Source organism: Streptomyces sp. NPDC001781, from assembly GCF_053596035.1.
This window is the reverse complement of the sequence record NZ_JBSFFI010000034.1, coordinates 1-57671: the sequence shown is the minus strand read 5'-3', so window position 1 is coordinate 57671 and position 57671 is coordinate 1. Positions and strand designations below refer to the sequence as shown.

Annotated in this window: 41 protein-coding genes and 1 other RNA gene (1 of these 42 running past the window's edge); 23 read left to right on the top strand and 19 right to left on the bottom strand. The window is 72.9% G+C overall.

Annotated elements, in window-relative coordinates:
- From ACWCV3_RS25205 to ACWCV3_RS25190, 4 genes are all read left to right on the top strand, one after another.
- On the top strand, window positions 1–781 hold the 3' end of the coding sequence (locus ACWCV3_RS25205; protein WP_451228366.1) for an LpqB family beta-propeller domain-containing protein. It extends 1091 nt beyond the left edge of the window; the window shows 781 of its 1872 coding nt (coding positions 1092–1872); its start codon lies beyond the left edge, outside the window; its stop codon occupies window positions 779–781.
- A gap of 133 nt (window positions 782–914) precedes the next feature.
- Window positions 915–1766: a ComF family protein gene (locus ACWCV3_RS25200; protein ID WP_451228364.1), complete on the top strand. Its 852-nt coding sequence runs from the start codon at window positions 915–917 to the stop codon at window positions 1764–1766.
- Between the two features lie 325 nt (window positions 1767–2091).
- Window positions 2092–2784 (top strand): ribosome hibernation-promoting factor, HPF/YfiA family, encoded by a 693-nt coding sequence (gene hpf, locus ACWCV3_RS25195; protein ID WP_451228396.1) that lies wholly within the window; start codon window positions 2092–2094, stop codon window positions 2782–2784.
- A gap of 203 nt (window positions 2785–2987) precedes the next feature.
- Entirely contained in the window at window positions 2988–3734 is a 747-nt protein-coding gene (locus tag ACWCV3_RS25190; RefSeq protein WP_451228361.1) for a response regulator, read from the top strand.
- 27 nt (window positions 3735–3761) lie between these two features.
- On the opposite strand, the gene ACWCV3_RS25185 is transcribed toward ACWCV3_RS25190, so the two are convergent.
- Window positions 3762–4952, bottom strand: coding sequence for a winged helix-turn-helix domain-containing protein (locus ACWCV3_RS25185; protein ID WP_451228358.1), 1191 nt, complete (start codon window positions 4950–4952; stop codon window positions 3762–3764).
- The gene (locus ACWCV3_RS25180; RefSeq protein ID WP_451228355.1) at window positions 4949–5587 is read right to left on the bottom strand and encodes a GNAT family N-acetyltransferase; all 639 of its coding nucleotides are present in this window, start codon (window positions 5585–5587) and stop codon (window positions 4949–4951) included. Before ACWCV3_RS25180 ends, ACWCV3_RS25185 begins: the two co-directional genes overlap by 4 nt.
- 253 nt (window positions 5588–5840) lie before the next feature.
- Between ACWCV3_RS25180 and secA the strand changes: the two genes are divergently transcribed.
- Window positions 5841–8684 (top strand): preprotein translocase subunit SecA, encoded by a 2844-nt coding sequence (gene secA, locus ACWCV3_RS25175; protein WP_451228352.1) that lies wholly within the window; start codon window positions 5841–5843, stop codon window positions 8682–8684.
- A gap of 132 nt (window positions 8685–8816) precedes the next feature.
- Here secA and ACWCV3_RS25170 read toward each other — a convergent pair whose 3' ends face one another.
- Entirely contained in the window at window positions 8817–9254 is a 438-nt protein-coding gene (locus ACWCV3_RS25170) for an Rv3235 family protein (protein ID WP_451228350.1), read from the bottom strand.
- A 305-nt stretch (window positions 9255–9559) separates the two neighbouring features.
- Between ACWCV3_RS25170 and ACWCV3_RS25165 the strand changes: the two genes are divergently transcribed.
- The 4 genes from ACWCV3_RS25165 to ACWCV3_RS25150 all read left to right on the top strand — a co-directional run bounded on the left by ACWCV3_RS25165 (window position 9560) and on the right by ACWCV3_RS25150 (window position 17799).
- Complete coding sequence (locus ACWCV3_RS25165; protein WP_451228347.1) at window positions 9560–10054, top strand: DUF6912 family protein; 495 nt, start codon at window positions 9560–9562, stop codon at window positions 10052–10054.
- A 58-nt stretch (window positions 10055–10112) separates the two neighbouring features.
- Window positions 10113–10781, top strand: coding sequence for an HAD family hydrolase (locus ACWCV3_RS25160; protein WP_451228345.1), 669 nt, complete (start codon window positions 10113–10115; stop codon window positions 10779–10781).
- Between the two features lie 471 nt (window positions 10782–11252).
- Window positions 11253–16196, top strand: coding sequence for an NAD-glutamate dehydrogenase (locus ACWCV3_RS25155; RefSeq protein ID WP_451228343.1), 4944 nt, complete (start codon window positions 11253–11255; stop codon window positions 16194–16196).
- Between the two features lie 205 nt (window positions 16197–16401).
- Window positions 16402–17799 carry a hypothetical protein gene (locus tag ACWCV3_RS25150; protein ID WP_451228393.1) on the top strand — a complete coding sequence of 466 codons (1398 nt, stop codon included), beginning with the start codon at window positions 16402–16404 and terminating at the stop codon, window positions 17797–17799.
- Between the two features lie 7 nt (window positions 17800–17806).
- On the opposite strand, the gene ACWCV3_RS25145 is transcribed toward ACWCV3_RS25150, so the two are convergent.
- The 4 genes from ACWCV3_RS25145 to ACWCV3_RS25130 all read right to left on the bottom strand — a co-directional run bounded on the left by ACWCV3_RS25145 (window position 17807) and on the right by ACWCV3_RS25130 (window position 23496).
- A complete protein-coding gene (locus tag ACWCV3_RS25145; protein ID WP_451228341.1) occupies window positions 17807–19465 on the bottom strand; it encodes a glycosyltransferase family 2 protein in 1659 nt (552 codons plus the stop codon).
- Window positions 19462–21660 (bottom strand): CDP-glycerol glycerophosphotransferase family protein, encoded by a 2199-nt coding sequence (locus ACWCV3_RS25140; RefSeq protein WP_451228339.1) that lies wholly within the window; start codon window positions 21658–21660, stop codon window positions 19462–19464. Before ACWCV3_RS25140 ends, ACWCV3_RS25145 begins: the two co-directional genes overlap by 4 nt.
- Window positions 21661–21764: 104 nt before the next feature.
- Complete coding sequence (locus ACWCV3_RS25135; RefSeq protein WP_451228337.1) at window positions 21765–22595, bottom strand: ABC transporter ATP-binding protein; 831 nt, start codon at window positions 22593–22595, stop codon at window positions 21765–21767.
- Window positions 22588–23496: an ABC transporter permease gene (locus ACWCV3_RS25130; protein ID WP_451228335.1), complete on the bottom strand. Its 909-nt coding sequence runs from the start codon at window positions 23494–23496 to the stop codon at window positions 22588–22590. Before ACWCV3_RS25130 ends, ACWCV3_RS25135 begins: the two co-directional genes overlap by 8 nt.
- 177 nt (window positions 23497–23673) lie before the next feature.
- Here ACWCV3_RS25130 and ACWCV3_RS25125 point away from each other — a divergent pair, with 177 nt between their 5' ends.
- Complete coding sequence (locus ACWCV3_RS25125) at window positions 23674–24297, top strand: TetR/AcrR family transcriptional regulator (RefSeq protein WP_451228332.1); 624 nt, start codon at window positions 23674–23676, stop codon at window positions 24295–24297.
- Here ACWCV3_RS25125 and ACWCV3_RS25120 read toward each other — a convergent pair.
- Both ACWCV3_RS25120 and ACWCV3_RS25115 read right to left on the bottom strand, forming a co-directional pair.
- The gene (locus ACWCV3_RS25120) at window positions 24294–25958 is read right to left on the bottom strand and encodes a glycosyltransferase family 2 protein (RefSeq protein WP_451228329.1); all 1665 of its coding nucleotides are present in this window, start codon (window positions 25956–25958) and stop codon (window positions 24294–24296) included. The two genes, ACWCV3_RS25125 and ACWCV3_RS25120, sit on opposite strands and share 4 nt — an antisense overlap.
- A 16-nt stretch (window positions 25959–25974) precedes the next feature.
- Window positions 25975–27240, bottom strand: coding sequence for a glycosyltransferase 87 family protein (locus tag ACWCV3_RS25115; RefSeq protein WP_451228326.1), 1266 nt, complete (start codon window positions 27238–27240; stop codon window positions 25975–25977).
- Window positions 27241–27394: 154 nt separating this feature from the next.
- Between ACWCV3_RS25115 and ACWCV3_RS25110 the strand changes: the two genes are divergently transcribed.
- Complete coding sequence (locus tag ACWCV3_RS25110; RefSeq protein WP_451228323.1) at window positions 27395–28963, top strand: glycosyltransferase family 39 protein; 1569 nt, start codon at window positions 27395–27397, stop codon at window positions 28961–28963.
- Here the strand turns inward: ACWCV3_RS25110 and ACWCV3_RS25105 are convergent.
- Window positions 28905–29414 carry a MarR family winged helix-turn-helix transcriptional regulator gene (locus tag ACWCV3_RS25105; protein ID WP_451228320.1) on the bottom strand — a complete coding sequence of 170 codons (510 nt, stop codon included), beginning with the start codon at window positions 29412–29414 and terminating at the stop codon, window positions 28905–28907. The genes ACWCV3_RS25110 and ACWCV3_RS25105 overlap by 59 nt on opposite strands.
- 129 nt (window positions 29415–29543) lie before the next feature.
- On the opposite strand from ACWCV3_RS25105, the gene ACWCV3_RS25100 reads away from it, so the two are divergent.
- Complete coding sequence (locus ACWCV3_RS25100) at window positions 29544–29957, top strand: organic hydroperoxide resistance protein (protein ID WP_161146327.1); 414 nt, start codon at window positions 29544–29546, stop codon at window positions 29955–29957.
- Window positions 29958–29966: 9 nt separating this feature from the next.
- Here the strand turns inward: ACWCV3_RS25100 and ACWCV3_RS25095 are convergent, their stop codons facing one another.
- From ACWCV3_RS25095 to ACWCV3_RS25065, 7 genes are all read right to left on the bottom strand, one after another.
- A complete protein-coding gene (locus ACWCV3_RS25095) occupies window positions 29967–32183 on the bottom strand; it encodes a bifunctional glycosyltransferase/CDP-glycerol:glycerophosphate glycerophosphotransferase (RefSeq protein WP_451228317.1) in 2217 nt (738 codons plus the stop codon).
- Between the two features lie 6 nt (window positions 32184–32189).
- On the bottom strand, window positions 32190–34391 hold the full coding sequence (locus tag ACWCV3_RS25090) for a bifunctional glycosyltransferase/CDP-glycerol:glycerophosphate glycerophosphotransferase (RefSeq protein WP_451228315.1): 2202 nt from the start codon (window positions 34389–34391) through the stop codon (window positions 32190–32192).
- 125 nt (window positions 34392–34516) lie between these two features.
- Complete coding sequence (locus ACWCV3_RS25085; protein ID WP_451228312.1) at window positions 34517–36709, bottom strand: bifunctional glycosyltransferase/CDP-glycerol:glycerophosphate glycerophosphotransferase; 2193 nt, start codon at window positions 36707–36709, stop codon at window positions 34517–34519.
- 140 nt (window positions 36710–36849) lie between these two features.
- On the bottom strand, window positions 36850–37767 hold the full coding sequence (locus ACWCV3_RS25080; protein WP_451228310.1) for a carbohydrate ABC transporter permease: 918 nt from the start codon (window positions 37765–37767) through the stop codon (window positions 36850–36852).
- Window positions 37764–39107, bottom strand: a complete 1344-nt coding sequence (locus tag ACWCV3_RS25075) for a carbohydrate ABC transporter permease (RefSeq protein ID WP_451228307.1) — start codon at window positions 39105–39107, stop codon at window positions 37764–37766. Before ACWCV3_RS25075 ends, ACWCV3_RS25080 begins: the two co-directional genes overlap by 4 nt.
- 7 nt (window positions 39108–39114) lie before the next feature.
- Entirely contained in the window at window positions 39115–40494 is a 1380-nt protein-coding gene (locus ACWCV3_RS25070; protein ID WP_451228304.1) for an ABC transporter substrate-binding protein, read from the bottom strand.
- 174 nt (window positions 40495–40668) lie between these two features.
- Window positions 40669–43854, bottom strand: coding sequence for an FHA domain-containing protein (locus ACWCV3_RS25065; RefSeq protein ID WP_451228301.1), 3186 nt, complete (start codon window positions 43852–43854; stop codon window positions 40669–40671).
- 375 nt (window positions 43855–44229) lie between these two features.
- Here ACWCV3_RS25065 and ACWCV3_RS25060 point away from each other — a divergent pair, with 375 nt between their 5' ends.
- The 4 genes from ACWCV3_RS25060 to ACWCV3_RS25045 all read left to right on the top strand — a co-directional run bounded on the left by ACWCV3_RS25060 (window position 44230) and on the right by ACWCV3_RS25045 (window position 49825).
- Window positions 44230–45939, top strand: coding sequence for a serine/threonine-protein kinase (locus ACWCV3_RS25060; RefSeq protein ID WP_451228298.1), 1710 nt, complete (start codon window positions 44230–44232; stop codon window positions 45937–45939).
- Between the two features lie 130 nt (window positions 45940–46069).
- On the top strand, window positions 46070–47290 hold the full coding sequence (locus ACWCV3_RS25055; protein ID WP_451228295.1) for a serine/threonine-protein kinase: 1221 nt from the start codon (window positions 46070–46072) through the stop codon (window positions 47288–47290).
- Between the two features lie 189 nt (window positions 47291–47479).
- On the top strand, window positions 47480–48586 hold the full coding sequence (gene prfB / locus ACWCV3_RS25050) for a peptide chain release factor 2 (protein WP_451228293.1): 1107 nt from the start codon (window positions 47480–47482) through the stop codon (window positions 48584–48586).
- Between the two features lie 327 nt (window positions 48587–48913).
- On the top strand, window positions 48914–49825 hold the full coding sequence (locus ACWCV3_RS25045) for an LPXTG cell wall anchor domain-containing protein (protein WP_451228290.1): 912 nt from the start codon (window positions 48914–48916) through the stop codon (window positions 49823–49825).
- 108 nt (window positions 49826–49933) lie between these two features.
- On the opposite strand, the gene ACWCV3_RS25040 is transcribed toward ACWCV3_RS25045, so the two are convergent.
- Complete coding sequence (locus tag ACWCV3_RS25040; RefSeq protein ID WP_451228287.1) at window positions 49934–50128, bottom strand: hypothetical protein; 195 nt, start codon at window positions 50126–50128, stop codon at window positions 49934–49936.
- A 249-nt stretch (window positions 50129–50377) separates the two neighbouring features.
- Between ACWCV3_RS25040 and ftsE the strand changes: the two genes are divergently transcribed.
- From ftsE to ssrA, 5 genes are all read left to right on the top strand, one after another.
- Window positions 50378–51067 carry a cell division ATP-binding protein FtsE gene (gene ftsE, locus ACWCV3_RS25035; RefSeq protein WP_030810993.1) on the top strand — a complete coding sequence of 230 codons (690 nt, stop codon included), beginning with the start codon at window positions 50378–50380 and terminating at the stop codon, window positions 51065–51067.
- A gap of 23 nt (window positions 51068–51090) precedes the next feature.
- Complete coding sequence (gene ftsX / locus ACWCV3_RS25030; RefSeq protein WP_030810990.1) at window positions 51091–52011, top strand: permease-like cell division protein FtsX; 921 nt, start codon at window positions 51091–51093, stop codon at window positions 52009–52011.
- A 67-nt stretch (window positions 52012–52078) separates the two neighbouring features.
- The gene (locus ACWCV3_RS25025; RefSeq protein WP_451228282.1) at window positions 52079–53284 is read left to right on the top strand and encodes a S41 family peptidase; all 1206 of its coding nucleotides are present in this window, start codon (window positions 52079–52081) and stop codon (window positions 53282–53284) included.
- Window positions 53285–53342: 58 nt separating this feature from the next.
- Window positions 53343–53888, top strand: coding sequence for an SsrA-binding protein SmpB (gene smpB / locus ACWCV3_RS25020; protein ID WP_451228279.1), 546 nt, complete (start codon window positions 53343–53345; stop codon window positions 53886–53888).
- 109 nt (window positions 53889–53997) lie between these two features.
- Window positions 53998–54366, top strand: a transfer-messenger RNA (tmRNA) gene (ssrA, locus tag ACWCV3_RS25015).
- Between the two features lie 75 nt (window positions 54367–54441).
- Here the strand turns inward: ssrA and ACWCV3_RS25010 are convergent.
- Entirely contained in the window at window positions 54442–55626 is a 1185-nt protein-coding gene (locus ACWCV3_RS25010) for an MFS transporter (RefSeq protein ID WP_451228276.1), read from the bottom strand.
- An 85-nt stretch (window positions 55627–55711) separates the two neighbouring features.
- On the opposite strand from ACWCV3_RS25010, the gene ACWCV3_RS25005 reads away from it, so the two are divergent.
- Both ACWCV3_RS25005 and ACWCV3_RS25000 read left to right on the top strand, forming a co-directional pair.
- On the top strand, window positions 55712–56677 hold the full coding sequence (locus ACWCV3_RS25005) for a LysR family transcriptional regulator (protein WP_451228273.1): 966 nt from the start codon (window positions 55712–55714) through the stop codon (window positions 56675–56677).
- A gap of 272 nt (window positions 56678–56949) precedes the next feature.
- Window positions 56950–57671 (top strand): hypothetical protein (locus ACWCV3_RS25000; protein WP_451228270.1); only part of this gene is annotated, 722 nt, incomplete at its 3' end.

Here is a 57671-nt window from a genome sequence, read left to right as displayed (position 1 = left end):
GGGCGCCTTCGGCGAGGGCACCAAGCAGCTCGGGTCGGTCGCCGTATCGCGGGACGAGCGCACGGCGGCCGGGGTCAGCGCGGACGGCAGCTCCCTGTACGTGACCCCGGTGGCCGCCATCGCCCCGCTGGAGCCGCCCGTACTGACCAGCCAGGGGCCCGCCGAGGACATGCGGCTGAGCCGGCCCTGCTGGGACGCGCGAGGTGATCTGTGGGTGGCCGACCTGAACCCGGCCCGGCCCCGGCTCTACGTCGTCCCGCAGGGCACCGGCAAGCCGGTCGCGGTGACGCTGCCGGAGCTGCCCGGCCCGATCCGGGACGTGCGGGTCGCGGCGGACGGGACGCGGATCGCGCTGGTCGTGGCGGCCAAGGGTGACCAGCAGTCGCTGCTCATCGGCCGGATCGAGGGCGGCGACAGCCTGAGCTCCGGCGTGAAGGGCGAGGACGGCACCCCGGCCGAGCCTCCGGCCGTCGTCGACCCGCGTCCGGCGGCGCCCGGCATGGAGCAGGTCACCGCGATGTCCTGGGCCGGCGACAGCCGCCTCGTGGTGGTCGGCCGCGAGCAGGGCGGTGTGCACCAGATGCGCTACGTGCAGGTGGACGGCTCCGCGCTGGAGGGTCCGGCGCCGGCCGCGCTGTCCCGGGTGAGGGCGATCGCCGCCGCCGAGGACGACCGGATGCCGCTGGTGGCCTACTCGGAGGACGGGATCGTCCGGCTGCCGTCGGGGGCGCAGTGGCAGAAGCTGGACAAGGACGGGACGGCACCGGTCTATCCGGGCTAGGGGTCCGCTGACCTGCGGATACCGACTCCCTCACTCGTGCGGGTGAGAGATGTGGTGCCCCGGCCGGGGTCGTCCACAGGGGTGTTCTCCACAGGGGTGGCCGGGTCGTCCGGGCCTCGGCACAGTGGGGGCCATGCGGGGATGGATGCGGGACCTCAGCGACCTGGCGCTGCCGACGGAGTGCGGCGGCTGCGGGTCACCACCGGCTGTGCTGTGCGCACGGTGCCGTGCGCTGCTGGAGCGCGCGGAGCCGCGCCGGGTGCGGCCGGTGCCCGAACCGCCCGGCCTGCCGGTCGTGCACGCCGCGGCGCCGTACGCGCTGGAGGTACGGGCCCTCCTCCTCGCGCACAAGGAACGGGGCGCCCTCGCGCTCACCGGGGCGCTGGGCGGGGCGCTCGCGGGAGCCGTGCACGCCGGGCTGGGAACGGAACCGGGCCGGAGTACAGCGGAGTCGCGTGCGGGGCCTGTACTCCTCGTGCCCGTGCCGTCCGCGCGATGGGCGGTGCGGCGGCGGGGGCACGATCCGGTGCGGCGGATGGCGCTGGTGGCGGCCGGGCGACTGCGGCAGGCCGGCGTCCCCGCGCGGGTGGCCGCCGTGCTGCGGCAGCGGCGCCCGGTGGCCGACCAGGCGGGGCTGGACGCCCGGCGGCGCCGGGAGAACCTCGCGGGAGCGCTGGAACTGCGGGCGGGCGGGGCGCAGCTCCTCGCCGGCGGACGGGTCGTGCTCGTCGACGACCTCATCACCACCGGCGCGAGCCTGGCCGAGGCGGCCCGCGCCCTCCGCGCGGCGGCCGGAATCCGGTGGGAGCAGGACGCGCCTGTGTATCGCGGCGCAACTCGGGAAGGTAGGGAGGAACGACAGACCGGGGCCCGAGCGCGGAGAGGAAAGTCGATGCATAGGGCACCGGAAAAGAGGCCGATGGACATCATCGGAAGTGCCGTCCGAGCTGCGGTGATCGCCGCTCCCCGTGATTCCTTCGAATAGGCGGGGAACCGGCCGAGAACCCACGTCGTTGCAGGTAGTGAGGGGAGTAATTCACCTGATCGGAGGTACGCCTCAGTAGAGGGTGACGACATCCGTCCGGGCGAGATATGTTCGGTTGTGAGGAAAGGCCCAGGCCACACCTCTCATATCCGATTGCCGTGCCGTGGGTTTCACATGAACTCACGCGTGACGGGGATGGAGATCTCGCCCATGGGGGAGGAGGAGGTGGAAGTCACCGAGTCCGAGGTTCCGGGGCTCACCGGAACCTGGTGCGAAAGGGAGACGCTCCGCCTAGGGCGTGAGCGATCCGGGAACGGAGTTCTGCGTGGACATCGTCGTCAAGGGCCGCAAGACCGAAGTACCTGAGCGGTTCCGCAAACACGTGGCCGAGAAGCTGAATCTGGAGAAGATCCAGAGGCTCGACGGCAAGGTGATCAGCCTCGACGTCGAGGTGTCCAAGGAGCCCAACCCCCGTCAGGCCGACCGCTGCGACCGGGTGGAGATCACGCTCCACTCCCGCGGTCCGGTGATCCGGGCGGAGGCATCGGCCAGCGACCCGTACGCGGCCCTCGACATGGCCGCGGAGAAGCTGGACGCACGGCTGCGCAAGCAGCATGACAAGCGAGTCGTGCGCCGGGGCGCACGACGCACCCCGGCCGCCGAAGTGGCCGACGTCGTCCCGGGCGTGGCGACGCTCTACCCCGACGGCGAGCCCGTCCCGGCCGCCGAGTCCGACGGGGTGCCCACCAAGAGGATCGGCTCGCTGGAGGTCAAGGGCGACGGCCCGCTGATCGTCCGCGAGAAGACCCACGTCGCCTCCCCGATGAGCCTTGACCAGGCCCTGTACGAGATGGAACTGGTCGGCCACGACTTCTACTTGTTCGTCGACTCCGAGACCAAGGAGCCGAGCGTCGTGTACCGGAGGCACGCCTACGACTACGGCGTCATCCATCTCAACACGGACCCGATGGTGGCGGAGGCGCATCCGCCCGCGGCGGGTGACACGCTGGGCGGCTGACCTGCCCGGCGGGAGCGGAGACGGTGCCCCTGGGACGCGAGTGCGCCCCCAGGGGCACCGGTGCGCGACCAGTTCGCCCCCTGTGCGTCACCGTTCGGGCGCCGGAGCATGAAATCATGACCGCACCGGCCCAACCGGTGGGCCGCTGCCTTGGGTTGGCGATGGCACGGAATCACGGGCCACAGCCTTCAGGGGGAGGAACGATGGCGGACACCTTCGGACCGATGCGCGACGCGGGCGCCGACGACGGCGTCATCGGCATGGAGCCGGACCTGGACCCCGCACGCGACGAGCCGATCCGGGTGCTCGTGGTCGACGACCACGCGCTGTTCCGCCGCGGTCTGGAGATCGTGCTCGCGGCCGAGGAGGACATCCAGGTCGTCGGCGAGGCCGGGGACGGGGCCGAGGCCGTGGACAAGGCGGCCGATCTGCTCCCCGACATCGTGCTGATGGACGTGCGGATGCCCCGGCGGGGCGGGATCGAGGCGTGCACCTCCATCAAGGAGGTGGCCCCCAGCGCGAAGATCATCATGCTGACGATCAGCGACGAGGAGGCCGACCTCTACGACGCCATCAAGGCGGGCGCGACCGGCTACCTCCTCAAGGAGATCTCCACCGACGAGGTGGCCACCGCCATCCGCGCCGTCGCGGACGGGCAGTCGCAGATCAGCCCCTCCATGGCGTCCAAGCTGCTCACCGAGTTCAAGTCGATGATCCAGCGCACCGACGAGCGGCGGCTCGTGCCCGCGCCCCGGCTGACCGACCGGGAGCTGGAGGTGCTCAAGCTCGTCGCCACCGGGATGAACAACCGGGACATCGCCAAGGAGTTGTTCATCTCGGAGAACACCGTGAAGAACCACGTCCGCAACATCCTGGAGAAGCTGCAGCTGCACTCCCGGATGGAGGCGGTCGTCTACGCGATGCGCGAGAAGATCCTGGAGATCCGCTAGCCGCACGCCCGCACGCCCGCACGCGGCCTACGAGACGGCGCGGGCCAGCTCCAGCGCGAGCGGCGCGCGGAGTTCGGGAGCGTCGACCCGCTCCACCCGTACGTCCGTGCAGCCCACCCAGGACGCGGCCTCCACCAGGGCCTGCGCCACACCCGGCACCGCCTTCGGGCCGTCCAGCGTGACCTGCCGGGCCACCAGGGTGCGGCCCTCGCGCGCCGGGTCCACCCGGCCGATCAGCCGCCCGCCGGACAGCACCGGCATGGCGAAGTAGCCGTACACCCGCTTCGGCTTGGGCACGTACGCCTCCAGACGGTGGGTGAAGCCGAAGACGCGCTCCGTGCGGGCCCGTTCCCAGACCAGGGAGTCGAAGGGGGAGAGCAGTGTCGTGCGGTGGCGCCCGCGCGGGGGCGCCACCAGCGCGGCCGGGTCGGCCCAGGCGGGCTTGCCCCAGCCCTCGACCTCGACCGGTACCAGACCCGATTCGGCGATCACCGCGTCGACCTGCTCGCCCTTGAGGCGGTGGTAGTCCGCGATGTCCGCTCGGGTGCCCACGCCCAGGGCCTCGCCGGCCAGCCGGACCAGCCGGCGCACGCACTCGGTGTCGGCCAGGTCGTCGTGGAGCAGCTCCCGCGGGATCGCGCGCTCGGCGAGGTCGTACACCCGCTTCCAGCTCCGGCGCTCCACGCAGACCACCTCGCCGTACATCAGCGCGCGCTCCACGGCGACCTTGGTGCCGGACCAGTCCCACCAGTCGCTGGTGCGCTTCGCGCCGCCCAGCTCGGTCGCGGTGAGCGGCCCCTCGGCGCGGAGCTGCTTGATCACCTGGTCGTAGACCCCCTCGGGCAACCGGTGGTTCCAGTGCGGGCGCTCGCGGTAGGCGCGGCGGCGGAACGCGAAGTGCGGCCACTCCTCGACGGGGAGGATGCACGCGGCGTGCGACCAGTACTCGAACGCGTGCGGCGTGCCGGAGGCCGGGCTCTGCCAGTAGGCCGACTCCACGGACGCGCGGCCGACCGCGCCCAGGCGCGCGTACGGGATCAGCTCGTGGGAGCGGGCCAGCACCGAGATGGTGTCGAGCTGGACCGCGCCCAGCGCCCGGAGCACCCCGCGCGCGCCCGAGCGGCGGTCGGGGGCGCCGAGGAAGCCCTGGGCCCGCAGGGCGAGTCGGCGGGCGTCGTCCGCGGTGAGGGTGACAGCGGGGCGCGGCAGGGTCGTCATGACGGGGACGATAGGGGCTGCCACTGACAGCCCCCGCCGACCTGCGTCTTCGCCTCCGGCACGCGGGCGGGGGCGGGCAGGTACGGCACCGAGGAACGCAGTCCGAGGTCCGAGGGGAGCAGCGAGCCCACCCACGAGTCCCGCCGGACTCCCCGGCTGCCCACGCCCGCGCGCAGGACCCCCTCGACGGTGAAACCGAGCCGTTCGGCCACCGCCCGGGAGGCGCTGTTGCCGACCTCGGCGCGCCACTCCAGCCGGTCCACCGAGAGGGCGCTGAAGGCCCAGCGGGCGACGGCGGACGCGGCCTCGGTGACATACCCCCGGCCGCGGTGTTCCCTGGCGGCCCAGTAGCCCAGCTCGCCGTGGCCGGGGCCGCGCAGCGAGAGACTGTGCATGCCCGTCAGCTCCCCGGACGGCAGGAAGGCGCCGAAGGTGTACATCGAGTCGTCCGCCCAGCCCCCGGGCGCCGTGCCTCCGACGAAGGTCTCGGCGTCCTCGCGCCGGTAGGGGGAGGGGAAGGAGGAGATCCAGCGCTGGATGGCGGGGTCCTGGGCCGCCGCGAACACGGCCTCGGCGTCCTCCGGGCGGACGGCGCGCAGCAGCAGGCGCGCGGTGGTCAGTACGACGGGGTCCATCCGGCGAGTGTGCGTGGACCGGACATTCGATGCCAACGTATTTCGCTCTGTGTGGGCGACGTATCACCATTCGCGCAATTCATCGGCGTGGCGCGGCACCATCCGCGGTACCCGGACGTTGTTCGGAGTAGAAGGACCACTGCGCCGCCGGGCCTCCCGGCGTGGCGGGGTCCTCGCATACGATGGCCGTTGCTCAATCAAGTCTTATGGAAACCGACCGTCCCAGGCCCGACCGGCAAGGAGACCACCCCCCGTGTCCGTCCTCTCGAAGATCATGCGTGCAGGCGAAGGCAAGATCCTGCGCAAGCTGCACCGCATCGCGGACCAGGTCAACTCCATCGAAGAGGACTTCGTCGACCTCTCCGACGCCGAGCTGCGGGCTCTCACCGAGGAGTACAAGCAGCGCTACGCGGACGGCGAGAGCCTGGACGACCTGCTCCCCGAGGCGTTCGCCACCGTCCGCGAGGCCGCCAAGCGCGTCCTCGGCCAGCGTCACTACGACGTGCAGATCATGGGCGGCGCCGCGCTCCACCTCGGTTACGTGGCCGAGATGAAGACCGGTGAGGGCAAGACCCTCGTCGGCACCCTGCCCGCGTACCTGAACGCCCTCTCCGGTGAGGGCGTCCACCTGATCACGGTCAACGACTACCTGGCCGAGCGCGACTCCGAGATGATGGGCCGCGTCCACAAGTTCCTCGGTCTGGAAGTCGGCTGCATCCTGGCCAACATGACGCCGGCCGAGCGCCGCGAGATGTACGCGTGCGACATCACCTACGGCACGAACAACGAGTTCGGCTTCGACTACCTGCGCGACAACATGGCGTGGGCGTCGGACGAGCTGGTGCAGCGCGGCCACAACTTCGCCATCGTCGACGAGGTGGACTCCATCCTCGTCGACGAGGCCCGTACGCCGCTGATCATCTCCGGCCCCGCCGACCAGGCCACCAAGTGGTACGGCGACTTCGCCAAGCTGGTCACCCGCCTCAAGAAGGGCGAGGCCGGCAATCCCCTCAAGGGCATCGAGGAGACCGGCGACTACGAGGTCGACGAGAAGAAGCGCACCGTCGCCATCCACGAGTCCGGTGTGTCCAAGGTCGAGGACTGGCTGGGCATCGACAACCTCTACGAGTCGGTCAACACCCCGCTCGTCGGCTACCTGAACAACGCCATCAAGGCCAAGGAGTTGTTCAAGAAGGACAAGGACTACGTCGTCATCGACGGCGAGGTCATGATCGTCGACGAGCACACCGGCCGTATCCTCGCGGGCCGCCGGTACAACGAGGGCATGCACCAGGCGATCGAGGCGAAGGAAGGGGTGGACATCAAGGACGAGAACCAGACGCTCGCCACCATCACCCTCCAGAACTTCTTCCGCCTCTACAAGCGCCACGACCACAGCGGCAAGGAAGTGCCGGGCCTGTCGGGCATGACCGGTACGGCGATGACCGAGGCCGCAGAGTTCCACCAGATCTACAAGCTCGGCGTCGTCCCGATCCCGACCAACCGGCCCATGGTCCGCAAGGACCAGTCGGACCTGATCTACCGCACCGAGGTCGCCAAGTTCGAGGCGGTCGTCGACGACATCGCCGAGAAGCACGAGAAGGGCCAGCCGATCCTGGTCGGCACCACCTCGGTGGAGAAGTCGGAGTACCTCTCCCAGCAGCTCAGCAAGCGCGGCATCCAGCACGAGGTGCTGAACGCCAAGCACCACGAGCGCGAGGCGTCGATCGTCGCGCAGGCCGGTCGCAAGGGCGCCGTGACGGTGGCCACCAACATGGCCGGCCGCGGTACCGACATCAAGCTCGGCGGCAACCCCGAGGACCTCGCCGAGGCGGAGCTGCGCCAGCACGGGCTCGACCCCGAGGAGCACATCGAGGAGTGGGCGGCCGCGCTGCCCGCCGCGCTGGCCCGGGCCGAGCAGGCGGTGAAGGCCGAGAAGGAGGAGGTCGAGCTCAGCGGCGGTCTCTACGTCCTCGGTACCGAGCGGCACGAGTCGCGGCGTATCGACAACCAGCTCCGCGGCCGGTCCGGCCGTCAGGGCGACCCCGGCGAGTCGCGGTTCTACCTCTCGCTCGGTGACGACCTGATGCGGCTGTTCAAGGCGCAGATGGTCGAGCGCGTGATGGCCATGGCCAACGTGCCGGACGACGTGCCGATCGAGAACAAGATGGTCACCCGCGCGATCGCGTCCGCGCAGTCGCAGGTGGAGCAGCAGAACTTCGAGACGCGCAAGAACGTCCTGAAGTACGACGAGGTGCTCAACCGGCAGCGTGAGGTCATCTACGGCGAGCGGCGCCGCGTCCTGGAGGGCGAGGACCTGCAGGAGCAGGTGCAGCACTTCATGAACGACACGATCGACGCGTACATCGCGGCCGAGACCGCCGACGGCTTCCCCGAGGACTGGGACCTGGACCGGCTGTGGGGCGCCTTCCGGCAGCTCTACCCGGTGAAGGTCACCATCGAGGAGCTGGAGGAGGCAGCGGGCGACCGGGCCGGTCTCACCGCGGAGTTCATCTCCGAGTCCATCAAGGACGACATCCACGCGCAGTACGAGGCGCGTGAGGAGCAGCTCGGCTCCGAGATCATGCGTGAGCTGGAGCGCCGGGTGGTGCTGTCGGTGCTGGACCGCAAGTGGCGTGAGCACCTCTACGAGATGGACTACCTCCAGGAGGGCATCGGCCTGCGTGCGATGGCGCAGAAGGACCCGCTGGTGGAGTACCAGCGCGAGGGCTTCGACATGTTCACCGCCATGATGGAGGGCATCAAGGAGGAGTCCGTCGGCTACCTGTTCAACCTGGAGGTCCAGGTCGAGCAGCAGGTCGAGGAGGTCCCGGTCGAGGCTCAGCCGGTCGGCGAGGGCATCCAGGACGCCGTGCCGGCGCAGGTTCCCGCCGGGGCGCGTCCGGAGATCCGGGCCAAGGGCCTCGATGTGCCGCAGCGTCGTGACCTGCACTTCTCCGCCCCCACCGTGGACGGCGAGGGCGGCGTCATCGAGCGCGATCTCGAGGACGACGAGCCCGTCCGCTCCGAGTCCGACGGCCTCACCCGCGCGGAACGCCGCCGCCAGGCCAAGGGCGGCCGGCGCCGCAAGAAGTAGCCCTCACACGGCTCGGGCAGTGCACCGGGGCCGGGTCCCCCCGCAAGCGGGGGCCCGGCCCCGCGTCGCGCCGGCCCCCAGGGAGGCCCGACGACACACCGCACAGGGCCCCTGATGCCCTCCAGTCGCCCCTCAGGGCGTCAAGGAGCGGCGGCCCGGCGGGGAGGCCAGTTCCACCGCCGTGCAGCGCCAGCGGAGATCCTCGGACTGTTCGAGGCGGAAGGCGAGCGCGCGGAGGTGGGTGCCGGCGGCGATGCGGGCGAAGACCTCGAGGGCACCGGCGCGGGGGACGAACCAGCCGAGGTCGTGGACGGTGGGGCATGCGGTGCCCCGGGTGCGCAGGGGGGTGCGCTCGGCCAGGCGGACGAGGTCGTCGTAGGCGGAACCCGCGGTGTGGCGGAGCATCCAGTGGACGGGGCGCTGGCCGCTCAGCACGGCCAGCAGGCGGTCCGCGAAGAGGTCGGTGGGGCGCGCGGTGGCGGTACGGCCGCGGACGGGGGTGCCGGGGCGGCGGGTGTCGTGGCGGGTCGGCGGGCGGTGGTGCGGCCGGGTCTGCGGCTTGCGGCTCATGACCTTGTTCATCGGAAGTCCCCGTTCGACCGGCCCGGCGTATACCGGGCGGTAACTCAAGTAGGTGGGGACCTTGTACGGGGACGGGGACCGGCCCGGCAAGGATGCCCGGCCGGTGTCGCGGGCACTGCGGGCTTCACTTATCCGGGTGACGGAGGCCTCCGTGAACCCCCTGCCCGCACGGTGCGCGAGGGTGACGCGCGGTGCGGCGGGCTGACGCCGCAAGGGGGTCGGGCGGGGACTCGAAAGGGGACGGCCGCACGTATTCTGGAGGCCCTCCTCCGACCCAGGAAAGTGCGGCCCGCATGCGCGTCTACGTACCCCTGACCCTCCCCGGCCTCGCCGAGGCCCAAGAGACGGGTGTGCTGGCGGCGGACCCGTTCGCCGCCTACGCCGTGACCCCCGCGCTGCGCGAGTGGTGCGGCACGGACGACCTGGAGGAGCTGGAGTACACCGCGCTCGGCGAGGCCGCGGCCGCCTCGCTGCGGCTGCTGGCCGCCGACCCCGAGGCGGCCCCGCGCCGCGTCGTCGTCGCGGTCGACGTCGCGGACGGCGCCGTCACCCCGGACCCGGACGGCCTCGGCGAGGTGACGGTCACCGCCTCGGCACGGCTCGCCAAGGCCGCGGCCGTGCACGCCGACGCCGACGACGCGGAGGCCGACGTCACCGCTGCGGCGCGGGCCGTCGAGGCGGCCGACGCGGGCGACGACGCGGCCCGTGAGACCGTGGACGGCGCCGACGGCCACGAACTGCTGTGGTTCGCCACGCAGGAGATCCCGGCGCTGCTGGCAGGCTCCTGACCTGCGCGCGACCCGCTCGCCCTTACGCACTGTCAGTGGCCCCCGGTACGGTTTTCGCATGGGGACGGGACACAGCGCACACATCGTCTGGGACTGGAACGGCACGCTGTTCCACGACAACGACGCGATCATCGGGGCGACCAACGCGGCCTTCGCCGAGCTGGGCCTGGAGCCGATCACCCTCGAGCGGTACCGCGCGCTGTACTGCGTCCCCGTACCCAGGTTCTACGAGCGCCTGATGGGCAGGCTGCCCAGCGACCTCGAATGGGAGGTCATGGACGGCGCCTTCCACCGGCACTACGCCGAGCACCGGGTGCGCTGCGGGCTCACAGAGGGCGCGGCCGAGCTGCTGGCCGGGTGGGGAGCGGACGGCCACAGCCAGTCCCTGCTGAGCATGTACGGGCACGAGGAGCTGGTCCCGCTGGTGCGCGGCCTCGGCATCGAGTCGCACTTCCTGCGTGTGGACGGCCGCACCGGCCCCTCCGGCGGCAGCAAGGCCGAGCACATGGTCCGCCACCTGGAGGCGATGAGCACCCTGGTGGACCCCGGGCGGACCGTGGTCATCGGTGACGCGGCCGACGACGCGCTGGCCGCCCGGCACGTCGGGGCACGCGCCGTGCTCTACACGGGCGGTTCGCACGGCCCGGAGAGCCTGCGCGGCGTCGGCGCGCCCGTCGTGGACAGCCTGGCCGAGGCCGTCGCGGAGGCCCGCCGAATAGCGTCGTGACGGCGTCGCAGCCGTCCGGGCCCTGGCGCGAATACGCCACCGACGCCCTCGCCGCCGCTGTGCAGAACGTCAAACTTCACCCCCCGGTTTTGTACACATACGGCTCATGACGGGGCCCCCGTCGGGAGCGATAGCCTTGTGGCGTGATCAGCGCGATATCCCGCGGGGACGGCACAGTCCCTGCCCTGCGCCCGGACCGCACGGACGAGCTCCGTGACCGGGCGGCGGTCGCTGGTCCTCTCGGGCGGGACAGCTCCCGGACGCCGGGGACGGCATCCGGTACGACGGTGCGGAGCGCAGCGTCGCCTCCGGCAACTCTGTCGACAATGGCCGAAATCCCCCCGCCCATCTCACCTCGCGGCATAGCGTCGGAACGGACCGGACACCTCGGGCCGTGGCGTCATACCGGAGGGGAAGAGACCGTACTTCCTTCTACGTCACGCAACGGCGCGCGACAGGAGCCAGAGGACAATGCAGACCAAGCTGGACGAAGCCAAGGCCGAGCTGCTCGATCGGGCCGCTCGGGTAGCTGAGAACAGCCCGCTCGGGGGGCACCTACCGACCGGGACCACGAGCGAGGGCACCTCCGGCACCCCGGACAGCGAAGCGGTGCTCGCGTTCCTCCAGCGCTACTACCTGCACACCGCCCCGGAGGACCTCGCCGACCGCGACCCGGTCGACGTCTTCGGTGCCGCGGTCTCCCACTACCGTCTCGCCGAGACCCGCCCGCAGGGCACGGCCAACGTGCGGGTGCACACCCCGACCGTGGAAGAGAACGGCTGGACGTGCAGCCACACCGTCGTGGAGGTCGTCACCGACGACATGCCCTTCCTGGTCGACTCGGTGACCAACGAGCTGACCCGCCAGGGCCGCGGCATCCACGTCGTGATCCACCCGCAGGTCGTCGTCCGCCGCGACGTCGCCGGCAAGCTGATCGAGGTCCTGCCCACCGGCCCGCACGGCGAGCTGCCCCACGACGCGCACGTCGAGTCCTGGATCCACGTCGAGATCGACCGCGAGACCGACCGCGCCGACCTCAAGCAGATCTCCGCCGACCTCCTGCGCGTCCTGTCCGACGTGCGCGAGGCCGTCGAGGACTGGGAGAAGATGCGTGAGGCGGCCGTCCGCATCGCCGACGGCCTGCGCGACGAGCCCCGCCCGGCCGACCTCCCCGCCGCCGAGGTGGACGAGGCCCGCGAGCTGCTGCGCTGGCTCTCCGCCGACCACTTCACCTTCCTCGGCTTCCGCGAGTACGAGCTGCGCGGGGACGACTCGCTGAGCGCCAAGCCCGGCACCGGCCTCGGCATCCTGCGCTCCGACCCGCACCACTCCGAGGACGACGAGCACCCGGTCAGCCCCTCCTTCGAGCGGCTCCCGGCGGACGCCCGCGCCAAGGCCCGCGAGCACCGCCTGCTGGTGCTGACCAAGGCCAACAGCCGGGCCACGGTGCACCGGCCGTCGTACCTGGACTACATCGGCGTCAAGAAGTTCGACGCGCACGGCAACGTCGTCGGCGAGCGCCGCTTCCTCGGGCTGTTCTCCTCCGCCGCGTACACCGAGTCGGTGCGCCGGGTGCCGGTGATCCGGCGCAAGGTCGCCGAGGTGCTGGAGCGGGCCGGGTTCTCGCCCAACAGCCACGACGGACGCGACCTGCTCCAGATCCTGGAGACCTACCCGCGCGACGAGCTGTTCCAGACCCCGCCCGCCGAGCTGCAGTCCATCGCCACCAGCGTGCTGTACCTCCAGGAGCGCCGCCGGCTGCGGCTCTACCTGCGTCAGGACGAGTACGGCCGTTACTACTCGGCCCTGGTCTACCTGCCCCGCGACCGTTACACCACCGGCGTCCGGCTGAGGATCATCGACATCCTCAAGGAGGAACTGGGCGGCATCAGCGTCGACTTCACCGCCTGGAACACCGAGTCGATCCTGTCCCGGCTGCACTTCGTCGTCCGCGTCCAGCCCGGCACCGAGCTGCCGCAGCTGTCCGACGCCGACAAGGAGCGCATCGAGACCCGCCTGGTCGAGGCCACCCGCTCATGGTCCGACGGCTTCGCCGAGGCGCTCAACGCCGAGTGCGGCGAGGAGCGCGCCGCCGAGCTGCTGCGCCGCTACAGCAACGCCTTCACCGAGGGCTACAAGGCCGACCACTCCCCGCGCGCCGCGGTCTCCGACCTGGTGCACCTGGAGCGGCTCAGCAACGACAAGGGCAACGACTTCTCGCTCAGCCTGTACGAGCCGGTGGGCGCGGCCCCCGGTGAGCGCCGTTTCAAGATCTACCGCAAGGGTGACGCGGTCTCCCTCTCCGCCGTGCTGCCGGTCCTGAACCGGCTCGGCGTCGAGGTCGTCGACGAGCGCCCCTACGAGCTGCGCCGCACCGACCGCAGCACCGCGTGGATCTACGACTTCGGCCTGCGTCTGCCGCAGACCGCGGGCGGCGCCGACCACCTCGGCGAGGACGGCCGCGAGCGGTTCCAGGACGCCTTCGCCGCGACCTGGACCGGCCAGGCGGAGAACGACGGCTTCAACTCCCTCGTGCTGAGCGCCGGGCTGACGTGGCGGCAGGCGATGGTGCTGCGCGCCTACGCCAAGTACCTGCGCCAGGCGGGCTCCACCTTCAGCCAGGACTACATGGAGGACACCCTCCGCAACAACGTCCACACCACCCGGCTGCTGGTGTCCCTGTTCGAGGCCCGGATGTCCCCGGACCGGCAGAAGGCCGGCCTGGAGATCACCGACGCCCTGCTGGAGGAGCTGGACGCCGCGCTGGACCAGGTGGCGAGCCTGGACGAGGACCGCATCCTGCGCTCCTTCCTCACCGTCATCAAGGCCACCCTGCGCACCAACTTCTTCCAGGAAGCCCGCGACGGCGGCCCGCACGCGTACGTGTCGATGAAGTTCGACCCGCGGGCCATCCCCGACCTGCCCGCCCCGCGCCCGGCGTACGAGATCTGGGTGTACTCGCCGCGGGTCGAGGGCGTCCACCTGCGCTTCGGCAAGGTCGCGCGCGGTGGCCTGCGCTGGTCGGACCGGCGCGAGGACTTCCGTACCGAGATCCTCGGCCTGGTCAAGGCGCAGATGGTGAAGAACACCGTCATCGTGCCGGTCGGCGCCAAGGGCGGTTTCGTCGCCAAGCAGTTGCCGGACCCGAGTGTGGACCGGGACGCCTGGCTGGCCGAGGGCATCGCCAGCTACAAGACGTTCATCTCCGCCCTGCTCGACATCACCGACAACATGGTGGCCGGCGAGGTCGTCCCGCCCCAGGACGTGGTGCGCCACGACGGCGAGGACACCTACCTGGTGGTCGCGGCCGACAAGGGCACCGCGACGTTCTCCGACATCGCCAACGAGGTCGCGCAGTCCTACGACTTCTGGCTCGGGGACGCCTTCGCCTCCGGCGGCAGCGCGGGCTACGACCACAAGGGCATGGGCATCACCGCGCGCGGTGCCTGGGAGTCGGTGAAGCGGCACTTCCGCGAGCTGGACCTGGACACCCAGTCCGAGGACTTCACCGTCGTCGGCATCGGCGACATGTCCGGCGACGTGTTCGGCAACGGCATGCTGCTCTCCGAGCACATCCGCCTGGTCGCCGCCTTCGACCACCGGCACATCTTCATCGACCCGGTCCCGGACGCGGCCACCGGCTACGCCGAGCGCCGCCGTCTGTTCGAGCTGTCCCGCTCGAGCTGGGCCGACTACGACACCTCGCTGCTGTCGGCGGGCGGCGGTATCTTCCCGCGCAGCGCGAAGTCGATCCCGCTGAACCACCACATCCGTGAGGCGCTGGGCATCGAGGAGAAGATCTCCAAGATGACCCCGGCCGACCTGATGAAGACGATCCTCAAGGCGCCGGTCGACCTGCTCTGGAACGGCGGCATCGGCACCTACGTCAAGTCCTCGGCGGAGACCGACGCCGACGTCGGTGACAAGGCCAACGACGCCATCCGCGTCGACGGCGCCGACCTGCGTGTCAAGGTCGTCGGCGAGGGCGGCAACCTGGGCCTGACCCAGCTCGGCCGGATCGAGTTCGCGCTCCAGGGCGGGCGGATCAACACCGACGCCATCGACAACAGCGCCGGTGTGGACACCTCCGACCACGAGGTGAACATCAAGATCCTGCTCAACAGCCTGGTCACGGACGGGGACATGACCGTCAAGCAGCGCAACAAGCTGCTCGCGGAGATGACCGACGAGGTCGGCGCGCTGGTCCTGCGCAACAACTACGCGCAGAACACCGCCCTGGCCAACGCGCTCGCCCAGTCCAAGGACATGCTGCACGCGCAGGCCCGGTTCATCCGGCACCTGGTGCGCGAGGGCCACCTCGACCGGGCGCTGGAGTTCCTGCCCACCGACCGCCAGATCCGTGAGCGGCTGAACCAGGGCCAGGGCCTCACCAGCCCCGAGACCGCGGTACTGCTGGCCTACACGAAGATCACGGTCGCCGAGGAGCTGCTGCACACCTCGCTGCCGGACGACGAGTACCTGCGCGGGCTGCTGCACGCGTACTTCCCGACCGCGCTGCGCGAGCGGTTCGCGGAGGCCATCGACGGCCACCCGCTGCGCCGGGAGATCACCACCACCGTGCTGGTCAACGACACGGTGAACACGGGTGGTACCACCTATCTGCACCGGCTGCGCGAGGAGACCGGCGCTTCGCTGGAGGAGATCGTCCGCGCCCAGACCGCGGCCCGTGCGATCTTCTGCTCGTCCCCGGTGTGGGACGCGGTGGAGGCGTTGGACAACCAGGTCGACGCGGCCGTGCAGACCCGGATCCGGCTGCACTCGCGCCGGCTGGTCGAGCGCGGTACCCGCTGGCTGCTGAACAACCGGCCGCAGCCGCTCCAGCTCGCCGAGACCGTGGAGTTCTTCGCGGACCGGGTCGAGCAGGTCTGGCAGCAGATGCCGAAGCTGCTGCGCGGCGCGGACCTCGAGTGGTACCAGCACGTGTACGACGAGCTGTCCGACGCCGGTGTCCCGGCCGAACTGGCCACCCGCGTGGCCGGGTTCTCGTCCGCGTTCCCGGCACTGGACATCGTCTCGGTGGCCGACCGCACGGGCAAGGAGCCGCTGGACGTGGCCGAGGTCTACTACGACCTCGCCGACCGGCTGCACATCACCCAGCTCATGGACCGCATCATCGAGCTGCCCCGCGCGGACCGCTGGCAGTCGATGGCCCGCGCCTCCATCCGCGAGGACCTGTACGCGGCGCACGCGGCGCTCACCGCGGACGTGCTCGCGGCGGGCAACGGCACCTCCACGCCGGAGCAGCGCTTCAAGGCGTGGGAGGAGAAGAACGCGCCCATCCTGAGCCGGGCCCGCGCCACGCTGGAGGAGATCCGCAGCTCGGACGCGTTCGACCTCGCCAACCTCTCGGTGGCGATGCGCACGATGCGGACGCTGCTGCGCACGCACGCGTGACCGGCACCGCCTGAGCGGAGGGCGCCCCCGGACCGGAGAACCCGGCCGGGGGCGCCCTTGTCGCTTTCCGGGTGATCTGTCCGTTTCGGATAGGGTCTGGCCCGTGACAGCGAACCTCACCGGGTCCCGCGCGCGGAGCGGCCGTGCGTCGCGGGACGCCCCGTCACTGGTGGCCGTCGCCCTCGCCGCGCTCGTCCCGCTGCTGATGCTGCTGGCCGTGGTGCGCCTTCCCTGGGCCGGTGACCTGGGCATACACGCGGCGACCGTGCAACGGCTCCGGCACAGCCTGTTCGACCCAGGCAATCCCCTGGTCGACGCGGACACCCCGAGCCCGTACTACTCGCCCTGGATACTGGCGCTGGGCCTGCTCGCCCGGCTGACCGGGCTGGGAGTGTTCGTGGTGCTGCGGATCGGTGCCCTGGTCGGGCTCGGGCTGCTGTTCACCGGGGTGTGGCGGTACACGCGCACGCTCAGCGCGCACCGGGCGGCGCCCGCGCTCGCCCTGCTGTGCCTGGTCCTCCTGTGGGGGCCCGACCTGCTCAACTGGAGCGGCTTCGTCGGTCTGAACTCCCTCGCGCTGACCGTCGCGTACCCCAGCGTCTTCGCGCTCGGGCTCTCCTTCCACTTCTGGGCCTGGCTCACGACCACTCTCCACGCGTCCCCGAGCCGGGCCCGCTGGGCCGGCCTCGGCGCGCTCTGGGCACTGATCCTGCTGTGCCACCAGTTCACCGGCGTGGTCGCCACCCTCGGGGCGCTCGCCACGGTCCTCGCCGCCCGACCGGACCGCCGGGTCATCCCGAGGCTCGCCGCCGCGCTCGCCGTGGGTATCGTCCTGCTGTGGCTGTGGCCGTACTACGACTTCTTCGCGCTGTTCTCCGCCGGCACCGGGCTTGAGGCGATCCACCGGTCGCTCTACTCCGACCTGCCCGGCCGGTTCGGGCTCGCCCTGCTCGGGGTGGTCGCGCTCGTCCTGCGCGGCCGGCGCGACCACCGGGACCCGCTGGTCCTGTTCTTCGTCCTGGGCGCCCTGCTGTTCGCGGCCGGGGGGCTCACCGGACACTACTCCTGGGGCCGCGCCGCGCCCGCCGCGCTGATCCCGGCCCAGCTCGCGGCCGCGCTGGAGACCGTGTCGGGCGGGCGGCGGGCGTTCCGGCTCGGCTGGGCCGGCCTGCTCGCCGCAGCCCTGGCCGTGGGCGCGTGGGGCCAGGCGGGGATGCTCGGCTATGTGGTCCCGCGCGACGCCCTGCCCGCCCCGGTCGCCGCCAAGTACCGTCCGCCGTGGGTCGGTTACCACTGGATCACGCCCTGGGTCGGCTACGGGCAGGTGGTGATGGCCCGTACCGTGCCGTCCCGGCAGATCCCCGCTTACGGCCCGTACACCGTGGCGCCCGGCTACCCGGACGTGTTCCTGCCGGACCAGGGCGGCCGGGACGCGGCGGTGGAGCGGTACTTCGACGCGGGCACCTCCTCCGGCACCAGGCGGGCCATAGCGCGCCGGTACGGGGTGCGCTGGGTGATCGGGCCGGCCGCCGACGCGGAGCCGTGGCTGCGTCCGGTGACGACCGGCCCGTCCGGACAGGTGCTCTACGAGGTGCGCGGCTGAGCGAGGGTCACTTCAGCGCGCTCGTCACCAGCCGGAGGGCGTTGCGCACCCGCGGCCGGTCGATCCGGCGCACCACCGGCCGCAGCACCCGGGCCGTGATCCCCACCGGCTGCCAGCGGATCTGGAGCCGGCCGGGATTGCGGCCCTCCGGCTCGACCCTGATCCGGTGCGCCGCGCCGCCCGACTCCACCCGCGCGGTCAGAGCGGGGAAGGAGAGCGGTGCCAGCAGCAGCCCGGAGTGCGCGAGGCCCTGCTGCCGGAGCCTGACCTGCGGATGCCGTACCCCCTCGAAGCCCTGCAGGGGGAGCCGGGCCCGGGCCGGGTCCAGCCGGACCCGGCCCTCGAACACGCCGGGCCGCACCGGGTCCAGCCGGAAGGGCACCGTGAGCCGACGCCGGCCGGGGGAGAGGAGCAGCCCGGCCCGCTGCGGGCCCACCGGGAGCCGCAGTCCGGGATCGTAGGTGCGCACCGTCAGGGTCAGCGCGGTGCCCGGGCCTGGGCGCAGGTCGGTGATCTCGTGCCGGAAGAAGGCGGTGGAGAAGGGGCGGGTCTCCAGCTCCAGGTCGGTCAGGTCCAGCTCCCGGCGCCCCCGCTCGGTCGCGGGCACCGAGTGGCCCCAGTAGGGCGTGCCGTCGGCGCCGGCGGTGATCTCGCGGGGCGCCACCGGGTGCCCCAGGCCGCGCGCGGCGAGCCGGACCCCGTCGAGGTCGCCCTGGCGCAGCAGCTCCAGCACCACCCGCTCGGGGCGGGGCAGCCGGGCGTAGGCGCCTTCGGCGAGGGTGCCGAGGTACGGGTTCATGATCTCGGCGAACTCCGCCAGCCAGGCGTCGTCCCGGTAGGGCAGGTCGCCCGCGTACATCCGGAAGTCGTGCTTGAGGAACTTGAAGTCCTTGTCCTCGCGCAGCCCCGCCTGCCCGTTCTCCACCAGGAAGGCGTCGATGAGGCGCTGCACGTGCACCCGGTCGGCGACGTTGGAGATCTTGTGCCGCTGGTTGGAGATGGAGGCGCTGGCCTCGGCCGCGTACGGCTCGATGTACCAGGTGTAGACCGGGTCCGGGATGATCGTGAACGCCCGCGCGAGACCGTACGCCTGGGCCGAGAAGAGCTGGTCCTCGTAGTGGATGCCCTCGGGGAAGCGCAGGTGGTGGCGGTCGAGGAAGGCGCGGGCGTACATCTTGCTGGTCGACAGGTGCTCGAACAGCAGCCGGGGGTCGGCCGCGATGCCGTCCAGGGTGCGGCGCTCGCGGACCAGGTGCGGCATCCAGGTGGTGCGGCGGCCGTTGTCCACCCGGACCCGGCGCACCGCGCCCATGGTGAAGTCGACCTCGCGCTCCCGGTGCGCGGCGAGCAGCGACGCGACGGCGCGGGGCGGGAGTTCGTCGTCGCTGTCGAGGAACATCAGGTACGGGGCGCGGGCGATGTCGATGGCCCGGTTGCGAGGGGCGCTGCACCCGCCGCTGTTCTCCGGCAGGCGCAGGTAGCGCACCCGGCTGTCCTCGGCGGCCAGCCGCCGGGCCACCTCGGGGGTGTCGTCGGTGGAGTGGTCGTCGCTGATGACGATCTCGATGTTCTCGTGGGTCTGCGCGCGCAGGGAGGCGACCGCGCGGGGCAGCCGGGCCGCGTCGTTGTAGACGATGACGGTGACCGTGACGTCGGGGGTCGTCATCCTTGGAGCTCCTCGGGCGTCGGGGCGGGGATACGTTCCTCCAGCGGAACGACGGGCGGCAGCGCCTCCTCCGGCTCGCCGAGGAACACCCGCCGCACGACCCGTTCCGCCGCCCGGCCGTCGTCGAACTCGCAGAAGCGGCGCCGGAACGCCGTGCGGGCCTTCGTCGCGGTCTCGTCGCGCCAGGCGCCCGAGGTGAGGATCTCGGTCAGCTCCTCCTGGGTGCGGGCGACCCGGCCCGGAGCCTCGGCCATCAGGTCGAAGTAGACCCCGCGCGTGGTGCGGTAGGTCTCCCAGTCGTCGGCGTGCACGACGATCGGGCGGTCCAGGTTGGCGTAGTCGAACATGATCGACGAGTAGTCCGTGACCAGCACGTCGGCCGCCAGGCACAGTTCCTCGACCGGGTCGTAGGTGGAGACGTCGACGATGCGGCCGGTGCGGCGCAGGCCGGTCAGCGGGGAGGCCGCGCCGCCGCCGTAGAAGTAGTGGGCGCGCACCAGCAGCACGGTGTCCTCGCCCAGCCGGTCGGCGAGGGTGGCGAGGTCCAGGCGCGGGGTGAACCCGGCCTCGTAGTCGCGGTGGGTGGGCGCGTAGAGGACGGCGGTGCGGCCGGGCGGGATGCCGAGGCGCTCGCGGGCGGCGCGCACGTCGGCGGCGGTGGCGGTGTAGAACACGTCGTTGCGCGGATAGCCGTGGTCCAGCGAGGTGTAGCGGGCCGGGTAGGCGCGCTCCCACATGCGGGTGGAATGGCTGTTGGCGCTGACGCTGTAGTCCCACTTGTCGATCCGGGACAGCAGCGCCGCGAAGTCGAGCCCCTGGGCCGCCGCCGGGTGCTCCCGCTGGTCCAGGCCCATGCGTTTGAGGGGGGTGCCGTGATGGGTCTGCAGATGGACGGCGCCGGGGCGCTTGACCACCGCGTTGGGGAAGTTGACGTTGTTGACCAGGTACGTGGCGGTGGCCAGCGTCTCCCAGTAGCGCCGGGTGCCGGGGACGACGTGGTCGGTTCCGTGGGGGAGGAGGGCCGCGTTCTCCTTGGTCACCACCCACACCGGGCGGATGTGCGGGGCGAGTTCGGCCAGCTTGGCGGCGATGGCGGCCGGGTTGCAGGCCACCCCCCGGTCCCAGTAGGCCGCGAACACGGCCAGGTCCGGATCGAGCGGGCGGGTGAGCGCCCTGCGGTACTGCTGTTCGCGCAGCCGCACCCCGAGCCGCCGTCTGCGGGCGCGGACCGCCTTCCTGGCCGCGCGCCGGGTGCGGTTGGCGGTCTGCAGCGCCCGGTACCTGGTGTACGCGCCCTCCTCCAGCAGCGCGTGCCGTACGCCTTCCAGGCCCGCCGGGCGCTGGTGCTCCTCGGGGCGCCAGCGGACGGCGGCGGCCGAGGCGCGGCGGAAGAACTCGCGGGCCACCGGTTCGGGCATGCCCTCGCGCGCGAAGACGCGCACCAGATCGCGCACCATCAGCCCGTACAGCACCGCCCGCACCGGGCGGCGGCCCTCGGTGAGGGCGAGCAGGCGCTCGTAGCGGTCGATCAGGGCGTAGCGGTCCTCGGGGGTGCGCGGGGGCAGGCTCTCGCGGCGCAGCCGGCGGTCGTCGTAGGCCGTCTGGTCCAGGCAGGCCACCTGGCCTGCGCGGAGGAGGGCGGCCTGGGCGACGAAGTTCTCGTCGCCGCCGGAGAACTCCACCTCGTGCTCCCGCCAGAACGCGGCGCGCACCGCGCGGGTGCCGAGCAGCGGGGCGAGACGGAGCAGGTCGGGCGAGTCGTCCAGGGTGACGGCGGCCCGGCCGGCGCCGGCGAGCAGGCGGCCGTCGCGGGAGGGGACGGCGGTGGTGCACCAGGTGGTGGTGACGTGGTCCAGCAGGACGACGTCGGTGCGCTCGTCCAGCTCGGCGGTGCGCTCGGCCAGCAGCCGGGGGGCTCCGGCGGGCAGCCCGTCCTTGGCGTGCACGAAGTGCAGCCAGCGGCCGGAGGCCCGCGCGGCCCCCGCCGACCGGGCCTCGGCGTCCGGCGTGCCCCCGGGCAGCGGCACGGTGACCGTCTCCGGTGCGTGGCCCTCGGCCGTCTCCCGCGCCCAGTCGCCGACGGCCGCGACGATCACCTCGGTGTCCGGGAGCGGATGGGCGTCCAGGGAGTCGAGCAGTCCCGCCAGATGCCCCTGTGTGTTGGGCCCGTAGACGATGACGCTGAGTTGGGGCATCTGGAGGGGCTCCTTCGGCTCTTCGTCCCGGCGGTCACCTTTCATAACATACTGTCATTACATGACCGAAAGGGATATCCACGCGTGAAGCGGAAGCCCCCGTACTACTTCTTCTTGCGGTCGCCCGTGAACGCCTCGTACTCCTTCAGCACGTCCTCGGTGGCGCCGTCCATGCGCAGCTCGCCGCGCTCCAGCCAGAGCACCCGCTCGCAGGTGTCGCGGATGGAGTTGTTGTTGTGGCTGACCAGGAAGACCGTGCCGGCGTGTTTGCGCAGCTCGCGGATGCGCGCCTCGGAGCGCTTCTGGAAGGAGCGGTCGCCGGTGGCCAGCGCCTCGTCGATCAGCAGGACGTCGTGGTCCTTGGCGGCGGCGATGGAGAAGCGGAGCCGGGCCGCCATGCCCGAGGAGTAGGTGCGCATCGGCAGGGTGATGAAGTCGCCCTTCTCGTTGATCCCGGAGAAGTCGACGATGTCCTGGTAGCGCTCCTTGATCTGCTCGCGGGACATCCCCATGGCGAGGCCGCCGAGGTGGACGTTGCGCTCTCCGGTCAGGTCGCTCATCAGGGCCGCGTTGACGCCCAGCAGCGAGGGCTGGCCGTCGGTGTAGATGTGGCCGTTCTCCACCGGGAGCAGGCCGGCCACCGCCTTGAGCAGGGTGGACTTGCCGGAGCCGTTGGAGCCGATCAGGCCGATCGCCTCACCGCGGTGGGCGACGAAGGACACCTTCCTCACCGCGTGCACCCGGCGCACCCCGGCCGCTTTCTCGGCCTTGCCCCGGCGCAGGATGCGGTTGAGCGCGGCGGTGGCCGAGCCCCGGCCCGCGCCGGTGCCGTTGACCCGGTAGACGATGTCGACGCGGTCGGCGACGACGGTGGGGACCCGCTCGGCGCTCGCGTCCTCGGGGGCAGGGACGGGGGAGATGGTCTGCTCAGCCACGGCCGTAGGTCTCCTCAGCCTTCCAGAAGTAGATGAAGCCGCCGATCCCGGCGGCGACCGCCCAGCCGGCCGCCGCCGCCCACACGTGCGGGGGCAGCTTGTCGGCGCCGAAGCTGTCGATCAGCGCGAACCGCATGAGGTCGATGTAGAGCGCGGCCGGGTTGTACTCCAGCAGCAGCGCCATCACCCGCGGCTGGTCCTCGGTGTGCTGGTCGATGCTCCACATCACGCCGGACACGTACATCCAGGTGCGCAGCAGGAACGGCATGAGCTGGGCGATGTCCGGGGTCTTGGCGCCCATCCTGGCCAGCACCATGGACAGGCCCGCGTTGAAGACGAACTGGAGCACCAGCGCGGGCAGCGCCAGCAGCCAGGACGCCGAGACGGGCACGCCCACGCAGAGGATGATCCCGAGCAGCGCGAGCATCGAGAACAGCAGCTGCTGGAGCTGCTGGAGGCAGAACGAGATCGGCAGCGCGGCGCGCGGGAAGTGCAGCGCCCGCACCAGGCCGAGGTTGCCGGAGATGGCCCGGGTGCCCGCCATGATCGAGCTCTGTGTGAACGTCCACACGAACACGCCCGTCACCAGGAACGGGACGAAGTCGGCGACCCCGCGCTTGGTGCCCAGCAGCACGCCGAAGATGAAGTAGTAGACCGCCGCGTTCAGCAGGGGGGTCATCACCTGCCAGAGCTGGCCGAGCTTCGCCTGGCTGTACTGCGCGGTCAGCTTGGCGGTGGCGAACGCGGTGATGAAGTGCCGCCGGTCCCAGAGCTGCCGGACGTACGCCGGCACGGAGGGGCGGGCGCCGCTGACGGTCAGGCCGTGCCGGGCGGCCAGTGCCGCCAGGTCACCGTCGGCCGGAACCTGCATCGGGGGCGGTGCGTCGAGGACCTGGCTCACATCCGCTGCTTTCGACTCGGGTGGTGGGGAAGCGCGCTGCGGTCGTTGCCCGCCGTTTCCGCACGCTTTCCCGTACGTTTACTTACGTCGGGACGGGACCGTATCGTCGTAACGGGAGAGTAGGCCCATCCGAGGACGGAACGCAACCGTTGCGTCGTCCCGCCTATGCTGGTGGGCATGACCACCAACGCCGACGAACCCCCGGCGCGCCCGCGCCGCGCCCCGGCCGGGGCCGCCGTGCTCCGGGAGGACGTGACGGAGGCGATCCGCGCGGCCGTCTTCGAGGAACTGGCCGCCGTGGGATACGCGCGGATGTCCATCGAGGGCATCGCGCGCCGGGCCGGTGTCGGCAAGACGGCGGTGTACCGGCGCTGGCGCTCCAAGCTGAACCTGGTGCTGGACGTGGTCTCCGCGATGGCGGTCCTTGGCCTGCCCGCGCCGGACACCGGCTCCCTGGAGGGCGACCTCCGGCTGCTGTACGAGGTGATGTCGCGCGCCCTGCGCCACCCGGTGGCCTCGCAGATCATCCCCGACCTCCAGGCGGAGGCCGCCCGCAACCCGGAGATGGCCGAGACCCTCCAGAAGGCCGTGCGGGACGGGCAGGACGGGGTCGCGTCCAGGATCGTGGCGGCGGCGCGGGAGCGGGGCGAGGTGAGCGCGGACGGCGACCTGGACCTCGCCCTCGACCTGATCTCCGGCCCGCTCTACTGGCGCTCGGTGATCATCCGCAGCCCGAAGCTGCCCAAGGGCTACCTGGCGAATCTGGCGAGGGCGACGGCGGGCGCGCTGAAGGCGCTCTAGGGCATCTCGTCCGGATCACGCCGGGCCCGCGGGGTCCGGCCCGATCCGGACGAGGGCCCCTGGCCCAGCATCCTTTGCAGCCGGCCCCGCGCCACCCGCACCGCTCCCGCCGGGCCAGTCGCCAGGCGCAGGGCGAGGGCGCCGGAGTGGGTGGCGTAGGGGTGGGCGAGCAGGGCCAGGTGACGCGCGCTGGGCAGTGCGCGTCTGCGCAGGTGGGGGCTGTCGGTGCGGGCGTGAGCGGTGATGTCCCGGTGGGCGCCGTCCTTGAAGTGGACGGTGAGGCACAGGTCCCGGACCCCCGCGCCCAGCGCGTGCAGGTCGACGGCCGCCTCGGCGGTCCAGGGGCCGTCCGGCGCGGGGACCAGGGGCAGCGTGATGTGCCGGACCGGACGGCCGGTCCCGCGGTCGTGCCAGCGGGCCGTCACCGCCAGCGGCCCCGCCTCGGCCAGGCGGCCGTACAACTCGTGCAGGCGCAGCCGGAGCCGGGCGCCGCGGGCGTGCGGGGCCAGCTCGGCGTCCATGGCGCAGGGCAGCGCCTCGGTCGGGCAGGCCAGCAGCGGGGTCAGGTCGACGCCGGGACACGTCCGCGACCAGACGGGCGTGCCCTCGGGGGTCCGGGCGTAGGGAGGGAGCAGGCGGGCCGGGCGGGCGGCCAGTTCGCGCAGCCGGGGCAGGTCGGACGGCTCGGGGGACTCCAGCAGGAACCGGCCCAGCAGGGTGCCGGGCGCGGCGGGGTCGCGCGCCCAGTCCGCGGCGTCGTACCCGGCGAGGTACGCCCGGGTGTGCGCCCACCAGGCGTGCTGGTACCCGGGGTCCCGCAGGCCCAGTTCGCGCAGGTACATGCGCAGTTCGTGGTCGAGGAACTTCGCTCGCGCCGCCCGCGCCAGTTCCGTCTCACCGGCGTCCCGCAGGATCCCGTACGCCTCGGCGCAGGCGCGGGTGCGGGCGTGCCAGTTGCCGATGTGCTCCCGGTCCAGGGAGAGCGAGAGCTGCTCGGCTGCCCGGCGGACGTGCCAGACGTAGACGAGGTCCGGGACCAGGGCGACGCGGGGGGCGGCGGCGAGAACGCGGGCGGTGAAGACGAAGTCCTCGTAGAGGTAGCGGCCCTCGGGGAAGCGGATGCCGTTCGCCCGGAGGAAGCCGGTGCGGTACAGCTTGTTGACGCACAGGGTGTCGTGGACCAGACGCGGGCGTTCGGCGGGATGACCGATCAGCGCCGCCTCGGCGAACAGGCCTGCCTGCCAGGGGTGTTCGCGGCCCGAGGGCAGCTCCCTGCGCACGCACAGCCCGGCGCTCACCTCGGCCCCCGTCTCCGTCGCCGCCCGCAGCAGCGCGTCCACCGCGCCCGGAGGCAGCAGGTCGTCGCTGTCCAGGAACATCACGTACGGCAGGGTCACCGCGTCGGTGCCGGTGTTGCGCGGGGTGCCGCAGCCGCCGCTGTTGACGGCGTGCCGGATCACCCGCAGCCGGGGCTCGCCGGCCGCGAGCCGGTCCAGGATCTCGGCGCTGCCGTCGGTGGAGCGGTCGTCCACCGCGATGACCTCGCCCACCGCCGGACCCTGGTCGAGAGCGGAGCGCACGGCGTCGGTGACATGGGCGGCGTCGTCGTAGCCGATGACCACGACGGCGACCCGGGGCGCGGCTTCGGGCATGGGGTCCATGGTCGCTGCCGGGCCGTCAGGAGCCGGTCAGGGCGCGGTCCGGGACCCGGCCAGGTTCCGGCAGGGCGCGGCTCGCGGGCACGTCGGCCGGCGGCCGGGTGGACCGCCACAGCCGGACGAGGGACAGCACGGCGGCGGCCAGCAGCAGCACGTTGCGGGCGAGGATGAGCAGGCAGCCCGGCCAGGTGCCGTGGATGACCGCGCCGTAGTTCATCGGGAAGACCAGGGTGCTCACCCCGGTGGCGACGAGGACCAGCACGGCCACCGGGCGCTGGCGGGTGTGCCGGGAGGTCAGGCAGACGGCGGCCAGGCCCAGCAGCCAGATCAGGTACTGGGGGCTGATGACCCGGCTGGTGACGGTGAACAGCAGCACCGCGCTGAGCGCCGCGTCGTACGGCGTCGCCGGGGAGAAGCGCCGGGCCCGCAGCCGCCACACCACCAGCAGTACGAAGGCGGCCCCCGTCAGCGCCAGCGAGGCGGTGGCGACCGTGTGCACGTGGGGCCCGACCAGCTCCATGGAGCCGTACTGGTAGCGGACCGTGCCGGACCAGCCCGCGTGCCGGGCGAGGTTGAGCGCGGTGCCGCCGAGCGACTCCAGCTGGACGCCCCGGCCGCCCTGTTCGCGCAGGAAGCCGAAGGGGTCGGCGAACAGCAGCGCGAGGACCGCGAGGGAGGCGCAGCCGGCCGCCGTCGCCCACGACCACGCCGAGCGGGTCGCCCGTCCGCGTGACACGCCGAGCAGCACGAGCGCCGGCCAGACCTTCACCACCGCGCCGAGCGCGCCGAACACCCCGGCCGTGCGCGGCGACCGGCCGAGCGCCAGCAGAGCGGCCACGCCGAGCGCGGTGACCTGGACGTCGTAGCGCGCCAGCGGCATGTGCAGCAGCAGCGGAAGCCCGCCCACCCAGAGCGCGGCGCCGGCGAGACTGCGCCCGGTGCGCCGCCCGGCGACGGCCAGCGCCACCGCCACGGCCGCGTCCGCCACCAGCGTCAGCAGCACGAACGCCCGGAAGTACGACAGCCCCGGCAGCAGTCCCGGCGCCAGCAGCACCAGCCCCGCGCCCGGCGGGTACTGCCACAGCGTGTCGTGCGTGGGGAACGTGCCGTGCGACAGGAGGCCGTACCAGTGGAAGTACAGCCGCCACACCTCGCGCGACACCGAGCCGCCGCCCAGTACGTGCGCCGAGCCGAGGACGATGAGCCCCAGCATCAGCGCGCGGGTGGCGAGCCAGCCGGCGACGAGGGCGAGGACCGGACCGGAGGTGACACGGAGACGGTTCATCGCGTGGGAGCCTAATCCGCGCGGATGGTGTATCCCTGCCGATACGCCGTCAATGATCGGAAAAGACTGTCACATCGCAAAAGATCGGGCCGTGGTGGACGTCGGGCCTCTGGTGGAAACGCAGCCGCCCCGGGCGGCTGGAAGAACGGCGGTCGTGCCGGGCGGCGCGGGCGCGGAGCGGACCGTCCGGGTGCCCTGGCACGTCCGGTGGGGCGCGCCCGTGTGCCTGCCCGCGCTGGTGATGCTCGGGCTCGGGCTGTGGGGGGTGGACCGGGGCGGAATATGGCGCGACGAGGCCGTCACCTTCCAGGTCGCCCGCCGCTCGGTGCCGCAGATCTGGCGGCTCCTGCACGGCGTCGACGCGGTGCACGGCCTGTACTACCTGCTGATGCACGCCGTCCTCGCGGTTCACCCGGACGAGGTGGTGCTCCGGCTGCCCTCGGTGTGCGCGGCGGCCGTCACCGCCGCCCTCGTCGGCGAGCTGGGCGTCCGCCTCGCCGGACCGCGCGTCGGCCTGTGGGCCGGACTGCTGTACGCCGCCTCGCCGCTGGCCGGCCACTACGCCCAGGAGGGCCGCTCGTACGCGCTCGTGGCCGCCGCGGCCACCGGCGCGACCCTGCTGTTCGTCCGCGGTGTGCGGACCGGCGCCTGGCGGGCCTACGGCACGGTCCTGGCGGTCACCTGCTGGCTGCACGAGTTCGCCGTGCTGCTGCTCCTCGCCCACGCGGCGTCCCTCGCGCTCGCCCGCCCCGGCTCCCGGATCTGGCGGGGCTGGGGGAGCGCGGCCGGGCTCGTGGTGCTCACCCTGCTGCCGATGGTCCTGGTCTCGCACGCCCAGTCCGCCCAGCTGGCCTGGGTCCGCCCGCCGACCTGGGCCACCGCCGGGAGCCTGCTGCGCTGGTTCCTCGGGCCGGGCGAGGGCGTGTACTGGACCTGCCTGGTGCTGGCCCTGCTGGGCCTGCCCGGCCTCGCCGGCGGGCCGGGGCGGCTGACCTGCGCGCGGGTCGGACTGCCGCTCGCCCTGGTGCCGCCCGCCGCCCTGATGCTGGTCTCGCAGCTCTCCCCGCTCTACGTCGACCGGTACGTCCTCTACGCCCTCTCCGGCGCCCCCCTGCTGGTGGCCGCCGGAGCCGACCGGCTGGCCCGGCACGCCGCCCGGCTGCGGCTCCGGGTGCCCCGGCCGCCGGTGCCGGCCCTGACCGGGGCCGCGCTGGCCGCCCTGGCGCTCTGCCTCCAGCTCCCGCTGATGAGCGCCGACCGCGACCCGGCGTGCCGTCCGGACGACCTCGCCGCCGTGGCACGGGTCGCCGCGCGGGAGGTGCGGCCCGGTCAGCCGGTGCTGTTCCTGCCCACCCAGGCCCGCAACGCCGCCCTGGCCTACCCGGGCGCTTTCGCGGGCGTGCGCGACGTGGCGCTCGACGAGCCGGGCCCCGAGGCCGGGACCCTGTACGGCAGGGAGGCGGACGCGGCCGAACTGCGACGGCGGCTGTCCGGCCTGGACCGGGTGTGGGTGGTGGCCGACCGGGACCTGCTGGCCGGCCGCTGGAGCCCGAGCGGGCCTGCCGAGCGGGCCAAGATGACCGTGCTGGCGCAGGAGTTCATGCCCGCCGAGGAGTCGGCCGACGGCGACGCGAGCGTACGGCTCTACGTCCGGCGCATCGCCCTCAGTGCGCTGCCCGGTCTTGCTCCAGTTCCCGTACCGCGGCGTCCAGCGCGCCGGTGAGCCGGTCGAGGCGGTCGCGCAGCTCGCCGATCTCGGCCGGGTCGGCGCCGGTCGCGGCGGCGATGCGGCGCGGCACCTCCAGGGCCCGTTCGCGCAGCGCCGTCCCCTCGCCGGTGAGCGTCACCCGCACCGAGCGCTCGTCGCTCGCGTCGCGCTCCCGGCGCACCAGGCCGGCGCCCTCCAGCCGCTTGAGCAGCGGAGAGAGCGTGCCGGAGTCGAGACGCAGGTGCTCGCCGAGCTGCTTGACGGGCAGCGCGCCCCGCTCCCACAGCACCAGCATCACCAGGTACTGCGGGTAGGTGAGCCCGAGGTCCCTGAGCAGGACCCGGTAGACGCCGTTGAAGGCGCGGGAGGCGGCGTTCAGGGAGAAGCAGATCTGCCGGTCCAGGCGGAGCCAGTCCGGGTCGGCGTCGGTGGCGGGGCCGGCCGGCGGGGTGGGCGAGACGCTCATGACACCCAGGATAGCGGGACGGCCGCGATTTGGTTGTGCACAACTTAATTGTGTGCTCTACTCAAGGGCGAGGGCGGCGGTCCTCCCCGGCCCGCCGCCACCGACTTCTTCGAGAGGACCGGTCTCCCCATGGACGCGCTCTACACCGCCGTCGCCACCGCCACCCACGGCCGCGAGGGCCGTGCCGTCTCCTCCGACGGCCGGATCGACCTGCCGCTGGCCATGCCGGCGGAGCTGGGCGGCGACGGCCAGGGCAGCAACCCCGAGCAGCTCTTCGCCGCGGGTTACGCCGCCTGCTTCGGCAGCGCCCTCGGCCTGGTCGGCCGCCAGGCCAAGGTGGACGTCTCCGACGCCGCCGTCACCGCCGAGGTCGGCATCGGCAAGGAGGGCGAGGGCTTCGGTCTCAAGGTGACGCTCCGCGTCGAGCTGCCCGACACGGTGGACGAGGCGACCGGCCGCAAGCTGGTCGAGACCGCCCACCAGGTCTGCCCGTACTCCAACGCCACCCGCGGCAACATCGAGGTCACCCTCGTCGTCGAGTGACCTCGCCTCTCACGAGGACCATGTGAGCTGATCGGCTCCCACGGCCGGGCCGGGGATGCGCGCCGCACCGGCGGCGGGCATCGCCTCGCCGAGCAGCAGGGTGCGCACCACCCGCTCGGCGGCCCGGCCGTCCTCGAACTCGCAGAAGCGCGCCCGGAAGTCGGCCCGCAGCGCCGCCGAAACCCCGTCCCGCCACGCCCCGGACCCGAACAACCCGGCCAGCTCCTTCTGCGAGTAGGTCACATGGCCCGGCGGCCGGGCGGTGATGTCGAGATAGGCGCCCCGGCTCGCCCGGAAGGTGTCCCAGTCGTCGGCGTGGACGACGACCGGCCGGTCCAGGTTGGCGTAGTCGAACATGATCGACGAGTAGTCCGTGACCAGCGCGTCCGAGGCCAGCATCACCTCCGCCGCGTCCGGTTCGTCCGTCGCGTCGACCACCACGTGGCGCCGGGCCAGCTCCGCCAGCCCCGCCCCGCGCGCCGGGCCGTTCGCCAGTGACGGGTGCAGCCGCACCACCAGCGTGTGCCCCGCGCCGAGGTCCGCCGCGAACGCCGCCAGATCGATCCGCTCCACGTGGCCGCCCCGGACGTGGTCACGCCGGGTCGGCGCGTACAGCACCACCGTGTGGTCCTCGGGGATGCCGTGCCTCGCGCGGAACTCCCGGCCCCGGGAGGTACCCGCGCCCACCAGGACGTCGTTGCGCGGGCTGCCGGTGCGGACCGAGGTGAAGTGGCAGGGGAAGGCCCGCTCCCACACCAGCTCCGCGTGCCGGTTGGCGACCAGGCCGTAGTCCCACCGGTCCGCCCGGCGCAGCATCCGGGGCACGTCGAAACCCAGCCGGGCACCGGGCCGGTCCAGCAGATCGGCGCCCAGGTACTTCAGCGGGGTGCCCTGGTGGGTCTGGATGTGCGTGGCACCGGGCCGCTTGGCCAGCGCGCCGGGCCAGTTCACGTCGTTGACGAAGTACGCCGCCCGCGCGGTGACCTCCAGATAGCGTCGCGAGCCCAGCAGCACGTGATCGGTGTCCGGGGGAAGGGTCGCCGCCGTCTCCTCGTCCCGCACCACCCACACCCCGCGCAGCCGGGGCGCGATCACCTTCGCCGCCCGGTACACCGCCGCCGGGTCGCCGAGCATGCCCTGGTGCGAGGACGCCGAGTACACCACCAGGTCCGGGTCGAGCGGACGGCGCGACTGCACCGCCGACCAGCCGCGCCGGGCCCGCGTTCCGGCCGCCGTCCGCAGCCGCGCCGCCCGCCGTCCGGCCTCCCGGCCCGCCTGCGCGGCCCGGCGCCGCAGGAGGTACGAGCCGTAGCCGCCCTCCAGCACACGGATCTCACCCTCGGCGCGGGTGCCCTCCGGCCGGTGGGTGCGGAACATCTCCGCCGTGCGCCGGAAGAACTCGGCCTTGTCGCCCGGCGGCAGCCGGTCCGGCTTGGCCAGGATGTCCAGGCAGTGCTCGCCCATCTTGCGGTGCAGATACGGCCGCCACCGCCACAGCTGCGGGTTCGCGTCGACGAAGGCGAAGACCCGCTCGTACTGCTCGTGCACGTCGAAGTGCTTGCGGCTGGTGGTGGACAGGATGTTGCCCTGCCTGCGCTGGCGGTAGTGCAGGCAGATCCGGTCGAGCGTGGCGATCCGGCCGGCGCTCAGCATCACCGGGAACGTCCAGGGGGTGTCCTCGTAGTAGCCCGGAGGGAACGCGAAGCCGTGCCGCGTGACGAAGTCGCGGCGGTAGACCTTGTTCCACACCACCATCAGCAGGTCGAGGATCTCCGGCCGCTCGGCCGCCGTGAAGGTGCCGTCCCCGGCGGCGAGGACATGGGACAGGACGTTGCGGCGGGTGCCGCCCCACCAGTAGGTGCGGGCGTAGTCGAAGACCAGCACGTCCGGGTCCCGGGCCTCCGCGAGGCGGCTGGCGACGGCGGCGAGGGCGCCCGGCGTGAGGGTGTCGTCGCTGTCGAGGAAGAGCAGGTAGTCGCCGGTGGCGTGCGGCATCCCGGCGTTGCGGGCCCGGCCGAGCCCGACGTTCTCCGGCAGGTGCAGCACCTTCATCCGGGGGTCGCGGGCGGCGTACTCGTCGAGGATCGCGCCGCAGCCGTCCGGGGAGCGGTCGTCCACGGCGATCACCTCCAGGTCGCCGAAGGACTGCCCGAGCACCGAGTCCAGGCACTCGCGCAGGAAGCCCTGCACCTTGAAGCAGGGGACGATGACACTGAAGCGGGGCACGGCGGATCAGCTCCTCACGAGGGACGCGGCGGCGGGGGCGGGCACACGCCCGGCGAGCGGCACCACCGGCGGCAGCGCCTCGGGCGGCTCCCCGAGCAGCACCCGGCGTACGACCCGCTCGGCCGCGCGGCCGTCGTCGAACTCGCAGAAGCGCTCCCGGAACACGGCCCGGCGCGCGGCGGACTCCTCGCCGCGGTACTCGCCCTCGCGGAACACCCGCGCCAGCTCCTGCGGGGTACGCGCCACCGGGCCCGGTGCCTCGGCCATCAGGTCGAAGTACACGCCCCGTGTCTCGCGGTAGACCTCCCAGTCGTCCGCGAACACCACGATCGGCCGGTCCAGGTTGGCGTAGTCGAACATGATCGAGGAGTAGTCCGTGATCAGCGCGTCCGCCGCCAGGCACACGTCCTCGGCCGAGCGGTGCGCGGTGACGTCGATGATCCGGTCCGAACTCCGGGCCGCTCCCCGGTCGTAGAAGTAGTGGGCGCGCAGCAGCACCACCACGTCCTCCCCGGCCGCCTCGCAGAACGCGGCCAGGTCCAGGCCCGGTTCGAAGCCGGTGGCGTGGTCGCGGTGGGTCGGCGCGTACAGCACCGCCGTGGCTCCCTCGGGGACGCCCAGCTCGCGGCGGACGCGGGCCACGTCGTCGGCGGTCGCCGTCACGTACACGTCGTTGCGCGGGTAGCCGTACTCCAGGTGCTCGTAGGAGCCGGGGAAGGCGCGCTCCCACATCTGCGTGGAGTGCCGGTTGGACGACAGGTTGAAGTCCCAGCGGTCCACCCGGCCCAGCAGCCTGGTGAAGCTGCCCGAGCGCGCGGCCACCACCGGGTGCGTCGACTGGTCCACGCCCATCTTCTTCAGCGGGGTGCCGTGCTGGGTCTGCAGATGGATGCTGCCGGAACGCTTGACGACACCCTCGGCGAAGTTGGCGTTGTTGATCAGGTACGTGGCGCGGGCCAGGACGTCCCAGTACCGGCGCGAGCCGATCACCGCGTACTCCACGCCCTCGGGGACGGTGTGCGCCTGGTCGGCCTCCACCAGGAACACCGAGCGGATGTGCGGGGCCAGTTCGCGGGCCTTGGCGTGGATCGCGGCCGGGTTGCAGGCGTACCCCCGGCCCCAGTAGGCGCAGTACACGGCCAGGTCGGGATCGAGCGGACGGCGCAGCGCGCGGGCGTAGCGGAGCCGGGTGCGCAGCATGCGCGGTTTCGGCAGCCGGCGCAGCGCCCCGGCGGCCACCCGGTTGACCCCGCGCAGCGCGCGGAACGCGGTGTACGCGCCCGCCGCCAGCAGCCGGTGCTGCACCCCGAGGCTCCCGCCGGGCACCCGGTACCCCGCCGGGCGGTGCCTGCGGTACAGCCGTCCCGCGCGGCGGAAGAACGCCCGGTGCCCCTCCGTGAGCCGCTCGGGGCGGGACGCGGTCTTCAGGACCTGGAGGAAGAGCTGTCCGAAGAGCTGTCCGGCCCGCTCCGCCGGGAGCGCGGACTCGGCCGCCCGGCACAGCACCAGGTCCACCTGGTCCAGCAGGTCGTGCTGGTGCGGTCCGGGCGTGTTGAGCCTGCTGCCCTGGCGCCGGACCCGGTGCCGTACGACCGCCCGGCGCAGCACCGCGATCCGTTCGGCGGCGACGCCGACCAGGCCGCCCCAGCCGAGGTCGGTGAAGTGCCCCTCGGGGAAGGCGAGTCCGTGTTCGGTGAGGAAGGAGCGCCGGTAGCAGGCGCTCCAGGCGGGGAAGCGGGCACCGGTGAGCCAGGGGGCCGCGCCGGGCGCGAAGGCGCCCTGGGGGGCCTTCGCCAGCAGCGGGCCGGCCGGGTCGGCGGCCTCGCCCTCCCACCAGGGCGCGCGCTCGTACCCGGTGTAGAGCACGTCGACGCCGGCGGTCTCGGTCAGCCGCCGGTCCAGGGCGGCGAGCGCGCCGGGCAGCAGCAGGTCGTCGCCGTCCAGGAACAGCACGTACCCGCCGCGCGCGGCCCGCAGCCCGGCGTTGCGCGCCCCGCTCAGTCCGGCCGAAGGCGGCGAGTTCACCGGGAGCACCCGCCGGTCGCGCTCGGCGTGTCCGGCGGCCACGGCGGCGGCCGGGGCGTCGGGTGAGTCGCAGACCGGGATCAGTTCCAGGTCGCCGAAGGACTGGTCGAGGACCGAGTCGAGGGCCTGCGACAGCCGGCCCGGGACCCCGTGGGAGGGGACGATGATGCTGAAGCGGGGCATGCTGTTCTTTCTGTCGTCTTGCGGACGCGGCCCGGCCGCCCGGCGGGGCGCCAGGTGGACGGCCGGGCCGGCGTGGGCCGCGTCGTGCCGAGGGGCATGGAGACTCCCGGAAGGTCCAACGGTGTTCAGCGGCCCTCGGTGACGGGGAGCGGGCCGGAAGGTTGCGGCACGGACGCCAGCGGCGCCCTGACCTGGCCCTCGGCCGCCGACCGCACCGGCCTGCGCGCACCGGGAGGCACCACCGGCTGCCCCAGCACCACATGGCGGACGACCCGCTCGCCCGCGTCGCCGTCGTCGTACGGGCAGAAGCGTTCGCGGAACGAGGCCCGCAGCCGGGCGGAGCGCACCCCGCGCCAGTGCCCGGAGACGAACACGTCCGCGACCTCCTCCTCGGTGCGGGCGAGCGGTCCCGGCGGGCAGGCGAGCAGGTCGAGGTAGGCGCCCCGGACCGTGCGGAAGGTGTCCCAGTCCCCGGTGTGCAGCACCACGGGGCGGTCCAGCCCCGCGTAGTCGAACATCAGCGGCGAGAAGTCGGTCAGCAGCGCGTCCGAGGCCAGGCACAGGGACGGCAGGTCGGGATGGGCGGAGACGTCGAGCAGCCGGGCGCCCGCCCCCGCGGCCGGCTCGCCGAGCGGGGCGCGGGTGAGCAGGGTGAACCGGGGGCCCATGAGGCCGAGCAGCCGGCCGGGGTCCAGCGGCGGGGTCTGGGTGCGCCGGTGGTCGCGGCGCGCGGGCACGTACAGCACGGCGACCGTCCCCTCCGGCACGCCGAGACGGGCGCGCAGCCGGGTCACCTCGTCCGAAGTGGCGTGCTGGAAGGCGTCGTTGCGCGGACTGCCGTACTCCAGTGTGGTGTAGCCGCCGGGGTGGGCGCGCTCCCAGGTCAGGGTGGAGTGCCGGTTGCCGGAGAGGACGTAGTCCCACTGGTCGACCTCGCGCAGTTGCCCGGCGAAGTCCGTGCCGGGGGCGGCCGCCGGACGTTCCCGGAGGTCGAGGCCGGTGTGACCGAGCGGGGTGCCCTGCCGGGTCTGCACGAACACCTGGCCCGGGCGCTTGACGAGGCCCGGCCCGAAGCCGGCGTTGTGCACGAGGTATTTGGAGCGGGCCAGCGCGGTGAAGTGGGCGGCGGTGCCGGGGCGGCCGAGCCAGGCGGTGCGGATGTGCGGGGCGTGCGCGCGGAACGCGGCCTCCAGGGCGCTCGGGTCGCAGCCGCGGTCGGGGGCCGCGGTGGCGGCGAAGAGGGCGTGGTCGGCGCGCAGGGGGAGCATCCGCTGCACCCGGTAGTGCAGCCGCAGCAGGGCCGCGCGCAGCCTCCGCGTCCCGCGTGCGGCCGAGGCGCGGGTGCGGCGGCGGAGCGCGGCGGCGAGGCGCAGGGTGCGGAAGGCGCGGTGCATGCCGTGCCGGACCAGGGCACGACGAAGGCCGGGGGGTGCCGGGGTGCCGGGGGCGCGGTGGCGGCGGCAGTGGGCGCGGGCCCGGCGCAGGAACGCCGGGTGGCTGCCGCGCGGCAGGCGGTCCCGCCGGGTGGCGACCGTGGTGAGGTGATCGACCATGCGGGCGTACAGCTCAGGTCGCCAGCACTCCAGTTCGGGTCTCCCGGCCAGGTACGCGAAGACCCGGTCGTACTGGTCGAACACGTCGAAGTGGCGGAGGCTGGTGGTGCGCAGGATGCTGCCCCCGCGGCGCTGGCGGTAGTGCACGCAGACCCGGTCCAGCGTGGCGATCGACCCGGCCGCCATCAGCACCGGGAAGGTCCAGGGGGTGTCCTCGTAGTAGCCGGGCGGGAACCGGAAGCCCTCGCGGGCGACGAACTCCCTGCGGTACGCCTTGTTCCACGCCACCATCAGCACCCGCAGCAGCCCCGGCCGGCCGGCCAGGGTGAAGGGGGCCGGGCCGTCCTCGGTGAGACGGTCCGCCAGCCGGTTGCGCAGGGTCGTGCCGTCCCAGTGGGTGCGGGCGTAGTCGAAGACCAGCACGTCCGGCCCGCCGGTCGCCGCGAGACGGTCCGCCACCGCGCGCAGGGAGTGCGGGGTGAGGGTGTCGTCGCCGTCGAGGAAGAGCAGGTAGTCACCGCGCGCCTCGTCGATCCCGGCGTTGCGGGCGGGGCCGAGGCCCGCGTTCTCCGGGAGGTGCACGGCCCGCACACGGGGGTCGCGGGCCGCGTACTCGTCGATGATCGCGCCGCAGCCGTCCGGCGAGCGGTCGTCCACCGCGATCAGCTCGAAGTCCGGATACGACTGCGCGAGCACCGAGTCCAGGCACTCGGCGAGGTACGCCTGGACCTGGTACGCGGGGACGATGACGCTGAACCTGGGCAAGGCACATCCATGGGTCGGTCGGCGCGGGCCTTCAGCCCGGCAACGGCCGCCCGGGGACGTTGGTTACGGCCCCTACGGCATACGGGGGACGCCCGGGGGAACCGTGCGGTATCCCCCGGGCAACACCTTTGCGGAACCGGTTACTTGACCGCCCCCGCCATCACCCCGGACACGAACTGCCGCTGGAAGGCGAAGAACACGGCCAGCGGGATCACCATCGACAGGAACGCGCCGGGCGCGAGCACGTCGATGTTGTTCCCGAACTGCCGTACCTGGGTCTGGAGCGCCACCGTGATCGGCTGGGAGCCGGACTTGGTGAACACCAGCGCCACCAGCATGTCGTTCCACACCCACAGGAACTGGAAGATGCCGAGGCTCGCGATGGCGGGCGCGGCGAGCGGCATCACCACCCGCGCGAACAAACGGAGTTCGCCCGCGCCGTCCAGCCGGGCCGCCTCCAGCAGCTCGCGCGGGATCTCCGCGAAGAAGTTCCGCAGCAGGAACACCGCGAACGGCAGCCCGAACCCGATGTGGAACAGCACCACGCCCAGGATCGAGCCGAACAGCCCGACGGTGCCGAAGAGTTCGGCGATCGGGATGAGCGCCACCTGCACCGGCACCACCAGCAGCGCGACCACGCCGAGGAACCACCAGTCGCGGCCGGGGAACTCCATCCACGCGAACGCGTAGGCGGCCAGCGAACCGATCACCACCACGCCCAACGTCGCCGGGACCGTGATCAGCACGGTGTTGACGAGGGAGTGGGTGATGTCGCCGTTCTCCAGCAGCTTGCCGTAGCTCTCGAAGGTCAGCTTCGACGGCTCGGTGAACACCGTCCACCAGCCGCTCGCGTTCATGTCGTCCGGCGAGCGCAGCGAGGAGACCAGCAGCCCGATCGTCGGCACCAGCCAGAACAGGGCCACCACGACCAGGACGAACCGCACCAGGCCGCCGCCCAGCCCCTGGACCAGCCGGGCGCCCAGTGAACGCCGGCCTCCCGCGGCGTCCCCGGCGGGAAGCTCGCGCACCCGCCCCGCGCTCTCCGTGTGCGTGCTCATCGCCGGCCCTCCCGCCGCAGCCTGCGGATGTTGAACAGCATCACCGGGATCACCAGCAGCAGCAGGAACACCGCGATGGCGCTGGCCACACCGGGCCGCCCCTCGGAGAAGCCCTTGCGGTACAGCTCCAGCGCCAGCACGTTCGCGTCGTCCTGGGACGAGCCCGGCGCGATGATGTAGACGAGGTCGAACACCTTCAGCACGTTGATCATCAGCGTGACGGTGACGACCGCGAGCACCGGTGCGAGCAGCGGCACGGTCACCTTGCGGAACACCTGCCATTCAGTGGCACCGTCCACCCTCGCCTGTTCCAGCAGTTCCCTCGGCACCCCGGCGAGGCCCGCCGCGATCAGCACCATGGCGAAGCCCGCCCACATCCAGACGTAGGAGCCGATGATCGCCGGGGTCACCAGGGCCGGGCCGAGCCAGTCGACGCCGTTGTAGGCCTCCTTGAAGTTGGCGGCGGGCAGCCGCAGCCGGGCCCCGTCCGCCGAGGCGGGCAGGGTGAAGGTGCCGTCCCCGGCGGCCTTCGCCGAGGCCACGACCTGGCCGTCCTTCACGGCCTCGATCCGCATCCCGGCGTACCCGCGCTCGGACGCATCCGGGGCACCGAGCTTCCCGACGCCCTTGCCGCGGGTGAAGTCCTGCCAGACCGTGCCGGTGACCTTCCCCGGCTCCGGCCGGGCGGCGACGGCCCGCTTCGCGTCGTCCGGGAACTGGTCCGGGGCCACGCCGACCATGGGCAGCGCGACCGGGGTGCCCGCCTTCACCGGGTCCTTGGTGACGAAGGCGCCACCCTGTCCGGCCAGGGGCGACTCACGGCCCGGGTGCGCCTTGGGGAACGCCGACGACTGGGCGAAGGAGTCGTGCACCCCGACCCACACCGCGTTGGCGACACCCTTGTCCGGGTCCTGGTCGTACACCAGCCGGAAGATGATCCCGGCGGCCAGCATCGAGATCGCCATCGGCATGAAGACGACCAGCTTGAACGCCGTTCCCCAGCGCACCCGTTCGGTCAGCACGGCGAAGACCAGGCCGAGCGCGGTGGAGACGGTGGGCGCGAACACCACCCAGATCACGTTGTTCTTGAGCGCGGTGCGGATGCCGTCGTCCGTGAACAGCGCCCGGTAGTTGTCCAGTCCGGCGAACCGGCCGCCCGAGGAGTCGTAGAGACTGCGGACCAGCGAGTACCCGATCGGGTACAGCACGAGCGCGCCGAGCAGCACCAGGGCCGGCAGCAGGAAGAGTGCCGCCACCACCTTGCGCGTCCCGGTCACGCTCCTGCGGCTCTTCGGCGCGGCCGGGCCCGGAGGGGCCCCGGCCGCCGCTGCCGATGCCATGACCGGATCAGCCCCCGTTCCCGTACGCGGCCGCCGCGTCCTTCTCCAGCCTCGCCTGGGTGCCCGCGACGTCCTTCGGGTTCTTCAGGAAGTCCTGGAGGTCCTTCCACTCGCCCTTGCCGGGCGTGCCGCCGAACGCCTGGGGCGCCTGGTCGGACATGTCGAAGCGGAAGTCGTCCCCGGACTTGACGAGCGCCTTGGCGATGGTGCGCTGGGTCTCGTTCGGGTAGGCCGAGTCCGGCACGTTCTTGTTCGGCGACAGATAGCCGCCGAGCCTGGCCTGAACCGTCGCCGCGTCCGGGGACGCCAGGAAGGTCGCCAGCGCCTGGGCGCCCTTGGAGTCCTTCAGGATCACCGCCGCGTCACCGCCGGAGACCACCGGCGCGGTCGAGCCGACCGACGGGAAGGGGAAGACCTTGGCGTCCGCGCCCACCTTCGCCTTGGTCTCACCGATGTTGACCTGAGCGAAGTCGCCCTCGTAGACCATCGCGGCCTTCGGCTGGTCGCCGCCGGTGAAGGTCTGGGTCACCGAGGCCGGGAACTCGGTCTGCAGCGCGCCGTCCGCGCCGCCCGCCACGTAGTCCTTCTTGCCCCAGATCTGGGCGAGCGTGGTGAGCGCCCGCTTCACCGAGGGGTCGGTCCACTTGATCTCGTGCTTGGCGAGCTGGTCGTACTTCTCCGGCCCCGCCTGGGAGAGGTAGACGTTCTCGAACCAGTCGGTCAGCGTCCAGCCGTCCGCGCCGCCCACCGAGAAGGGGGTGACACCGGAGTCGTACACCGCCTGCGCGGCGGTCAGCAGCTCGGCCCAGGTCTTCGGCTCCTTGGCGCCCGCGTTCTCGAAGACGGGCGCGTTGTACCAGATCAGCGACTTGTTGGCGGCCTTGTAGTAGACGCCGTACGGCTTGCCGTCGACCTTGCCGATGTCCTGCCAGCCCTGCGAGTAGTTCTTCGACAGCTCCTTCACGGCGTCCGGGCCGAGCGGCTTGGCCCACTTCTTCTCGACCGCCTGCTTGATCGCGCCCGGCTGCGGCAGCAGCGCCACGTCCGGCGGCTGCCCTCCCGCGATCTTGGAACCGAGGAAGTTGATGATCGGGTCCTGCGCGGGCACGAACGTCACCTTCGCGCCCGTGCGCTTCTCGAACTCCGCCAGCACCTTCTTGAAGTTCGCCTGCTCGGTGCCGGTCCAGACGGCGGCGACCTCGAGTTCCGTGCCGTTCAGCTTCGGCAGGGTGACCGTGGAACCGGTGGCTCCGCCGCCCCCCTCGTCGGTGTCCTTCGTCCCGCCGTCACCGCCGGAGCAGGCGGTGAGCGCGAGGGCTCCCGCCAGCAGCGCGGCGACGGCGGCGCCGGCCCGGTGTCCTCGAATGGTGTCGCTCGGCTCGCGCATCACTTCCCCGTTCGTCGTTCCGCGTTGAACGCCTGAACTCTGCGTGTGCGCTCCGGTGTACGCCGGGCCGCCCCGGTGCGGCAAGAGCACCGGCACGGTCCGGACACGCATCGTGACCGGCTCGTGATCATCGGGGTATGCGCATCCGGGAGGAGGAATTCCGGCGCCGTGCGCTCAGAGCAGCGAGGGCACCTGACCGGCCGACACCTGACGGGCCGCCCGCTCCACCGCGCTCGCCAGCAGGGCCAGGTCGGTGGGGCCGTTGCCCAGCTCGCGCACCGGGCGCCGGGTGGGAGGGTCGCCCATCCGCTGCCAGTCGAGCGGCAGCACGGTCGGCCGCTGGGTCGCGGTGCGCGGGATGCGGCCCGTCACCCGGCCGCCCTGCATCCCGGTGACCCGGCCGTCCGGGTACGCCAGCATCCCGCGGCCCGGAGCCGGTTCGCCCTCCGCGCCCCGCTCGGCGGGACTCGCACCGCGTCCGCCCGAGGGCGCGTCCAGCGTCACCCGCAGGGTGGCCCGCCGCACCGGTTCCGTCTCCGCCGCGCGGCCGCCCGTGCCGGACACGGTCACCAGGTGCACGCCGAGCCGCTCGCCCTCGCGGGCCACCGCCTCCAGTGCCCGCACCACCGACCCGGCGGCGGGCCGGCCCGGCGAGCCGAGCGCGGGGGAGACCAGGGCGTCCAGGTCGTCCACCACGACCACCAGCCGGGGCAGCGGGGGCGCCGCCTCGGTGCGCCGCCGGGCGGCGCCGGGCCGCAGCCGCAGCGTGGAGGTGGGAGGCGTCTCCAGGTCACCGTCGCCCTGGACGCGGCCGCCGGGGCCGCGCTGGGCGACCATCCGGCCGGACACCTCGTGCGCGGTGTGCCAGTGCGCGAAGTCGGTCAGCCCGACCAGCTCCGCCCGGCGCTTCAGCTCCGCGCTCAGCGACTGGGCGAACTCCCGCATGCGCACCGGGTCGTTGGCGATCAGGTGAGTGGTCACATGCGGTATGTCGGTACACGACCGCAGCCCCTCGCCGGCCCCGGCGGCGGTGCCGACGCCGTCCCGGCCGTCGATCAGCACCATGCCGAGCCGGTCCGGTCGCTCGGCGGCGGCCAGTGAGGCCACCACCGACCGCAGCAGCTCCGTACGGCCGCTGCCGGGCGGGCCCTCGACGAGCAGGTGCGGACCGTCGGCCACCAGATCGGCGGTGACCGGACCACGAGGACCGGCGCCCAGCACCGCGCGGGCCCGGCCGCCCAGCGACTCGGCGTCGTCGGCCGCGTCCGCCCAGCGGGCCATCAGCGAGGCCGGGGTGGCACGGGCCAGCCCCAGTTCGTCCAGCAGCCGGGCCGACAGCGGCAGCGGCACCGCCACGCGCGTGTCCCGGTCGCCGCCCGGGGCGTCCGGGCGCAGCGGGGCCAGCGCCCTCGCGAACCGCTCGGCCCAGGCGGGCGACACCGCGTCCACGGCGGCGAGGGTGCCCGGTCCCACCGGGCCGGTCGGCGCCACCCGCATCAGCCGCAGCGCGGTCGCCACGTCCCCGCTGAGCAGCGCCACCGCGCCGCACTCGCGGAAGGTGGGCGTCACCGCGCAGGCCGCCTCGTAGGTCTGCGCCAGCGGTGAGACGGGGGAGGCGGGGGCGGTCTCGGCCAGGCACACCACGTGCACCCCGGCACGCGGCCCGCCCACCGCCAGCCGCGCCACGTCCTCCCGCAGCGCCGAGCCACCGGGGTCGCCGTCCACCACGACCACCGTGTAAGGCCCCCGATGCCCGGCCGGGCCGGGCCGGAAGGAGGAGGGGTCGGTGAGGGACTCGACGCGGCGCAGCAGCTCGCCGGTGCGGGCCGCGGCCTGTTCGCGGTCGTAGGCCAGCAGCAGCCGGCAGTCCTGGCCGTGGCCCGGCCGGACGTGCGGCAGCCAGCCGAGCCAGGACCACTCGGCGGTGCGCTCCTCCACCGGGCGGGCGCGGTCCGCACTGATCAGCACGATCTCCAGCAGGTCCGGCGAGTGCAGCGCGGCCAGCTGCGCCAGTACCGCGCGGGCCAGCCCCGCGAGCCGGGGGCGCGGACCGGCCAGGCCCAGGGAGCCCGCCTCGCGCAGCGCGGCCGTCACCGGCACCGCGGGCAGCGCCGAGCCGTCCGGTGCGGTCCGGTCGGCGGTGCCGAGCCGCACGGCCAGCGCCTCGTGGTGTCCCGGACCCCGCTCCCAGAGCCTCGGTCCCGGGCCGAGCGCCGTCAGCAGCAGCGCGGCCGGGTCCGGCCAGGTCTCCGGGCGACGGAACGTCCCGGACGGCGCCACGGGTGCCACTTCGGCGTACGGCGCCTCCTCGGCGGCGGGGTGCTCGCCCCGGCCGCCGGCCAGCCTGCGTGCCCAGGCGCCGATGCCCCGGCGGCGGACGGGTAGGTCGGTGTCCTGAAGGGGGGTGCCCCTGCGGGTGGGGGAGTCCAGCTCGTCGGGGTGGACGTCGTCCGGGCGGAGGCCGGTGCGGGTGTCGTGCTCCCGGTACCCGCTTGCGGGGTGGCCGGGGGCCCGGCTCTCGATCCGGGGCGCCCGGCCCTGCTCGGGTACGGCGGTCCGCTCCGCGCGCTCGGCGCCGATCCGTGCGGCGGTGCCGAAGGCGTGCCCGGTCGGCCCGGCCGGGCCGACCGGCGCGGTCGCGGCCGGGGCTCTGCCGGGGGTCTCCCAGGGGCGGGCCTCCGGGTCCTCCCCGAGAGGCACCCGGACGCAGCCCTCGCCGTCCGCCGCCGTGCGCACCCGGGCCGCGGGTCCTCCCGACGGGGTCACCCTGAGCGCGGACTCACCCAGGCGCAGCAGGCCGCCCGGCGGAAAACGCAGCGGGCGGCCGGTGACGCGGGCGCCGTCCAGCGTGGTGCCGTTGGTGGAGTCGAGGTCGGCGACCGAGACCCGGCCCTCGGCGGTGACCGTGACCGCGCAGTGCAGGCGGGACACGTCGGGGTCGTCCAGGGGGACGTCGGCGTCGGCGGAGCGGCCCACGGTTATCCGGCCGCCGTGCAGCAGATGGACCCCGCCCGCGTCCGGGCCCGCGACCACGTGGAGCTGGGTCGGGGCGTCGTCCAGCTCGGGATGCGGCTCCGGGGCCGCCGGGATGCCCAGCGACAGCACCGCGCCGTCGACCAGCGGGGGCTCGCCGACGGTGTGCCGGCGCGGGTCCAGGCGGTCGGTACCCGCGTACAGCACCACGGGAGCGCCGCCGTCCCGGCCGGCCCCGCTCTCGCCGGTGACCGCCGAGGCCAGCGCGGGCGCCACCGCCGCCAGCTCGGTGCCGGTGGGCGCGGTGACCAGCACGTCGCGCGTCGCGGCGCCGCCCCGCCCCGGGGACGCGCCCTGCGGATCTACGACGGTCAGCCGGATCTGCATCGCCGTCAGCGGTCCCTTCCGCCCGGCCGCGGAGGTCCCCCACTCCGCACGGGCACGTAGGCCAGTACTGCACGCATCCTCGCACCTGTCGCGGCCCGCCCGCCCGCGTCCCGGTGCGAAGTGATCTTGATTGGTCAGCTCTGCCCCCAAAAGTGCCTGACCGGTGACGCGGCGGCGATCACTTGAGATCGGTCACGTGCCGGAGACCGGCAACCCGCGGACCGAGGTGAGCGTCTTTCCATCGAACACGGACGAACGCGGACCGGAAACCGCGCGTAGTACTCAGGAGGCGGCCCACGGAGGGGCCACTACAGTGGTCGGAACGCCGGAACACCCCGGCGGCAATCAGCGAGCAAGCAGCAGGGAGCGCGTGACGTGCGGCCAGTCGGCAGCAAGTACCTGCTCGAGGAGCCGCTCGGACGCGGCGCCACGGGCACCGTCTGGCGCGCCCGCCAGCGGGAGACGGCGGGCGCCGAGGCGGCCGTGGCGGGACAGCCCGGCGAGACGGTCGCCATCAAGGTCCTCAAGGAGGAGCTGGCGAGCGACCCGGACATCGTGATGCGCTTCCTGCGCGAGCGCTCCGTACTGCTCCGGCTCACCCACCCCAACATCGTCCGGGTCCGCGACCTGGTCGTCGAGGGTGATCTGCTGGCGCTCGTCATGGACCTCGTCGAGGGCCCCGACCTGCACCGCTACCTGCGGGAGAACGGCCCCTTCTCGCCCGTGGCCGCCTCCCTGCTCACCGCCCAGGTCGCCGACGCGCTCGCCGCCAGCCACGCCGACGGCGTCGTCCACCGCGACCTGAAGCCCGCCAACGTGCTGCTGCGCCAGTACGACGGCCGGATGCACCCGATGCTGACCGACTTCGGCATCGCCCGGCTGGCCGACTCGCCCGGCCTGACCCGCACCCACGAGTTCGTCGGCACTCCGGCCTACGTCGCCCCGGAGTCCGCCGAGGGCCGCCCGCAGACCTCCGCCGTCGACGTCTACGGCGCCGGCATCCTGCTCTACGAGCTGGTCACCGGCCGGCCGCCGTTCTCCGGCGCCACCGCCCTGGAGGTGCTGCACCAGCACCTCAGCGCCGAGCCGCGCCGTCCCTCCACCATCCCCGACCCGCTGTGGACGGTGATAGAGCGCTGCCTGCGCAAGAACCCGGAGCAGCGGCCCGGCGCCGAGAACCTCGCCCGCGCCCTGCGCGTGGTCGCCGAGGGCGTCGGGGTGCACGCCGACCCGGCGCAGATCGCCGCGGCCGAGGGCGTCGCCGCCCTCCTCGCGCCCGACCCCGCCCCGGCCCCCGTGCCGGACGTGCCCGGCGCCCCCGACGCCAGTGCCGCCACCCAGGTACTGCCTCCGAACACCGCGCAGGCGGCCTACGACCCCAACGCGGCCACCAGCTTCCTGCCGCACACCTCCGGCCCGCAGGGCGCCGCCGACCCGACCACCGTCCTCCCGAGCACCGGTGCAGCCGACCCCACCACGGTCATGCCCCCGGTGCCCCCGGGCCGGCACGACCCGCAGGACCCCTACGGGCAGAACCAGCACAGCGCCCAGAACCCGGACCAGCCGCATCCCTGGCAGACCCAGCTCCGCGCGGCCCGCGACCGCAACGAGCAGACCCAGGTCCAGTACCTCGACCCGGACGAGGACCCGCTGCGCCGCCGCCCCCAGCGGCAGGCCGCCCGCCCGCAGCACCAGCCCCAGCAGCCCCGTCAGCAGCAGCCGCAGCAGCGCCCGGCGCCCCGGCGCTCGACCCCGCAGCCGCAGCAGTACTCCCCGCCGCCGCAGCCCCAGCGGTACGCCCCGCAGCCCCAGCGGTACGCCCCGGAGCCGCAGCGACCCGCGCGTGAGCCCCGGCCGCCCCGGCAGCGCAGCGCCAACCCGATGAAGATCCCTGGTCTGGGCTGTCTCAAGGGCTGCCTCTTCACGCTTCTCATCCTGGTCGTGGCGAGCTGGCTGATCTGGGAGCTGACTCCGCTGCACACCTGGGTCGGCCAGGGCAAGGGCTACTGGGACCAGGTGAGCGACTGGGCCGGCTCCGTCGCCGACTGGTTCAAGAGCCTGGACAGTTCCGCCGGCGGCAACTGAGGGCCGCCCGCGGAGCCGGCTCTGTGGATTTGTCGACACCCAGCGGGTGATTTCCGGCTCCGCGGTGAAGGCGGGGCCGGCGGGCGCGTAGTTTTGTCGACCGGGGCAACACGCGTCTGTGGGAGCAGTCTTGGCACGGAAGATCGGCAGCCGGTACACCGCCAACCAGATCCTGGGGCGGGGCAGCGCCGGGACAGTGTGGCTGGGTGAGGGACCGGACGGGCCCGTCGCCATCAAGATGCTGCGCGAGGACCTCGCCTCCGACCAGGAGCTGGTCGGCCGCTTCGTGCAGGAGCGGACCGCGCTGCTGGGCCTGGAGCACCCGCACATCGTGACCGTGCGGGACCTGGTGGTGGACGGCAACGACCTCGCCCTCGTCATGGACATCGTGCGCGGCACCGATCTGCGTACCCGCCTGGAGCGCGAGCGCCGTCTCGCACCGGAGGCCGCCGTGGCGATCGTCGCCGACGTCGCGGACGGCCTCGCCGCCGCGCACGCGGCCGGTGTCGTCCACCGGGACGTCAAGCCCGAGAACATCCTCCTCGACATGCGCGGCCCGCTCGGCCCCGGCGGCGCCCACCCGGCGCTGCTCACCGACTTCGGCGTGGCCAAGCTCATCGACTCGCCCCGGCGCACCCGCGCCACGAAGATCATCGGCACACCCGACTACCTCGCCCCCGAGATCGTCGAGGGACTGCCCCCGCGCGCGGCCGTCGACATCTACGCTCTCGCCACCGTGCTGTACGAGCTGCTCGCCGGATTCACGCCCTTCGGCGGCGGGCACCCCGGCGCGGTGCTGCGGCGGCACGTCACCGAGACCGTCGTCCCGCTGCCCGGCATCCCCGAGGAGCTGTGGCAGCTCATCGTGCAGTGCCTCGCCAAGGGACCCGCCTCCCGGCTGCGGGCCTCCGAACTCGCCGCCCGCCTGCGCGAACAGCTCCCCACCCTCGAGGGCATCCCTCCGCTGGAGGTCGACGAGCCCGACCCCGAGGCCGCCCCGGAGGAGACCCCGGCCCCCGTCCCCGCCGGCGAACCGGTCCGCCGCCGAGGCGCCGTCTCCCTCGTCCCCGGCACCAAACCCGACTCCAACCGTGACACCCACACCTCCATGCGCGTACCGGCCCCCGACGAGCTGGCCGGCGGCGCCCACGGAACGGCTCGCGCCCCGCGTCCTGCCGGAGCCCCCCGCCCCGGCTCGGCCCGCCACAGGGCGGCGGCCCGGCGGCGCAGAATCACGCTGACCGTGGCGGGAGTCCTGCTGGCGGCAGCGGTCGGAGCGGGCGCGTGGGCGGCCACGAGCGACGGGGACGAGGCGCCCGCTCCGGCGCAGAGCGGCACTTCTGCACCGTGAGCGCGGGGACCGTCCGGCCCAGGTCAGGCACGTCGCGCCCGTCCGGCGCCCGAGGACGGGGCCCCTTGGGGCCGGCGGCGGGGGCCGGGGGCCGCGGCAGCCCCTGATACGCCGCGGGTGACACCCCGCACCGTCGTGGGCCCGACCGTCGGCGACCTACCGCAGCGGCGGAGCCGTTACGCTGGGGGCGTGGCAGTCGTCGATGTATCCGAAGAGCTGAAGTCCCTCTCCTCGACCATGGAGTCGATCGAGGCCGTCCTGGACCTCGACAGGATGAGGGCAGACATCGCCGTGCTCGAGGAGCAGGCGGCCGCGCCGTCCCTCTGGGACAACCCGGACGAGGCGCAGAAGATCACCAGCAAGCTCTCCCACCTCCAGGCCGAGGTCAGGAAGGCCGAGGGGCTGCGCGGCCGGATCGACGATCTCGCCGTGCTCTTCGAGATGGCCGAGGAGGAGGACGACCCGGACACCCGCGCCGAGGCCGAGTCCGAGCTGACCGCGGTGAAGAAGGCGCTGGACGAGATGGAGGTCCGTACCCTCCTCTCCGGCGAGTACGACTCCCGCGAGGCGCTGGTCAACATCCGCGCCGAGGCGGGCGGCGTCGACGCCGCCGACTTCGCCGAGCAGCTCCAGCGCATGTACCTCCGCTGGGCGGAGCGGCACGGCTACAAGACGGAGATCTACGAGACGTCGTACGCCGAGGAGGCCGGCATCAAGTCGACCACCTTCGCCGTCCAGATCCCGTACGCCTACGGCACGCTCTCCGTCGAGCAGGGCACGCACCGCCTGGTGCGCATCTCACCCTTCGACAACCAGGGCCGCCGGCAGACCTCCTTCGCGGGCGTCGAGGTGCTCCCGGTCGTGGAGCAGACCGACCACGTCGAGATCGACGAGTCGGACCTGCGTGTCGACGTGTACCGCTCCTCGGGTCCCGGCGGCCAGGGCGTGAACACGACGGACTCCGCCGTCCGCCTCACGCACCTCCCCACCGGCATCGTGGTCTCCTGCCAGAACGAGCGCTCGCAGATCCAGAACAAGGCCACCGCCATGAACGTGCTGCAGGCCAAGCTGCTGGAGCGCCAGCGGCAGGAGGAGCGCGCCAAGATGGACGCCCTCAAGGGCGACGGCGGCAGCTCCTGGGGCAACCAGATGCGGTCGTACGTCCTGCACCCCTACCAGATGGTCAAGGACCTGCGCACCGAGTTCGAGGTTGGCAACCCGCAGTCCGTGCTCGACGGCGAGATCGACGGCTTCCTGGAGGCCGGGATTCGCTGGCGCAAGCAGCAGGAGAAGTAAGTTTGTCGACATGACAACCTCTGACAACTGCCGCCCAGCGGGCGGCAGTTGTTTTATGTGTGGGCATTAGGTCACAGTCGGATCAACCAACTCCCGCCAAACGCGCCCCTCCCAGGACATTGCGCCCGCAACGGCCTTGACCTTGCTTAAAAAAATGGGAAAGGTGAGGCGCGGCATGCGTATCCGTGGGGCGCATGTGAACCGGGGGAACGGGAGAGTGCCAGGTGCCGGCCGAGAGCCGGCGCCGGTGTCGTCAGCTGCCTCCGTCGAGCACGGCCCGCCCCATGCGCCGCCACATCGACAACAGCTACTGGGGGTAGCAACCATATGACGAACAAGACGCGTGTCCGCGTCGCACGCATAGCCGCCGGCGCCGTGATGGCCGCCGGCGCCTCGCTGATGGTGGCCGGCGTGGCCTCCGCCGACCCGGGTCAGCCCGAGCCCGACCCGACCTGCGGTGTCCTTGTCGCCTGCACCGACCCGGACCCCGGCACGGACGGTGGCACCGAGGGCGGTACCGAGGGCACCACCGGCGGTGACACCACCGGCGGTGACACCACCGGCGGTGACACCATCGGCGGTGTCATCGGTGGCGTGATCGGGGGCGGCGACTCCTCCGGCGGTGACACCACGGGTGGCGACACGACGGGCGGTGACACCACGGGCGGTGACACGACCGGTGGTGACACGACCGGTGGCGACACCACGGGCGGTGACACGACCGGTGGCGACACCACGGGTGGCGACACGACGGGTGGCGACACCACGGGCGGTGACACGACCGGTGGTGACACCACGGGCGGCTCCACCACGGGCGGCTCCACCACGGGCGGTGACACGACCGGCGGTGGCTCGACCACCGGCGGCTCCACCGGCGGGTCCTCCACCACGGGCGGTTCCACCTCCGGTGGGTCCACCACGGGCGGCGATGACTCCACCGGCGGCACGACCGGCGGGTCCGCCACGGGCGGAAGCGGCACCTCCGGTGACGCCGGTCCCGGCACCATCCCCGACGGCGGCAACGACAACGTCTCCCAGGAGGAGGGCACCTCCGCCCTCACCGACACCGGCTCGGACACCGCTCCGCAGCAGACCGGCAACGGCAAGCAGCTTGCCGAGACCGGTGCGGGGGAGACCATGTTCCTGCTGGTCGGCGCCGCGACGATGATCGCGGGCGGTGTCGCCTTCCGTGTCCTGCCGCGCCTGGCGGGCAACCGCGGCGGCGGTGCGGCCGCCTGAGGGTAGCCGAAAGGTCACTTCGCGCAACCTCGGCGGAGTGGGGAAAGGGCCCGGAGCATCCGCTCCGGGCCCTTTCCCGCGTCAGGGAGACCGTCCCTGGGAGATGACCTAGACGGTCTGGTGCGCGAGCAGCGCCGTCAGCGCGATCAGCGCAATCATCAGTGCGACCAGCGCCGCCGGGCTCACTCCGCCAAGGAACCCCGCCTGCTGCTGGAGCCGCTCACGACTCGCCCGGCACACCGGGCAGCGCCCCTCGCTCACGGGCGCCGCGCAGTTCGCGCACACCAACCGGTCGTACGTCATGCGCTCGCCCTCCTCGTGCCAGGCCCTCGACCCCGTACAACGCCGACGGGAACGAGAACGTTCCCTCTCCACTCTGCCAGGTTCCCCCCGAAAGGGCGCGGTCGCTCCGGAAAAGCGGGGGAGAGCCGCCCGGCCGAACGCCCCGTACAAAAACGCACAAGTCTCTCCCAACGCGACCGGGCCCTGCGTAGGCACTCCCGGTTCGCGTATGGTCACGCTCATCATCCCCCGGCGACCCGTGGTGCATCCGTGATCCGATTCGACAGTGTCTCCAAGGTCTACCCCAAGCAGACCCGCCCCGCCCTCAGGGAGGTGTCCCTGGAAGTGGAGAAGGGCGAGTTCGTCTTCCTCGTGGGGTCGTCCGGCTCCGGCAAGTCGACCTTCCTCCGGCTGGTGCTCCGCGAGGAGCGGTGCAGCCACGGCCAGGTGCACGTCCTCGGCAAGGACCTCGCCCGGCTGTCCAACTGGAAGGTGCCGCAGATGCGCCGCCAGCTCGGGACGGTCTTCCAGGACTTCCGCCTGCTGCCCAACAAGACGGTCGCGGAGAACGTGGCCTTCGCGCAGGAGGTCATCGGCAAGTCCCGCGGCGAGATCCGCAAGTCCGTGCCCCAGGTGCTCGACCTCGTCGGGCTCGGCGGCAAGGAGGACCGCATGCCGGGCGAGCTGTCCGGCGGTGAGCAGCAACGCGTCGCCATCGCGCGGGCGTTCGTCAACCGCCCCAAGCTGCTGATCGCCGACGAGCCCACCGGCAACCTCGACCCGCAGACCTCCGTCGGCATCATGAAGCTGCTCGACCGCATCAACCGGACGGGCACCACCGTCATCATGGCGACGCACGACCAGAACATCGTGGACCAGATGCGCAAGCGCGTCATCGAGCTGGAGAAGGGCCGCCTCGTGCGCGACCAGGCCCGCGGCGTCTACGGCTACCAGCACTAAGCGGAAAGGCTTGACCAGACGCCATGCGCGCCCAGTTCGTCATGTCGGAGATCGGTGTCGGCCTCCGACGCAACCTGACGATGACCTTCGCCGTCATCGTCTCCGTCGCCCTGTCCCTGGCCCTCTTCGGCGGCTCCCTGATGATGAGCGACCAGGTGAGCACCATGAAGGGCTACTGGTACGACAAGGTCAACGTCTCGATCTTCCTCTGCAACAAGAGCGACGCCCAGTCGGACGTCAACTGCGCCAAGGGCGCGGCCACCGAGGACCAGAAGAAGCAGATCCAGGCGGACCTCGGCAAGATGTCCTCCATCGTGGAGAAGGTGACCTACGAGTCGCAGGACACCGCCTACAAGCACTACAAGGAGCAGTTCGGCAACTCCCCGCTGGCCAGCTCGCTGACGCCGGACCAGATGCAGGAGTCGTACCGGATCAAGCTCAAGGACCCGCAGAAGTACCAGGTGATCGCCACCGCGTTCAACGGGCGGGCCGGTGTGCAGTCGGTGCAGGACCAGCGGAGCATCCTCGACAACCTCTTCCAGCTGCTCAACCTGATGAACCGGGCCGCGCTGTTCCTGATGGCGCTGATGCTGTTCGTCGCGCTGCTGCTGATCGTCAACACCGTGCGGGTGTCCGCGTTCAGCCGCCGCCGGGAGACCGGGATCATGCGGCTGGTCGGCGCCTCCGGGTTCTACATCCAGGCGCCGTTCATCATGGAGGCCGCGGTCGCCGGGCTGATCGGCGGCAGCCTCGCGTGCGTCTTCCTGGTGCTGGGCCGGTACTTCACCATCGACCACGGCATGGCCCTGTCCAGCAAGCTGACCCTCATCAACTTCATCGGCTGGGACTCGGTGTTGACCAAGCTGCCGCTGATCCTCGCGACGAGCGTGCTGATGCCTTCGCTGGCGGCGTTCTTCGCGTTGCGCAAGTACCTGAAGGTGTGACACATGCCAAGAGGGCCGTACAGACATCCGTCTGTACGGCCCTTCGTGTTGTCCTAGACTCACCGCCATGTCAGGCAACGACCTGTTCCGCCAGCCCCGCCGCAAACGCCGCGGGGCCGCCCTGACACTGGTGTTCGCCGGAGTGCTGACCGCGGGGGCCGTCACGGGCTCCCTGCCGGACACCGCGCAGGCCCGCCGCATGGACACCGACGCCCCTTCCGCCGAGGGGAGCCGGGCCACCGGGAAGCCCCGCCCCGAGGACGTGCGCCGGGCCGCCGCCGAGGCGATGGCGAAGGGCGAGTCGCCCACCGAGGCCGCCGAGCAGGCCGTCAGCCGCAGCGGAGACCGCTGGGCCGCCGTCTACTCCGAGGACGAGTACGCCGAGTTCCGCGACTCCCTGGACGGCGAGTACACCGGCGTCGGGTTGTGGGCGAAGCGCGGCCGCGACGGGCGGGTCACCGTGAGCCGCGTACGGTCCCACTCGCCCGCCGCCGACGCCGGCATCCGCGAGGGCGACCGGCTGCGCAGCGTCGACGGGCGCGGCGTGGACGGGCGGCCGGTCACCGAGGTGGTCTCCCTGCTGCGCGGCGACGCCGAGGACGCCTCCGCCGGCACCCCGGTCACCGTCGGCATCCAGCGCGGCGCCGACTCCTGGTCCCGGACCCTGCACCGGGCCCGGCTCTCCACCGACCCGGTGACCGTCACCGATCCGTTCGCCGGGGTCGTCGTGGTCCGGGTGTCCGCCTTCACCAAGGGCTCCGCCAGGGCCGTGCGGGACGCCGTGCGGCGCGCTCCGGCCCGCAGCGGGGTCGTGCTCGACCTGCGCGGCAACTCCGGCGGCCTGGTCACCGAGGCCGTCGCCACCGCCTCCTGCTTCCTCGACGGCGGCCTGGTCGCCACCTACGACGTGGACGGCGCCCAGCGCGCCCTGCACGCCTCCTCCGGCGGGGACACCGCCCGCCCGCTGGTCACCCTGGTCGACGGCGGCACGATGAGCGCCGCCGAACTGCTCACCGGCGCCCTCCAGGACCGGGGCCGGGCCGTGGTGATCGGCTCGCGCACCTTCGGCAAGGGGTCGGTCCAGATGCCGACCGCCCTGCCGGACGGCTCGGTGGCCGAACTGACCGTCGGCCACTACCGCACTCCCTCCGGCCACGCCGTCGACGGCCGGGGCATCACCCCGGACCTGGAGCCGGGCCCGAGCGCCCTCAAGCGCGCGGAAACGGTCCTCACCGGCCTGGGCGACCCCCGACAGCCCCTGAGCGACCCCTGATCCCGCCCCTAATCCGCTTCCCTCCGCCCCCCTCCATGGTGCGAAAATGGGCGGCACTATGAGCAAGGGAATGTACGTACCGAAGGAGTCCCAGCCCAAGCAGGCGGCCTCCGCCAAGGGCAAGGTCAAGGACGGCAAGCGCAAGCTCGTCGCCCAGAACAAGAAGGCCCGGCACGACTACGCGATCATCGACACCTACGAGGCCGGGATCGTGCTGTCCGGCACCGAGGTGAAGTCGCTGCGCCAGGGCCGCGCCTCGCTGGCCGACGGGTTCGTCCAGATCGACGGGAACGAGGCGTGGCTGCACAACGCCCACATCCCCGAGTACAGCCAGGGCACCTGGACCAACCACGCCGTGCGCCGCAAGCGCAAGCTGCTGCTGCACCGCGAGGAGATCGACAAGCTGGAGGCGAAGTCCCAGGAGACGGGCCACACCATCGTCCCCCTCGCCCTGTACTTCAAGGACGGCCGGGCCAAGGCGGAGATCGCGTTGGCACGCGGCAAGAAGGAGTACGACAAGCGGCAGACCCTGCGCGAGAAGCAGGACCGGCGCGAGTCGGACCGGGCCATCGCGGCCGCCAAGCGCAAGCAGCGCGGCGTCTGACCGGGCCCGCGGGAATAAGCTGGCACACTCCCGCGTTGGTCACGTACGATGGCACAGCACTCCATCGAGGGTGCGCCGCCTCCTGCGGGGGGCATTGAAAAAACAACATGGGGATGATCGGTTTCGACAGCGGATGTCGAAGCAGGGGAAGCGTGTCGAGGAAGCGGCAATGATCTCGTAAACCATATGTCGCAAAAAATAATCGCCAACACCAAGCGCGATTCCTTCGCCCTCGCTGCCTAAGTAGCGACTTGCGAAGTGTCAGCCCGGGGCTGTTCCCGACCCGGATCCTGGCATCAGCTAGGGAACTAAACCTTGATCCCGGTCACGGGGTGAAGAGGGAAACCAAACAGTGACTGAGCCCGTCGGAGACTTGTCCGCGTGATCTCCGGGGCCGAGAAAATCGAAGCGGACTGCACACGGAGAAGCCCTGTTTCTGCACCGGTGGACGCGGGTTCGATTCCCGCCATCTCCACGATCGGGAGGCCCTCGGGCCTCCGGAACCCATGTGGGCGAAGGCCCCGTCGCGTCGAGCGGCGGGGCCTTCGTCTTTTCACCGGGTGCCGCGCAGCGCACGGTGGAACAGACAGGACGTCAACGCCGCCAGCGCCGGTATCGCGTAGGCCGCGCCCGCGCCGAGGTGGTCCGCCGCCCAGCCGCCGCAGGCCGAGCCGCAGGCGATGCCGGTGAGCAGAGCGGTCACGACCAGGCTCATGCCCTCGTTGAGCCGGCCCTCCGGGGTGCGCTCCTGGACCAGGATCATCGCCGTGACCATGGTCGGCGCGGTCGCCGTGCCCGCCACCAGGAGGGCACCCGCCAGCACCCACAGCGAGCCGGTGGTGGCCGCGAGCCAGGGCAGCGTCATCAGCGCGGCCATCGCGGCCAGGCACCGCCCGAGGCGCCGCGCGGCGGGACGAGGGGGCAGCGCCCCGTACAGCAGGCCCGCCGCGCACGATCCCGCCGCCTGGAGCGCGAGCACGACCCCGGCCAGCGCACGCTGCCCCTGGGCGTCGGCGTACGCCACCGTGACGACCTCCATCGACCCGAACACCGCCCCGGTCGCGGTGAAGCACACCAGCAGGGCCCGGACGCCGGGGGCACGCAGCGGGGACGGCGCCCTGGTGCGTGGGCTCGGCGGGGGCTCGGTCGCGCGCTGCGCGGTGAACAGCAGCATTCCGGCCGCGAGCAGCGCCGCCCCGGCGAGGGTGCCCGCCTCAGGGAAGAAGGTGCCGGTCAGGAAGGACGCCAGGGCCGGGCCCAGCATGAAGCACAGCTCGTCGGCGGCCTGCTCGAAGGAGTTCGCGGTGTGCCGGGCTCCCGGATCGTCGCGCAGCAGGTGCGCCCAGCGGGCGCGGGACAGTCCGCCGATGTTGGGCGTGGCCGCCGAGAAGGCGTACGCGGCGAACAGCGTCCAGTCGGGGGCGTCGTAGCGCACGCACAGCAGCAGGGCGAGGGCGCCGAGCACCGCCACCAGGGTCGCGGGCCGGGCCACCATGGCCTGCCCGTACCGGTCGACCAGGCGGGCCAGCCGGGGTCCCGCGAGCCCGCTCGCCACCAGCCCGGTCGCGCTCACCGCACCGGCCAGGGCGTACGAGCCGCGGGCACCGGCGATCATCACCACCGCGCTCACCCCGGCCATCCCCACCGGGAGGCGGGCGAGCAGGTTGCCGGTGGTGAAGGCGACGGTGCCGGGGCGGGTGAAGAGCCGGCGGTAGGCCGGTGCGGTAGGCGTGGACATGCCGCTCACGCTCTCCCGTGCGCCCGGCACCGGTCCAACACCTGTTCCGCCCCGATTCACGCATCCGCGTTGTAAGTTCGCTGCCATGCCTCCCGCGATCGACCCCCGGCTGCTGCGCGCTTTCGTGGCCGTCGCCGAGGAACTGCACTTCACCCGCGCCGCCGCCCGGCTCTACGTCGCCCAGCAGGCGCTCAGCCGGGACGTACGGCGACTCGAACGGGAGCTGAGCGCCGAGCTGTTCGTCCGTACCACCCGGCAGGTGACGCTCACCGCGGACGGCGAGCGCCTGCTCCCGCACGCCCGGCGGGTGCTCGCCGCCCAGGACGACCTCCTCGCCGCCTTCGGCACCGCTCGCCCGCTGCTGGTCGACGTCAACTCCGAAGGCCCCCTGACCGCCCACCGGGTGCTGCTCCGGGCCCGCGAACTCGCCGTCGGGCACGAGCTGCTGGCCCGCTACGAGCGCGGGCTCACCGGAGCTGCGGCCGCGCTGCTCGCCGGGCGGCTGGACGCCTCCTTCGGCCGCTACGCCGGTCTGGACCCGGCACTGCGCTCCGGCCTCGCCCAGCAACCCGTGCGCTACGAGCAGATGGCGGTGCTGCTGCCCGAGGACCACCCGTTGGCCAAACTGCCCGAGGTGCCGCTCGGGGCGCTCGCCGGAGAGACGGTGTACGCCGGCGCGGGCCACCCCGGCACGCGGGAGTGGACCGAGCTCGCACGTCAGCTCTTCGAGGGACGCGGCATCCGGCTGGCATCACCCCATCCGGTGGTTCTCGGGGCCGAGGAGTTCACCCGGGTGATGGCGGCGACGCGGATGCCGGTGCTCGCGGTGGTGGATTTTCCGGCCATGCCGGGCGCGGAGCTGCGGCCGCTGGTCGATCCGGTTCCGCTTTCGCCCGTCTCGCTGGTGTGGCGGAAGGGGCTGGTCCATCCCGCGCTGGACGCGCTGAAGGCGGCGTCGGCCGAACTGGCGCGTGCCGAGAGATGGCTGTCGCCCCCGGACGACCGATGGATTCCGGCCACGGATTTCGAGGTGATGAGCCGTGCCTTCTGACACTCCGCGCACACGGGAACTCACCTTGCGCTACATTTTTCGGACCCGAGCACTGGGGTAGAGGGGGGCGCTCGGACCGGGTGGGGGCCTGGTCCGGACGACGTGTGCTCGGGGTCGCCGGCGCTCCCCGGAACAGTCCCGTGGGGGGATGCGCGCACATGGATCAGTGGCGGGAAGAACGCCGACCGGAATGGCCCGACGTGGCCTCGGCGGCACGATACATGCAGGTGACAGGGGGTTCAACCCAGTCTTTCCCGGAAACCGGAACCGTCGTGGAGGCCGAGCTGGCGCCACCGCACGGGGGCCGGCCGGGCGCGGGACGCGCCGCGTTCCCGCGCGTCGTACGCCCGTCCGACGCGGGGGTGTCCGCGGCGACGGAGATACTCCGGGGCGGTCCGGCCGCCCTCGCCGGGGCCGACGCCACAGCGCTGCTCCCGCGCCTGGGGACCCCGCGCACGGCGGCCGAGTTCCGCCCCTCCGGCACCGACCGGACGGCGCCGCTGCCCGCCCGGTCCGCCCCGGGAGCCCACGACCCGCACGAGGTGACCGTCCAGCTCGACTCCGTCCGGGCCGCCGGCCCCGAGCCCGCCGGTGCCTCGGACCGCCCGGTGTTCGTGGACGAGTCAGGCCGCCGCAGCCGTACCTTCCGCCGCCTCGGCCTGCTGGTCGCCGGGCTCTGCGCGGGGTACGCCGCCGTCATCGGTGTCACCCTGCTCTCCGGCAGCTCCGACGCGCCCTGGCTGCCGGTGCCGCAGAGGGAGGACGAGCCCGCGAGCCGGGTCGACTCATCGCCCGCGCCCAGCGCCTCGGCCCCGGCCGCGCCCGGAGGCGGCTCCCGCACCGGTACCGGCAGCGCCGAGGAACCGTCGGCGCCGGGCACCGCGCCGGCCACCGTCGCCGCCGTACCCGTACCGGTACGGCGAAGCCCGGCCGCCTCCGGCACCACGGCGGCCCGGCCGCCCGCGGCGGCGAGCCCGACGCCGCGGCGGTCGGC

Excerpts from the sequence above, each read along its gene's own strand:
- ACWCV3_RS25150 (WP_451228393.1), top strand. The coding sequence starts at position 16,402 with ATGCTGCTGGCCGTGGTGCGCCTTCCCTGGGCCGGTGACCTGGGCATA.
- ACWCV3_RS25040 (WP_451228287.1), bottom strand. The coding sequence starts at position 50,128 with ATGACGTACGACCGGTTGGTGTGCGCGAACTGCGCGGCGCCCGTGAGC.
- ACWCV3_RS25100 (WP_161146327.1), top strand. The coding sequence starts at position 29,544 with ATGGACGCGCTCTACACCGCCGTCGCCACCGCCACCCACGGCCGCGAG.
- ACWCV3_RS25120 (WP_451228329.1), bottom strand. The coding sequence starts at position 25,958 with ATGGACCCCATGCCCGAAGCCGCGCCCCGGGTCGCCGTCGTGGTCATC.
- ACWCV3_RS25090 (WP_451228315.1), bottom strand. The coding sequence starts at position 34,391 with ATGCCCCGCTTCAGCATCATCGTCCCCTCCCACGGGGTCCCGGGCCGG.
- ACWCV3_RS25190 (WP_451228361.1), top strand. The coding sequence starts at position 2,988 with ATGGCGGACACCTTCGGACCGATGCGCGACGCGGGCGCCGACGACGGC.
- ACWCV3_RS25115 (WP_451228326.1), bottom strand. The coding sequence starts at position 27,240 with ATGAACCGTCTCCGTGTCACCTCCGGTCCGGTCCTCGCCCTCGTCGCC.
- ftsX (WP_030810990.1), top strand. The coding sequence starts at position 51,091 with ATGCGCGCCCAGTTCGTCATGTCGGAGATCGGTGTCGGCCTCCGACGC.
- ACWCV3_RS25165 (WP_451228347.1), top strand. The coding sequence starts at position 9,560 with ATGCGCGTCTACGTACCCCTGACCCTCCCCGGCCTCGCCGAGGCCCAA.
- ACWCV3_RS25185 (WP_451228358.1), bottom strand. The coding sequence starts at position 4,952 with ATGACGACCCTGCCGCGCCCCGCTGTCACCCTCACCGCGGACGACGCC.
- ACWCV3_RS25065 (WP_451228301.1), bottom strand. The coding sequence starts at position 43,854 with ATGCAGATCCGGCTGACCGTCGTAGATCCGCAGGGCGCGTCCCCGGGG.
- ACWCV3_RS25105 (WP_451228320.1), bottom strand. The coding sequence starts at position 29,414 with ATGAGCGTCTCGCCCACCCCGCCGGCCGGCCCCGCCACCGACGCCGAC.
- ACWCV3_RS25145 (WP_451228341.1), bottom strand. The coding sequence starts at position 19,465 with ATGACGACCCCCGACGTCACGGTCACCGTCATCGTCTACAACGACGCG.
- smpB (WP_451228279.1), top strand. The coding sequence starts at position 53,343 with ATGAGCAAGGGAATGTACGTACCGAAGGAGTCCCAGCCCAAGCAGGCG.
- ACWCV3_RS25160 (WP_451228345.1), top strand. The coding sequence starts at position 10,113 with ATGGGGACGGGACACAGCGCACACATCGTCTGGGACTGGAACGGCACG.
- ACWCV3_RS25005 (WP_451228273.1), top strand. The coding sequence starts at position 55,712 with ATGCCTCCCGCGATCGACCCCCGGCTGCTGCGCGCTTTCGTGGCCGTC.
- ACWCV3_RS25025 (WP_451228282.1), top strand. The coding sequence starts at position 52,079 with ATGTCAGGCAACGACCTGTTCCGCCAGCCCCGCCGCAAACGCCGCGGG.
- ACWCV3_RS25140 (WP_451228339.1), bottom strand. The coding sequence starts at position 21,660 with ATGCCCCAACTCAGCGTCATCGTCTACGGGCCCAACACACAGGGGCAT.
- ACWCV3_RS25070 (WP_451228304.1), bottom strand. The coding sequence starts at position 40,494 with ATGCGCGAGCCGAGCGACACCATTCGAGGACACCGGGCCGGCGCCGCC.
- ACWCV3_RS25045 (WP_451228290.1), top strand. The coding sequence starts at position 48,914 with ATGACGAACAAGACGCGTGTCCGCGTCGCACGCATAGCCGCCGGCGCC.
- ACWCV3_RS25155 (WP_451228343.1), top strand. The coding sequence starts at position 11,253 with ATGCAGACCAAGCTGGACGAAGCCAAGGCCGAGCTGCTCGATCGGGCC.
- ACWCV3_RS25010 (WP_451228276.1), bottom strand. The coding sequence starts at position 55,626 with ATGTCCACGCCTACCGCACCGGCCTACCGCCGGCTCTTCACCCGCCCC.
- ACWCV3_RS25170 (WP_451228350.1), bottom strand. The coding sequence starts at position 9,254 with ATGAGCCGCAAGCCGCAGACCCGGCCGCACCACCGCCCGCCGACCCGC.
- ACWCV3_RS25080 (WP_451228310.1), bottom strand. The coding sequence starts at position 37,767 with ATGAGCACGCACACGGAGAGCGCGGGGCGGGTGCGCGAGCTTCCCGCC.
- ACWCV3_RS25180 (WP_451228355.1), bottom strand. The coding sequence starts at position 5,587 with ATGGACCCCGTCGTACTGACCACCGCGCGCCTGCTGCTGCGCGCCGTC.
- ACWCV3_RS25200 (WP_451228364.1), top strand. The coding sequence starts at position 915 with ATGCGGGGATGGATGCGGGACCTCAGCGACCTGGCGCTGCCGACGGAG.
- ACWCV3_RS25125 (WP_451228332.1), top strand. The coding sequence starts at position 23,674 with ATGACCACCAACGCCGACGAACCCCCGGCGCGCCCGCGCCGCGCCCCG.
- ACWCV3_RS25075 (WP_451228307.1), bottom strand. The coding sequence starts at position 39,107 with ATGGCATCGGCAGCGGCGGCCGGGGCCCCTCCGGGCCCGGCCGCGCCG.